Raw genomic sequence first — 56,398 nt, 5'->3', positions numbered from 1 at the left:
AAGGGATAACCGCTGAAGGCATCTAAGCGGGAAGCCTGTTCCAAGATGAGGTCTCCCACCCCTTTGAGGGTTAAGGTCCCCAGTAGACGACTGGGTTGATAGGCCGGAGATGGAAGCACTGTGAGGTGTGGAGTTGACCGGTACTAATAGGCCGAGGGCTTGCCACGAACATGTTACGCATCCACTGTGTGGTGTCTGAGACACCAACCACCCCCCAGCACCCGAGGAGACTCGGTGTGCGGGAGTTGTGGGGGTTGTTTGTTTCATAGTGTTTCGGTGGTTTTAGCGGTGGGGAAACGCCCGGTCCCATTCCGAACCCGGAAGCTAAGCCCATCAGCGCCGATGGTACTGCACTCGTGAGGGTGTGGGAGAGTAGGACACCGCCGGACTTCTTTACCTGAAGGCCCGTTCTTGTAACGGCTCCGAGAGTTTTCTCGGACTGTTACAAGAACGGGCCTTCAGGCTTTTAATCGTTTGCGCGCTTGCCGCGGGGCGACGCACCATGCAGGGCATGGATGTGGTCATGCACGCCGAGGTGCGCGAGTTCGCCGAGCACGCGTTGCCGTTGCTCCAGGTCGACCCGGTCCGCAACACGATGGCGTTGACCGTGCTCACCGGCGCGCTCAACAACGATGACCCGGATGTCGTGATGATCACCGTCCAGGAGGATGGTCGGACGGTCGGCGCCGCGTTCCGCACGCCGCCGTGGCCGTTCATCGTCTCCGGGCTACCTCCGCGCACTCATGCAGCCGTGGTGGAACACCTTGTGCGGGAGGGGATCGAGTGCGGCGGCTTCTCCGGGCCGCGGGATGCCGCGGACTCGTTGATGGCACTGTGGACAGACGCTACGGGCGAAGTGGCGTTGCACTCCCTCGCGCTGCGGCTGCACCGGCTGGTGGAGTTCACGCCGCCGGACGTGCCCGGCGCGTTCCGCTGGGCGGTCGAGGACGACATCCCCCTGTTGGGGCTCTGGTGGGATGAGTTCGACGTCGAGTCGCACGTCGGGGGTGGCTTGGGCGACGCGGGTGAGGTGATGGTGCGGCGCTCGTTCGCTAGCGGCGTACGCAGGTTCGGGATGTGGTGCGACCCGGACGGGACGGCCGTGGCGATGGCGGGTGTCAGTCCGCCTCTGCACGGGATGTCCCGGATCGGGCCGGTCTACACGGCCAAGGACCAGCGGGGGCGCGGATACGGCAGCGCGGTGACCGCCGCGGTGACCCAGGCGGCGCTCGACCAGGGGGCGCGAGAGGTGCTGCTGTTCACCGACGTCACGAACCCCGTGTCGAACGCCATCTACCGCCGCATCGGGTATCGGCCGGTGCTGGAGGCCGTCGAACACCGCCTGCCGGTCGCGAATACCCTCGACGTGTGACCGTACGCACCCTGGTCCTGCAGCTGGACGACGACGACCCGCCCGGCAGGCTGACCGACTGGCTCATCGACGCAGGCGCGGAGCCGCACGTCGTCCGCCACGGTCGTGATCCCCTGGAACTCGGCGACCATCAGGCCGTCGTCTGCCTCGGTGGCGCGATGAACGCCAACGACGAGCGCCTGGCCGATGTCCGCGCGTTTCTGTCGTCCTGCGTGTCCAAGGGTGTGCCGCTGCTTGCGATCTGCCTGGGCGCGCAGCTCCTCGCCGTCGCCACGGGCGGGCGGGTCGAGGTCGGCGACAAGGGGGCCGAGGCGGGCGCGGGGCTGATCGCCAAGCGCGACCTCGGGTGGACCGACCCGTTGTTCGCCGACCTGCCGCTGATGCCCGACGTCGTGCAGTTCCACTCCGACGTCGTGACGCGGCTGCCCGACTCGGCCGTCCTGCTCGCCGCCGCGGCGCGCTACCCGAACCAGGCGTTCCGGGTCGGCAGGGTCGCCTACGGCGTGCAGTTCCACATCGAGACCTCGCCGGACACCGTGCTCCGCTGGGCGGCGGGCAACCCGGATGTGGCCGCCTCCGCCAAGCCCGGTGAGCTGGCGCCCGCGCGGCTCGCGGAGCTGCACGAGGACGTCGAGGCGTGCTGGCGGCCGTTCACCGAGCGATTCGTCGCCTTGGCCCGCGGCGATCTCGCCCCGGCGGAAACAGCCCGACCGACCCTGCCGATGATCTAGCCGATGGCCGATCCCGCCCGCTCCGTCCCGTCGACCGCCCGGTTCGGCCTCACCGGCGACCAGGCGGAGCGCGAACTGCGCGCCGCCGGTCTCTGGGACGACTCCGGCCCGCTGTCGGACTACGAGCCGATCCTGACCTCGTTGTCCCGTGCCCCGGAGCCGGACGTCGCGCTGCGCGGCCTCGACCGGGTGCGGGAAGCCGACCCGGACGGCTGGCCGGAGCTGCGGGCCGCGCTGGTCGAGGACCGGCAGCTCCGCGGCAGGCTCATCGCGGTCCTGGGATCCTCGACGGCGATGGCCGACCACCTCGCGGTGCGGCCGAGCGAGTGGCGCAGGCTCACCAGCGCCCGCACTCCCGTCGACGGCTACACCGACGCGCTGCTCGCCGCGGTCGGGGCCGAGGGAGACGGGCCGCAGGGGCCGGTCGCCCGGCTGCGCGGTCGCAAGGCGGTACGCGCGCTGAGGTTCGCTTATCGCGGACTGCTGATGGAGGTCGCGGGGGACGACCTCGGCCACGTCGTCGAGTCGAGTGTCCCGCCGGCCGACTACGTCGCGGTCACCGCCCAGCTGACCGATCTCGCCGAGGCCGCGTTGCGGGCCGCGCTCGCCGTCGCGTGGGCGGACCAGGAGGGCGCGCAGGACCAGGCCCGCCTGACCGTCATCGCCATGGGCAAGTGCGGCGGGCACGAGCTCAACTACGTCAGCGACGTCGACATCGTGTTCGTCGCCGAGGACGACCTCGCCGTGGCCGCCCGGGTCGCCAGCACGATGATGCGGGTCGCGGGCGAGGCCTGTTTCGAGGTCGACGCCGCTCTGCGCCCGGAGGGCAAAGCGGGCGCGCTCGTGCGCACGGTGGACGGGCACGCCTCCTACTACAAGCGCTGGGCGCGCACCTGGGAGTTCCAGGCGCTGCTGAAGGCCCGTCCGATCGCGGGGGACCGGGAGCTGGGCGAGGAGTACATGGGCGTCGTGCGGCCCATGGTGTGGTCGGCGGCTGACCGGGAGAACTTCGTCGCCGACGTGCAGGAGATGCGCAGGCGCGTGGAGAACCATGTGCCTTCCGAGCTGATCGAGCGGGACCTCAAGCTCGGCCGAGGCGGGCTCCGCGATGTCGAGTTCGCCGTGCAGCTCCTACAACTCGTGCACGGCCGCGCGGACGAGACACTGCGGCTCTCCTCCACTGTGGACGCGCTGGCCGCGCTCGGCGCGGGCGGCTATGTCGGGCGCACCGACGCCGCAGAGCTGACTGAGTCCTACCGGTTCATGCGCACACTCGAACACCGGTTGCAGTTGCAGCGGCTGCGGCGCACGCACCTGTTCCCCGCCGAGGAGGACACGGTTGAGCTGCGCAGGCTCGCCCGGTCCATGGGCATCGGGCCCGAGGGTGGGCGATCGGCTGCGCAGGCGTTGCAGGCGGAGTTCCGCAAGCAGGCCAACCACATCCGCAGGCTGCACGAGAAGCTGTTCTACCGACCGCTGCTCGCCGCCGTCTCCCGGGTGCCGACCGACGCGCTGCGGCTGACGGCGGGCCAGGCGCAGGCCCGGCTCGCCGCCCTCGGCTACACCGCGCCCGACGGGGCCCTGCAGCACATCAAGGCCCTCACGTCGGGGGTCTCCCGGCGCGCGGCCATCCAGACCGCGCTGCTGCCCGTCCTGCTCGACCTCCTCGGCAACACGCCCGACCCCGACGGCGGGCTGCTGGCCTACCGCAAGGTGTCCGAGGCGCTGGCCGCCACACCCTGGTACCTGCGGGTCTTGCGGGACGAGGGGGCCGTCGCCGAGCGGCTGGCGACGCTGCTGGGCACCTCGAAGCTGGTGCCCGACCTCATCGTCCGCGCGCCCGAGGTGCTGCGCCTGTTGGCCGACCCGCGCGAGCTGACCCACCGCGACCCCGCGGACGTCGCCGCCTCGCTGCGCAGCGCCGTCAAGCGGCACGGGTACCTGGGGAACGCGGTGGCCGCCGCGCGCTCGCTGCGGCGCCACGAGATCCTCCGGGTGGCGTGCGGCGACCTCCTGGGGTTCCTGGACGTCGAGTCCGTCTGCGCGGCGCTGTCGAGCGTCTGGGGTGCGGTGCTGCAGGCCGCGCTGGCCGCCGTCGACCGGGCCGAGGCGGCGGCGGACGGCGGCCACCTGGCCCGCATCGCCGTCATCGGCATGGGCAGGCTCGGCGGCGCCGAACTCGGCTACGGGTCCGACGCCGACGTCCTGTTCGTCTGCGAGCCCGCCGACGGCGTGTCCGACCAGGACGCCGTGCGCTACGCGGGACGGGTCGCGCAGAGCCTGCGCAAGCTGCTCGGCTCACCCAGCGGCGACCCGCCGCTGCACGTGGACGTCGATCTGCGCCCGGAGGGCAAGAACGGCCCGCTGGTGCGGACGCTGGAGTCCTATCGCGCGTACTACACCCAATGGGCGGAGGTCTGGGAGGCACAGGCGCTGCTGCGCGCGAGCCCCATCGCGGGGGACGAGGACCTCGGCGCGCGGTTCATCGAGATGATCGAGCCGATCCGGTATCCCCGCGATGGGCTCGACACCGCCCAGATCCGCGAGATCCGGCGCATCAAGGCCAGGGTGGACACCGAGCGGCTGCCGCGCGGGGCCAACCCGAACACCCACACCAAACTGGGGCGCGGCGGGCTGGCCGACGTCGAGTGGACCCTCCAGCTGATCCAGCTGCGGCACGCGCACGCCCATCCCGCGCTGCGGACCACGTCCACACTGGACGGCCTGCGCGCCGCGGCGGAGGCCGGGCTCGTCGACGACGCCGACGCGGCCGCGCTGCGCGAGTCCTGGCTGCTGGCCACCCACGTGCGCAACGCCGCCACGCTCGTGCGGGGCAAGTCGACCGACCAGCTGCCCGGGTCCGGTCGCGAGCTGGCCGCGACCGCCGCCGCCGTCGGCCACACCGGCGCCGACCCCGGCGCGTTCGTCGACGCCTACCTGCGCACGACGCGCCGGGCGCGGGGCGTGGTCGAGCGGCTGTTCTACGAGGACTGAGGGACTGGTCACGCGCGCGGCCGGATCGTCGGCCGTTCGGCTTAGAGTGCGGGTATGGCCTGGAGCATCCGCATCCCCGTGCGCAGCTACGAGCTGGACGCGCTCGGGCACCTCAACCAAGCCGTGTACCACCAGTACGCGGAGGTCGCCCGGGTGGAGGGCTTCGCGGCCGCGGGCTGCCACTGGTCGAGCCTGATCGAGGCCGGGACCGCGCCGGTGCTGCTGTCGGCCACCATCGACTACCGCAGGGAGATCCGCGCGGGCGAGTCGGTCGACGTGACCTGCGAGGTGAAGTTCGGCGCGGGCAAGACGTTCCGCGCCGACTCCACGATCACCAAGCTCGACGGCACGGTGTCCGCCGAGATCACCTGCGTCATCGGGGTCATGGACCTCGCCAGGCGCAAGCTGGTGGCCGACCCGCGCGCCGCTCTGGAGGCGCACGGGTTCGACCTCGGGAAACTCGACTAGGCCATGACCTCGCCGACCTCGTCCATCAGCACCTCGGCCGTGGCGCGGCGCAGCAGTTCGCCCGCGAGCGCGGGGGACTGCAGGTCGAGCGCGCCGTAGACCGGGACGTCCAGGCCCGCCTGCGCCTCGCGGACGGCCAGCGGCGACGTGGTGAGCAGGCCGCTGACCGCCAGCACCGGGTGGTTGCCCGCGCGCAGCCGCTGCACGCCGTAGAGGGCGCCGGAGGAGTCCGCGGCGGCGAAGAGGACCCCGCTGGTGATCCGGCGGATCTCCGGGCGGTCCATCAGCTGCGCGGTCTCCGGCTGCAGCAGGCCGTCGGCGACCTCGAGGACGATGGCGTCCACGCCGCGGGCCATCAGGTGGCCGTGCAGCAGGAGGGCGCCGTCGACCAGGCGGTCCAGGGGGATGCGGAACGTGGTCGCCATGCCCGCGTCGGTGAAGTCGAGTGCGATGACCGCGCCGGAGTCGCGGAACAGCCAGGGATCCCCGCCCGCGGCGGTGCCGGTGACCTTCGCCGCGCCGACCCGCAGCCCGGCCCGGGTCAGGCCGTGCACGAGGGACGCGACGGTCGTCGTCTTGCCCGAGTTCATGGACGTGCCCACGACGACGAACGTGGGCGGAACGCGCAGAGCCGACACCGGCGTGCCCAGCGCCAGGTCGGAGACGTTGATGATCCGGCCGCTCGCGTCGCCCAGCAGCCCCAGCGGGCGGACGGTCGTCGGCGCGGAGACCGCGGCGTTGCGGCTGCGGACCTTGCCCAGCACCCCGCCCGCCGCGACGAGGTCGCACGCGCCGAGGTCGTCGGGCAGCTCGGCCTCGAAGTGGTCGGGGGCGTAGCGGGCGCCATAGGCGACCAGCACCTCGTCGCCCACGTACAGCCGCGCCTTGCGGCCGTCGGTGAGTTCCAGCAGCTGGTGGTAGCCGACCTTGGTGATCTCCGCCAGGACGACGTCGCCGTGGGTCGGCTGGTGATCGGCGTGGTGGACGAGGGTGAACGAGGCTTCCCGATCGAGATTGCGCACCGCGTAGGCCGTCTTCAGCCGGTCTAGGCGCGCTGGATCTAGGGTTGCGAACATGGCGGGTCCTCGACGATCGCTGGGAAAGATGCGCCCGCCCGAGAGCCGGACGGACTGGTGTGCGCGGGAGCGTACGGCTTTCCGTGCTGTCAAGGGAATGCCACAGCGGGTATCGGTTCGGGAAACCCACTCTTTCGGGTATATGGAAACGGGGCGACGACCCCTGGTCGCCGCCCCGTGGCCCGCTACTGATCAGCAGTCGTAGTACAGGCCGAACTCGTACGGGTGCGGGCGAAGCCGCAGCGGGTCGATCTCGTGCTCGCGCTTGAACGCCACCCAGGTCTCGATGACGTCGGGGGTGAACACGCCGCCCTCGAGCAGGTAGTCGTGGTCGGCCTCCAGCGCGTCGAGCACCTGGTCCAGCGACGCCGGGACCTGCGCGACCTCCTTGGCCTCCTCGGGCGGCAGCTCGTAGAGGTCCTTGTCGATCGGAGCCGGGGGCTCGATCTTGTTCTTCACGCCGTCGAGACCGGCCATGACCATGGCGGCGAAGGCCAGGTACGGGTTGCCGGAGGAGTCCGGGCAGCGGAACTCGACGCGCTTGGCCTTGGCGTTGTTGCCGGTGATCGGGATGCGCACGCAGGCGGAGCGGTTGCGCTGCGAGTACACCAGGCTGACCGGGGCCTCGTAGCCGGGAACCAGGCGGTGGTAGGAGTTCACCGTCGGGTTGGTGAAGGCCAGCAGCGACGGGGCGTGCGCCAGCAGGCCGCCGATGTAGTGGCGGGCGGTGTCCGACAGGCCCGCGTAGCCCGACTCGTCGTGGAACAGCGGCACGCCGTCCTTCCACAGCGACTGGTGGCAGTGCATGCCGGAGCCGTTGTCGCCGAAGAGGGGCTTGGGCATGAAGGTGGCGGACTTGCCCTCCTGCCAGGCCGTGTTCTTGATGATGTACTTGAACAGCTGCAGGTCGTCCGCGGCGTGCAGCAGCGTGTTGAACCGGTAGTTGATCTCGGCCTGGCCGCCGGTGCCGACCTCGTGGTGGGCGCGCTCGACGGTGAAGCCCGCGTTGGCCAGGTTCATGACCATCTTGTCGCGCATGTCGGCGAAGTGGTCGACCGGCGGGACGGGGAAGTAGCCGCCCTTGAAGCGGGTCTTGTAACCCTTGTTGTTGCCGTTCTCGTCGGCGCCGGTGTTCCACCAGCCCTCGACGGAGTCGAGCTCGTGGAAGGAGCCGTTCTCGGTGTAGTCGAAGCGCACCGAGTCGAAGGTGTAGAACTCCGCCTCGGGGCCGAAGTACGCGGTGTCGGCGATGCCGGACTCGGCGATGTACAGCTCGGCCTTGCGCGCGATGTTGCGCGGGTCGCGGCTGTAGGGCTCCTGGGTGAACGGGTCGTGCACGAAGAAGTTGAGGATCAGCGTCTTCTCGATGCGGAAGGGGTCCAGCCGCGCGGTGTACGGGTCGGGCAGCAGCAGCATGTCCGACTCGTGGATCGACTGGAATCCGCGCACGGAGGAGCCGTCGAAGGCCAGGCCCTCGGTGAAGGCGTCCTCGTCGAAGGCGGACGCCGGGACGGTGAAGTGCTGCATGACGCCGGGCAGGTCGCAGAACCGGACGTCGACGAACTTCACGTCCTCGTCGGCGATGAAGCGCAGGACCTCGTCGGAAGAGTTGAACACGCTGATTGGCTCCTTACTCCTAGCTCTGCTTGACGGGCAGGCTGGCTTCCCCGCTCTGCGTGATGACGCTATGAGGGCGGTGTTGCCCGGCAGTCACCCCGATGTTTCGTCGGTGTTAACGACGGCCGGTTTCGCCCGAAGCATGCCAGTGACGGGCACGCGCGGCACCTCGTCCTACGCTGGTGGGGTGAGCAGATGGAGTGGCACCTGGCTGTCGGGGGCGGGCGCGGCGCTGGAGCCCCGGGAGGGTGACGCGCGCTGGCGCGGCGACCGGCTCGGCCTGCCCGAGCGCGGGCCGGGCTCGGTGGCGGGGACGGGCGCGCGGCTGGTCGCGTTCCTGGTCGACCTGGTGCTGGCGTCGCTGGTGACGTCGCTCTTCGTCGACCGCGACCTCGACGACCTGGCCTCGCAGTGGACGTTCAACCTCGTCGCGGTGGGCGTGTGGCTGGTCATCACCGCGGTCGGCGTCGGGCTGGCGGGCTTCACGCCGGGCAAGCTGCTGCTGGGCCTGCGCGTGGTGCGGATGGACGGCGGGGCGATGGTGGGCCCGCTGCGGTCCGTGCCGAGGACGGTCCTGGCGGGCCTGGTCATCCCGGCCGCGATCTGGGACCGCGACGGCCGCGGCTTCCACGACCGGCTGACCGGGACGATCGAGCTGCGGATCCGCTAGCTAGCGCCGCCGGATGGTGCGCTGGACGCTGCGCATCTTGACGCCCTGGGGCATGGGGCCCTTGGGGAGCGCGGCGCCGCGGCTGGCCAGGGCGGCGAGGCGCTTCTCGACGGTGTCGATGTCGTTCGGGCGCAGGTTGTTGGGCAGCTTCATCAGGTGCTTCTGCAGGCCGCGGAGCGGGACCTGGCCGTCCTCGTTGCCCACGATCACGTCGTAGATCGGGGTGTCGCCCACGAGCCGGGAGATGCGCTTCTTCTCCTGGCCGAGCAGGGTCTTGACCCGGTGCGGGGAACCCTCCGCGACCAGGATGACGCCGGGGCGGCCGATGACCCGGTGCACGGCGTCCAGCTGGGTCGTGCCCGCGACGGTCGGGGTGACGCGCCAGCGGCCGCGCAGGTTCTCCAGTGCCCACGCCGCGGCGCCGGGCTGGCCCTCGGCCTTCCCGTACACCGTCTTCTGGACGCGGCGGCCGAAGACGATGACCGCGGCGAGCAGGCCGAAGGCGATGCCGACCGGCAGCAGGAACCACTCGATGCCCAGCAGCCAGCCGATGCCGAAGACCACGGCCACGACCAGCAGGAACGCGCCGAGCATCCACGGGATGAGGCCCTTGTCCTCCTTGCGCTGCATCTTGAACGCCTGGAAGATCTGCCCGCGCTTGGCCTTCGACTCGGCCTTGCGGGCCGCCTTGGCCTCCTTGGCCGCTGCCTTGGCAGCCGCCTTGTCCTGCTTGTCCGCCATGTTCCCCAGGATACGGGGCGGGCTCGCGCTCTCCACCGGTGCGCTCTGTCAAGATGCTGGGCATGGCCGGCGCGCGGGGATTCTCAGAGGGGCTCGATCCGGACCAGCTGGCCGCCGTGCGGGCCCCGAGGGGGCCGGTGTGCGTGCTCGCGGGCGCCGGGACGGGCAAGACGAGGACGATCGTCAGCCGCATCGCCGCTCTGGTCCACGACGGGCACGTCGCCGCAGGTCAGGTGCTCGCCGTCACGTTCACGACCCGGGCGGCGGGGGAGCTGCGGACCCGGCTTCGGGCGATGGACATCCACGCGGCGCAGGCCCGCACGTTCCACTCCGCCGCGCTGCGCCAGCTGCGGTACTTCTGGCCGCGCGTGGTCGGCGACGAACCGTGGGAACTGATCGACGGCAAGCTGCGTTTGGTGGGTCAGGCGGCTCACCGCGCGGGCGCGGCGACCGAGCGGGAGTCGCTGCGGGACCTCGCGGCCGAGATCGAGTGGGCCAAGGCGACGCTGATCGGGCCGGAGGACTACCCGGCGGCGGTCGCCAGGGCGCACCGGTCCACGCCCGTGTCCGCCGACCTGGTGGCGGCGGTGTACGCGGGCTACGAGGCGCTGAAGAACCGGGCCCGGCTGCTGGACTTCGACGACCTCCTGCTGCACACGGCGGCGGCGCTGGAGGAGCACTCGGCGGTGGCCGAGGAGTTCCGCGACCGGTACCGGTGCTTCGTGGTGGACGAGTACCAGGACGTGACCCCGCTGCAGCAGCGGGTGCTGGACGCGTGGCTGGGCAAGCGCGACGACATCACGGTGGTCGGGGACGCCAACCAGACCATCTACTCGTTCGCGGGAGCCTCGCCGCGGCCGCTGCTGGATTTCAGCAGGCGCTACCCGGACGCGGTGGTGGTGCGGCTGGAGCGGGACTACCGCTCGACGCCGGAGGTCGTGTCGCTGGCCAACCGGGTCATCTCGGCCGCGCGCGACCGCCCGGCCGGGTCGCGGCTGCGGCTGGTCGGGCAGCGGCCGTCGGGGCCGCAGCCGGTGTTCGCCGAGTTCGACGACGAGCCCGCCGAGGCCGCCGCGGTGGTCGCGCGGGTCAAGGAGCTGGCCGAGGCGGGCACGCCGCTGCGCGAGATAGCGGTGCTGTTCCGCATCAACGCGCAGTCGGAGGTCTACGAGCAGGCGCTGGCCGAGGCGGGCATCCCCTACCTGGTGCGCGGTGGCGAGCGGTTCTTCGCCCGCCAGGAGATCCGGCAGGCGGTGGCGGCGCTGCGCACGGCCGCCGTCAACCCGCCCACCGGCGATCTGCCCGGGCAGGTGCGGTCGGTGCTGGAGGCGGTCGGGCTGACGGCCGAACCGCCCGCGGGCGGCTCGGCGCGGGAGCGGTGGGAGTCGCTGCTGGCGCTGGTCGAGGTGGCCGAGGAGCTGGCGGCCGCGGTGGCCGACGCCGACCTGCGGCGGTTCTGCCACGAGCTGGAGCAGCGCGCGCAGGCCCAGCACCCGCCCTCGGTCGACGGCGTGACGCTGGCGTCGCTGCACGCGGCCAAGGGCCTGGAGTGGGACGCGGTGTTCCTCGTCGGCCTGGTCGAGGGGACGCTGCCGATCCAGCACGCCGACGGCGACGCCGCCGCTGTCGAGGAGGAGCGGCGGCTGCTGTACGTCGGGGTGACGCGCGCCCGCGAGCACCTGTCGCTGTCGTGGTCGCTGGCGCGGACCGAGGGCGGCGGGCGCTACCGCAGGCGCAGCCGGTTCCTCTACGGGCTCATCCCGGACAACCACCCCGCGGCGCGGCTGCCGGTCAAGCGGGAGTCGACGGTCCGGCAGCGGTTCACCGAGAAGTTCTGCCGGGTGTGCGAGGCGCGGCTGGTCGGGGCGCTCGCGGTCAAGCTGGGCCGCTGCGAGGACTGCCCGGCCGAGGTGGACGAGCCGCTGCTCGACCGGCTGCGGGAGTGGCGGCACGAGCGGTCCCGGGCGCTGAAGGTGCCCGCCTACGTGATTTTCACTGACGCGACGCTGATGGCCATCGCCGAACAACGTCCGGTGGATCGGGCCGCGCTCGTGGCGATCTCCGGCATCGGGGCCCAGAAGCTGGAGAAGTTCGGCGCCGAGGTGCTGTCGCTGGTCTCCGGCGGCGACTCGGCCAAACGAGTGTGACCGGCGTCACGCCGAGAAGTGGAAAATCGGTTGCGGCCCCCGCCGTGGGGCCAATAACCTGCAATCACCGGGATCGAACTGCCCGGGAGTTCCGCCCAAACGACAGCGAGTGAGGAGGTGGCCATCGTGGAGAACATCATGATCCAGATGACCCCAGGCTACCTCGCGCTGCCCATGGGCGGAGCTGTGTCTGGGGCTGGGGTCTGCCCGAAGCACGTCCGCGAGCGCGTCGGCGCCTCCGCGAGCGTCGTTTCGGCACGGCAGCGCGCCGAGCGCATCGATTTCACCGCCACTCTCCCGTCCGCCACCTCGGGATGGGTGACTTGACGCCACGTCAACTCACCCAGGCTCCCGAGGCCGCGGACTCCGATACCGGAATCCGCGGCCTTTTTCTTTGCCCAAAACTTCGACCTGGAGCGACACCAGATGTCAACCGCCACTGCTCCGCGCACCGCCGGAGTGCTCCCCGACCTGCTGGACATGTCCAGCACCGGTGTGAGCGAGCTGCTCGACGCGGCTCCGCACGCCGGGCTTGACCTGCCCTGCCGGTCGTCCGACAACCCCGACCTGTGGTTCGCCGACGCGCCCGCCGAGCTCGAGCGCGCCAAGACCCTCTGCGAGGACTGCCCGGTCCGCGCGGCCTGCCTGGCCGCCGCGCTGGCCCGGCACGAGCCGTGGGGCGTCTGGGGCGGCGAGATCTTCGAGCGGGGCGTGGTCATCCCGCGCAAGCGGCCCCGCGGCCGCCCGCGCAAGGAGGACGCCGCCCGCGACGCCGCCGAGCGCGCGGCCCGCGCCCGAAACGAGGTCGCCGCATGAACACGCACCTGATCACCCCGAAGCCGTACGACTACACCCCTGAGGGAAGCACGCAAATGCTGATCTACGAACATCTCGCCAGATCCCGAATGCGGGAGGCGGAGCAGGCGGCGCGCAAGCACCGCCTGGTCCGCGGCCTCCTCCGAGCCAGGCGCTGGGAGCGGGTCTCGCATTGGGCCGCCCAGCGCGCGGAGAGCGCCACGCTCCCGGAGTGAACCGACGATCGGACAACCCCGCCACCACCCGGTGGCGGGGTTGTCCGCGTTCAGCCAGCGCGTCCGCCGACTCCGGTGGGTCCTGCGGGAGTAGGGGGCCGAGGAGGCGGACATGCGCGGAGTGGTCATGCGGGCAGCAGGCGATGTGCGGGTGACCGACCGCGAGGAGCCGAGGATCGTCGAGCCGACGGACGCGGTCATCCGGGTGACGGCCACCCGCGTCTGCGGGTCCGACCTGTGGCCCTACCGCGGCGTCGAGCCCGCCGACCACCAGGTGATGGGCCACGAGTACGTCGGGGTGGTCGAGGAGGTCGGCGCGGACGTGCGGACCGTCGCGGTCGGCGACTTCGTCGTGGGTCGTTCGTCATCTCCGACAACACCTGCGAGATCTGCCGCCCCGGCTACCAGCCCAAGTGCGTGAACGCCTCCTTCGTGTCGCAGATCGGCACCCAGGCCGAACGCGCCCGCATCCCCTTCGCCGTCGTCGGGGACGGGGCGGTCGGCCTCATGGCGGTCCTGGGCCGACCGGCGGGTTGGGCGCGCACAGCGTGGTCGAGGCCGGCGGCATGCAGGAGTCGACGATGCAGGCGCCGGTTCCTGCCGGAGCTGATCCGGCTCATCTGGGAGCGGAAGACCGATCCCGGCCGGGTCTTCGACCGCACGCTTCCGCTGGAGGAGGCCGCCGAGGCCTACCGGGCGATGGACGAGCGCCGGGCGGTCAAGGTCCTGCTCACCGTCTGACGGCAGGCCTTGCGCCGTTCGAGTGGAGAAACACGAAATAAACGCGCGGGACACCTCGGTGGCCGGTCCCGCCGCTAGCGTGGGGCGCTCTGTCAGACGGAAGCCTTGGGGCAGGCGTTGGTACAGAAGACCGTGGTCGCCCGCAGCACCCAGCGGGCGCGAGGGAATCCCGAAGTCGGCAACACCGGTGCCCGGTTCGGCCCGCAGGGGCCGCTGCCCGCCGCCGAGGTCGATCCCGTCCTGGCGGAACCGCCCGCCGCGGACTCGCCGATCGGCCTGACCGGGGCGCGATTCGGCCGGACGGGCCGCAAACGCAAGCGCGAGGCGCGGAAAGCGGACCCGGCCCCGGTCGCCGACGCCTGGTGGGACGCCGACACCCCGGTCGAGACGGGGGAGGACCACTGGACCGACGAGTACGCCGACTGGCTGACCCGCCCGGAGTCGCACGCGCTGGTGCGGCCGTACGCGTGGACCCGCGGCCGCACCCGGGCCCGAGGGGACCTGGCGATCGAGGCCCTCGTGCACACCGTCCGGCTGGACGCGCGGACGTCGTGGTCGTCGCGGGCGATCACCGAGCTGTGCCGGACGCCGCGGTCGGTCGCCGAGGTCGCCGCGCTGCTGTCGGTGCCGCTGGGCGTGGCCCGGGTGCTGATCGCGGACCTGGCCGCGGCCGGGGTCGTCCGCGTGCACGCGACGCCGGACGGGGTGCCCGACCTGACGATGTTGAACCGGGTGCTCACGGGACTTCGCCGACTGTGAGCACTAGTTTCTGCTGACATGGCGCACACGCATGACCGAATCGACTGGACCGAGCGGATCGCCGAGATGCGGCGGACCGACGCGTTGGAGGCCGAGGTCAACGGCCTGGTCGCCCACCGGCTCGTGGACCCGCTGCCCCCGGGCGCCACGGTCGTCGACGTCGGATCCGGCTCCGGCGGGATGGCCGCGGCCTTCGCCGCCGCGCTGGCGGTGCGCGGCGGCGGCCGCATCGTGCTGGTCGACGCGGTTCCCGAGCTGCAGGCGGCCGCGATCGACGCCGTCCGGGCGGCCGCGGGGGACCGGATCGAGATCGTGCCGGTCGAGTTCGACGCGGCCGACGACGGGCTCGCCGCCGCGGTCCCCGCGGGCGACCTGGTGTGGGCGTCGCGGGTCGTGCACCACCTGCCCGACGAGCGGGCCGGGGTCGCGCGGCTGGCCGGGATCGTCCGGCCGGGCGGGACGCTGGCCCTGGTCGAGGGCGGGCTGACCAAGCGATGCCTGCCGTGGGACCTGGGCGTGGGCGAGCCCGGCCTTGAGGACCGCCTGCACGCCGCCCGCGCGGAGTGGTTCACCAGGATGCGCGCGGGCATGGAGGGCGTGGTGCGCACCGGGGTCGGCTGGAACCGGCTGCTCGCCGACGCGGGCCTGAGCGACGTCCGGGCGTTCAGCTACCTCGTCGACCTGCCCGCCCCCGGCGCGGAACCCGTCCGCCGCTTCGTCGCCGACTGGCTGGCGTGGCTGTCCGGTGTGGGGGAGGAGTGGCTGTCGGAGTCGGACCGGGAGACCGTCGCCCGCCTCCTGGACGAGAACGGCCCGGACTGGGTCGGCGCCCGCGACGACGTGTTCGTCCTGGCCGCGTCGACCGTGCACCTGGGCACGAAATGACCGAGCGCTGCGCCCGCTGCGGCCGCCCCCGCGACGACGCGGACCCGGCGGCCCGGCTGGCCTGGGTCCGCGACACCGACGAGCGCGGCACGCGGTGGTACTGCCCGGAGTGCGCCCGCGAGCACCTGCGCAGCATCGAGGCCAAGCTGACCTCGGACTGGTGGTGAGCCGAGCGGTCAGGCGGCCTCGTCGGCGAAGCCGGGCTGCCAGCGGGAGATGATCGGGCGCATCGAGAAGTGGGCGTCGAGCTGGCACAGGATGCCGGTCGCGCCCGCCGTCACCCGCTGGATCAGCAGGTACTGCGGCGGCAGGTTGAGCGAGCGGCCGGTCTTGAAGTCCTGGCCGCCGCCCACGCGCTCGGCCTGGCGCTGCATCCAGCGGCGGCTGAAGTGGAAGGTCTCGACCGCTGCGGGCTCGGCGAACGGCGCCAGGTAGGCCAGGACGTCCTCGGCGTCGAGCTCCATGCCCGCGCGGACGAAGCCCTCGTCGCGCATGAGGCGGAGCAGGTCGGCCGAGCGGCCCTCGATGGACAGCCGGGTCATCACGCCCAGCGGCCTCGGCAGGCCCTCCGGGAGGCGGGCCACGGCGCCGAAGTCGATCACGCAGAGCCTGCCGTCCGGCGTGATCATGAAGTTGCCCGGGTGCGGGTCCGAGTGGAGGAGCCCCACCCGGGCCGGTGAGGAGAAGTGGAACTCGCACAGCAGCTTCCCCGCGCCGTCGCGTTCGGCGCGGCCGCCAGCGCGGATGATCTCCGACAGCGGCTTGCCCGCCACCCACTCGGTGACCGTGACCTTGGGCGCGCTGGCCACGACGCGCGGGACCAGCACGTGCGGGTCGCCTGCGAACGCCTTGGCGAACGTGCGCTGGTTCTCCGCCTCGGCGCGGTAGTCGAGCTCCTCGACCATCCGGTCGGCGAGCTCGCGCAGCAGCGGCTTGATCTCCATGCCCGGCACCAGCGGCTGGAACAGCTTGCTGAACCGCTGGAGCTGCCGCAGGTCCGACAGCAGCGCCTCGTCCGCGCCCGGGTACTGCACCTTGACGGCCACCTCGCGCCCGTCGTGCCACACCGCCCGGTGCACCTGCCCGATGCTGGCCGCCGCCGCGGGCTGGTCGTCGAACTCGGTGAAGCGCTTGCGCCAGCCGCTGCCCAGCTGCTGGGCCAGCACCCGGTGCATGGTGGACGCGCTCATCGGCGGCGCGGCCGACTGCAGCCGGGTCAGCGCCTCCCGGTACGGCTCCGCCAGCTCGTCGGGCACCGCGGCCTCGAACACCGACAGCGCCTGGCCGAACTTCATCGCCCCGCCCTTGAGCTGCCCGAGCACGGCGAACACCTGCTCGGCCGTCCGCGCGGACAGCTCGGCGCTGACCTTGTCCGCGCTCTGCCCGGCCAGCCGCTTCCCCCAGCCGCCGACCGCCCGGCCCGCCACCCCGAGCGGGATGCTGGCGAGCCGCGCCGTCCGCGCGACAGTCTTGCGTGGCATCTCGGTCACGACCCGATTGTTCCCTGCCCGGGCCGCCCCACGCAGCCAGTTCGTGCGTGATACCCGGGACATCCCGCCCGCGGCGGGCGCGCTGGCGCCGGTGCGTGAGGGGTCGTGGGCCGACGGTGGTGGTCGGGGGAGCCGTTCGGCCGATGGCCGCGGCCGGTGGCAGGCCGTGGCGTCGGTCACGCGCGGAACCGGCCGGTCGACAGCGGTGCCGATGTCGCCGGAGGCCCTGTGCTGCAACGGAAGGGGGAGCGCGGGTCGGTGTGGTCACGCGTCCAGTCTGCCCGGCTGGGCCGAACGGCCGAGCCGGTTGTCCACAGGTCGAAATGCCGCTCCCGGGATGTCGGTGGGGACCCTTACCGTTGTGCCGTGGCCGAACCCCGCGTCGAGGTGCGCAGGAGCAAGCGTCGCACCCGCACCGTCACCGCGTATCGAGACGGTGACACCCTGATCGTCCAGATCCCTGCCCGACTGTCCAAGAAAGAGGAGGCCCACTGGGTCGCCGAGATGCAGCGCAGGCTGCTGCGCAGCGAGGCCCCGGCGCGTCCGCCCGCGCGGTCGTCGGACGCCACGCTGCTGGCGCGCTGCCAGGAGCTGTCCGCGAAGTACTTCGGCGGCCAGTGCGACCCGGCGTCGGTCCGCTGGGTCCCGCCCATGCGGACCCGCTGGGCCTCCTGCACGCCCATCGACCGCACGATCCGGATCAGCGAGCGGCTGCGCCGGGTCCCGGCCTGGGTGCTCGACTACGTGCTCGTGCACGAGCTCGCCCACCTGCTCGAACCCGGGCACGGCCCGCGGTTCTGGGCGCTGGTGCGCCAGTACCCCAGGACCGACCGCGCCGTCGGCTACCTGGAGGGCCTCTCCGCCGCGGCGGGCTGGGGGCTCACGGAGGACTGACGAAGCAGAACTCGTTGCCCTCCGGGTCGCGCATGACCTGGAAGGACCCCTTGGCGTCGGACATGAGCCCGCCCATCCGCTGCGCGCCGAGGCCGACCGCGGTCTCGGCGGCGGCGCGGATGTCGTCGACCTCGACGTCGAGGTGCAGCCGGTTCTTGGTCGTGCGCGGGTCCGGCACCGGCTGGAAGGCCAGCCGGGGGAAGCCGGGCGGGTCGGTGTGCGACCAGCCGGACGCGCGGTCGACCACGTCGCCGCCGAGCAGCCCGGCCCAGAAGCGGGCCAGGACGGCGGGCTCGAGGCAGTCGATGACGAGCTGGTCGAGCCGGGCCCTCACTCCTCGGTCCCCTCGGTCTTCCTGAGCTCGGCGATCGGGTCGACGTCGGCGTGGCCGAGGCGGTCGGCGAACTCCATCGGGTCGTCGAGGTCGTCGGCGGTGGGCAGCAGGTCGGGGTGGGCCCAGAGGCCGTCGCGGACCTCCATGCCGTGCTGGTCGGTCACCAGCCGCCACAGCGCGGCGGCGGCGCGCAGCCTGCGCGGACGCAGCTCCAGCCCGACCAGGGTGGCGAAGGTCTGCTCGGCCGGGCCACCGGAGGCGCGGCGGCGCCGCAGCGTCTCGCGCAGCGCGTCCGCGCCGGGCAGCCGGTCGCCGACCGCGTCGCCGACGACGACGTCCACCCAGCCCTCGACCAGGGCGAGCAGGGTCTCCAGGCGGGCCAGCGCCGCCTTCTGCTCCGGCGTGGTCTGCGGCTCGAGCACGCCGGACTGCATGGCCCGCTCGATCGACTCGGGGTTCATCGGGTCGAACTGGCCCGCGAGCTGCTCCAGCGCGCTGGTGTCGACCTTGATGCCGCCCGCGAACTCCTCGACCGAGGCCAGCATCCGCTGGCGCAGCCACGGCACGTGCGCGAACAGCCGCTGGTGGGCGGCCTCGCGCGCGGCCAGGAACACCATGACCTCGCTGGAGGGCCGCTCCAGGCCCTTGGTGAACGCCTCGATGTTCTCCGGCAGCAGCGCGGCCGTGCCCTCCGGGCCCAGCGGCAGGCCGATGTCGGAGGAGGTCTGCACCTCGGCGGCCAGCTGCGCCAGCGCCTGGCCCAGCTGCGAGCCGAAGGCCATGCCGCCCATCTGGCCGACCATCGCCAGCAGCGGGCCCGCCTGCTGCTTGGCCTCCGCCGGGAGGGCCTCGACCCAGGCGCCGGACATGCGCTGGGCCACCGGGTCGCACAGCCGCCGCCAGGTGGGCAGCGTGGCGTCCACCCAGTCGCGCGCCGTCCACGCCCTGGTGGTGGCCGCGCCCGCGGGCAGCGTGGTGACCGGGTCGAGCCACATCTCGGCGAGGTGGACCGCGTCGGTGACCGCCTTGCCCGAGTCGGCGGCGAAGCCGGGCCTGGCGCCCAGCTTCTGCACGGCTATCTGCTTGGCCAGGTCGTAGTTCACCGGGCCGCTCGACGTGCTCGCCTGGCTCATCATCTGACCCAGCTGGCTGAGCATCTGGCCGAGCTGCCCGAACGCGTCGAACGGGTTCGGTTGCTGCCCGGCCTGGTCCGGGTTCTCGTTCTTGTCCCGGTCGTCGGGGTCCGGCAGGCTGAAGCCGAACTTGAACTCGTTCATAGGTCCACGGTACGCGGCACGCCCGCCTCCGGTACGTCAGGTGATCCGCCATGGCGAACGCACGTACCCTGTGTGCTCGTGAGCACCGTCGCCGCCCAGGACCCGGTTCCCGCCCCGCCCGACTCCCAGCGCGGGCTGTCCCGGCGCGGCTGGACCGTGCTCGTCGGGTTCGTCCTGGCCTTGGTGTTCGCGGTGCTCGGCGCGACCGTGCCCATCCCGTACGTCTCGCTGGGCCCCGGCCCGACCTACGACACCCTCGGCTCCGTCGACGGCGTGGCGATCGTGCAGGTCGAGGGCGAGCAGACGTACGAGACCACCGGCCAGCTGCGCATGACGACCGTCTCGGTGAATGATGACATCACCCTGTTCGGCGCGCTCGCGCTGTGGGTGAGCGGCCGCTTCGCGCTGGCCCCGCGCGAGGAGTACTTCCCGCCGGGGGAGACCGAGGAGCAGATCGAGCAGCAGAACACCAAGCTGTTCGAGGACTCCCAGAGCAACGCCGAGACCGCCGCCCTGCGCCACCTCGACTACCCGATGAAGGTCATCGCCCAGCAGATCACCACCGGCGCGCCCGCCGACAAGGTGCTCGCTCCCGGCGACGAGATCGCCGAGGTCAACGGCAGGAAGATCGCCCAGGCCGACGACGTGCGCGCCGCGCTGGCGGGCACCCGCCCCGGCGACGCGGTGCCGATCACCTACGTGCGCGGCGGCGTCACCGAGACCGCGACCATCACCCTCGGCGACGCGGCGGCCTTCGGGGCAGACGCCCGCGAGGAGGGCTTCATCGGGCTCGGCGTCGTCGACCAGCCCGAGGTCGACTTCACCACGACGATCACCCTGGAGGACGTGGGCGGGCCGTCGGCCGGGCTGATGTTCTCCCTGGCCATCGTGGACCGGCTGACCGAGGGCGACCTGGCCGACGGGCAGATCATCGCCGGGACCGGCGAGATCACCACCCAGGGCGTGGTCGGCCCGATCGGCGGCATCGCGTTCAAGATGACCGCGGCCGCCGAGGCCGGGGCGACGACGTTCCTGGTGCCCGCTGCCAACTGCGCCGAGGCCGTGGACAACGCGCCCGAGGGCCTGCGGCTGGTCCGCGTGGAGACCCTGGAGGGCGCGGTGCAGTCGCTGAAGGACCTGGAGGCGGGCCGCCAGGTGCCGCTCTGCACGGCAGGTTAGTCGGCGGCCGGTTAGTCGGCGCCCGGTTAGTCGAAGGTCGCCAGCAGGGCGCGGGTCAGGTTCGGCGCCAGCTGCGGGTTCTCGACCAGTTCGTCGATGTCGCGGACGCGGACGACGCACGCCGTCGCGCCCTCGCGCAGCACCGCGGCCACCAGCCGGGCCTCCCTGGCCATCGGGTGCGACGCGGCGACCCGGGCCATGGCGTCCTCGGCGTCGGGCAGGTCCGCCTCGGCGTCCGGGGGCAGCATGACGATCTCCTGCACGAGCGCACAGCCCGCGACCGCCTCCGGCCACATGATCCCGGCCAGCGCCGCGCCGAGGTCGCCGTCGGGGAGGCTGTCCTGGGCGATGGGGGTCAGCGGGGACTCCGGGTCGACCTGGCCAGCCAGGTCCGGCTGCTCGCGCAGCAGGTGCTCGGTGGGCACCAGGGCGAACAGCTGGGGGCGCTGGTCCCAGCCCCCGGAATGGACGAACTCCTCGACCTCGCGGGCGACCGACGGCAGGGCGGAACTGGGCTCGCTCACGCCGGTCATCCTCGCACCCCCGGCGATCCACAGCCGAATTCCGCACCATTCGGACACCGCCGTGGGAACCTGAACCGGCCCTCGTAGAGTTGAACGGTCAGGGCCAGTCACGACCTGGCCCGGCCAGACGACAAGCAAGCGACCCTGGAGTGTGTCCAGTGGCCACTCGGCCCCCGATCGGCCTGCCGAAGCTGTCCCGGCGCAGCCGCATCCTGCTCATCCTCGGCGCCGCCGTCCTGCTGATCCTGTTGCTGGGCTCCCGGCTGCTGGGGACGTATGTGGACTGGCTGTGGTTCGGTGAGGTCGGGTTCCGCTCGGTGTTCACCACCATGATCATCACGCGGATCGCGCTGTTCTTCATCGTCGGCGCGTTCGTCGGCGGCGTGCTCGCGCTGAGCCTGTGGATCGCCTACCGCACCCGCCCGGTGTTCGTGCCGGTCGGCAGCGCCGACGATCCGCTCGCCCGGTACCGCTCGACCATCGTGCAGCGGGTCCGGCTGTTCGGCATCGGCATCCCGGCCGTCGTGGGCCTGATCGCCGGGTCCGCCGCCCAGGGCGACTGGCAGCGCGTGCAGCTGGCGTTCAACGCCACCTCGTTCGGCACGCTGGACCCGGAGTACCAGATCGACATCGGGTTCTACGCGTTCACGCTGCCGTTCATCACCTGGATCATCAGCTGGCTGTTCGTCGCCGTCGCCCTGGCGTTCTTCGGCGCGCTGATCACCCACTACATCTTCGGCGGCATCCGGCTGGCGGGTAAGGGCGGGCAGCTCGCCGGGCCCGCGCGCATGCAGCTGTCGATCACCGCTGGCGTGTTCGTGCTGGTGTACGCGGTCGACTACTTCTTCGAGCGCTACGAGCTGCTGTTCTCCGAGCGCAACCCGCTCTTCAGCGGCGCGACGTACACCGACCTCAACGCGGTGCTGCCCGCCAAGCTGATCCTGATGTTCATCGCGGGCTTCTGCGCCGTGGCGTTCTTCGTCGGCGCGTTCCTGCGCAACCTGCAGCTGCCCGCGATCGCCACCGCGCTGCTGGTGCTCTCCGGCATCCTCATCGGCGTCGCCTACCCGGCGATCGTGCAGCAGTTCTCGGTCCGGCCGAACGAGAACGCCAAGGAGGCCGAGTCCATCCAACGCAACATCGCCGCGACCAAGCTCGGCTTCGGCATCACCGACGACAAGGTGAGCACCCTCGACTACCCGGGCGTGAGCACCGCGACGCCCGCCCAGATCCGCCAGCAGGAAGCCAGCGTCAACACCATCTCCAACATCCGGCTGCTGGACCCGAACATCCTGGCCCCGACGTTCACCCAGCGCGCGGGCGCGGAGAACTTCTACGGCTTCCCGACCAAGCTCGACGTCGACCGGTACACCATCGACGGCAAGACGCAGGACTACATCGTCGCCGCGCGCGAGATCAAGACCAGCGGGCTGACCGAGACCCAGGGCACCTGGATCAACCGGCACATGATCTACACGCACGGCAACGGCTTCGTCGCCGCGCCCGCGAACACGATCAACTCCGCGCTGCAGGACGCGGGCGGCGAGGGCGGCTTCCCGGTCTTCAAGATCAGCGACCTGACCCGCGAGGGCCCGTTCGGCCTGACGGAGCCGCGCATCTACTACGGCGAGCTGTCCACCGACACCTACGCCATCGTCGGCGGCCGCAACGACGGCGCGCCCATGGAGTACGACACCGCCTCGCAGACCTACTCCTACGCGGGCAAGGGCGGCGTGCCCATCGACGGGCTGATGAACAAGCTGGCGTTCACGCTGCACTACGGCGAGCGGAACATCCTGTTCTCCAGCCAGATCGTCGACGGCACGCGGATCATGTACAACCGCAACCCGCGCGACCGCGTGGCCAAGGTCGCGCCCTGGCTGACCCTCGACGGCGACCCGTACCCCGCGGTGATCGACGGCCGCATCCAGTGGATCATCGACGGCTACACCACGCTGGAGAACTACCCGTACTCCCAGCGCACCCCACTCGGCGAGGCCACGAGCGACTCCCTGGCGGGCGTGGTGCGCCAGGAGAACCGCACCATCAGCTACATCCGCAACTCGGTGAAGGCCACCGTCGACGCCTTCGACGGCAGCGTGAAGCTGTACGCGATCGACGAGGAGGACCCGGTCCTCAAGGCGTGGATGGGCGTCTTCCCCGGCACGGTGCTGCCCAGCAGCGCGGTGTCCGACGACCTGCGCTCGCACTTCCGCTACCCGGAGGACCTGTTCAAGGTCCAGCGCGAACTGCTGTCGAAGTACCACGTGCAGGACGCCAACGAGTTCTTCTCCCAGAAGAGCTTCTGGAACGTCCCGGTCGACCCGACCGAGGGCGGCGGCACCAACACCGGCACCACCGGCGCCAAGCAGCCGCCGTACTACGTGCTCGCGCAGATCCCCGGCCAGGAGGACGCCACCTTCCAGATCACCAGCGCGCTGACGTTCCTCAACCGCGCGTTCCTGGCCTCGTGGGTGTCGGTGTCGTCGGACCCGGAGAACTACGGGCAGATCAGCGTCCTGAGACTGCCGAGCGCGGGAACGAGCCAGATCGAGGGCCCCGGGCAGGTGCAGAACCGGTTCCTGACGACCCCTGAGGTCACCGAGAACCGGACGCTGATCCAGAACCCGACGGTCGACGTCAAGTTCGGCAACCTGCTGACCCTGCCACTGGCCGAGGGCCTGCTGTTCGTCGAACCGATCTACATCCAGCGCAAGGACGACGACGCCTTCCCGCAGCTGGCCCGCGTGCTGGTGTCGTTCAACAACCGCGTCGGCTTCGCGGCCACGGTCTCCGAGGCCCTGGAGAAGGCCATCGGCGCGGGCACCGGCCAACCGGCCACCCCGCCCGGCGAGGAGGGCGACGACCCGCCGCCGACCACGCCCACCACCCCGCCGCCCACCGGCCCCGGCAACGGCGGAGACGCCAACGCCGACGTGGCCGCCGCGGTGCAGGCGCTGGACGCCGCCCTGGCCAAGCTCAAGGCCGCCCAGCAGTCCGGCGACTTCGCCGCCCAGGGCGAGGCCCTGGCGGAACTGGAAGCCGCCGCCGACCAGTACAACGAGGCGAAGGCCAAGCAGGAACAGACCGGCGGCTCACCCCCCGGCCCGTCCCCGTCACCCACCCCGTCCCCCAACGGCGGCGGCTGATCGAAATCGGCCCCGGGGCCCGCAGCCCCGGGGCCGATTTGCATCCGGACTTCCCCGTAACGTAGAGTTCCCCTTACCGACGCGGGGTGGAGCAGCTCGGTAGCTCGCTGGGCTCATAACCCAGAGGTCGCAGGTTCGAATCCTGTCCCCGCTACAGAGTTGGGAGAGCCCTATCCGCGGAAAGCGCGGATGGGGCTCTTTCGCATTTTGCCTGGGGGCCGAGCCCCCAGACCCCCACGGTGCGGTATCCCGCGAGGGTGGGTGGGCGGGTTTGGGGTGGTCCGTTGTGGTGGGTAGGGGGAGCAGTCGTTGTGGTGGGTGTGGGGGAGTGGTGGGTGCGGGGAGTGGTGTGGGTGGGGAGCGGTGTGGGCGAGATGTGGTGGCGTGGGGGATGGGGTGAGTGGTGAGGGTGGAAGTGGTTGGGGTGTAAGGGGAGGTGGAAGTCGTTGGGGCGTGGAGTAGCCCGCTGGAAGGGCCGGGCCGGGAGCGGTTGGTTGGAGTGGAGTGGCCGAGCTTGGGGCCGACGGTTGAAGGGGTGGAGAGGCGAAGGGGCGGAGGACTGATTGGGCGGAGTGGTGAGGGGGCGGAGTGGTGAAGGGGTGGAGGAGTGAAGGGGTGGAGAGGTGAAGGGGCGGAGGAGCGAAGGGGCGGAGGAGTGAGGGGGCGGAGAGGTGAGGGGTGAAGGGATGAGGCTTTGGGGCGGAACGCGGGGGAGCAGCGGGATCACTGGGGAACGGGACGCGCCCCTGGTAACTGTCCGATGGGGTGGACTCGCATTCGTGGGGAGCGAGACGGTGCTACCCTCGCTCGGCGCGGAACGGCTTCGCCGCTCCGCCCTTCTTTCCGCGCCGCGCCGTCTCGCTTAGGGGCCCCGCGAATGCGAGTTCGCCCCATCGGACACCAAGAAGCAACTCGCGAACCACCCACGCGACCGCCAGCCCGGGGCACAAGAGGACTCAGCCGCGAGTGCCGGGGCAACCACCCCGAGCGCCGAGCAAATCAGCTGCGGCCGCAGAAACGGCACAGCGAAGCCCAGCGGGGGCAAGCACGGCCGCAGCAATCCCTCGAACACCGCAAAAACGCGCTCCACCACCCAGAAGACCGCCCGATCGACCCCCAAGAAGACCCCCGTGAAAGCCGACCCCGAGGGTGTGTATAGTTGTACTTACCGACGCGGGGTGGAGCAGCTCGGTAGCTCGCTGGGCTCATAACCCAGAGGTCGCAGGTTCGAATCCTGTCCCCGCTACCACCGCGAAAGGCCCGATCCACACCAGATCGGGCCTTTCGCGCGTTATTGGGTTTGGGCCCGGCGCCCGGTTTGGTTGGCTGTGGGCCATGGGTGAGCTTTCGGCGCGGGACGTGGTCGGGCTGTTGGCCGAGGAGGAGCGGCTGCGGGTGTTCGCGGCCCTGGTGCTCGGCGCGGCCGACACCGGCGAGGTTGAGCGGGTCACCGGGTTGTCGGCGCGGCAGGTGGGGCGCGCGTTGCTGAAGTTGCGCGACGGCGGGCTGGTGTCCGGCATGGCCGTGCGTGCCGAGGTCGTCAAGGCGGCGGCGCGGGGTGCGGCCGAGGAGCCGGAGTCGTTCGGGTACGCCGACCAGCGGGTCGAGGGCGTGGTGCGGGCCTTCGTGCGCGACGGGCGGCTCGTGGGGATGCCCGCGCAGGCGGCCAAGCGGCAGGTGGTGTTGGAGCACGTCGTGCAGGCCTTCGAGCCCGGGGTGCGGTACGGGGAGAAGGAGGTCGACGTGGTGCTGCGGGCCTGGTGCGAGGGCGGCGGGGTCGACTTCGTCACCGTGCGGCGGTACCTGGTGGACGCCGGGCTGCTCAGCCGCGAAGCCGGGGTGTACTGGCGTTCCGGCGGCTACACCTAGGACGGGTCGGAGCCGCGGACGGCCCACACCCAGAAGGCCAGCGCCGCGGTGAGCGCGGTGGCGGCGAGCCAGCCCGGGAAGCCGCTGCTGTCGATGTACGCCCAGAACAGGCCCACCAGGGGCGCCGACAGCGCGGCGGGCGCGTCCACGCGGAACTGCCGGGCCATGCCGGGCACCGACTCGGGGGCGTCCGGGACGGCGGCGTTGTCCGTGCGGCGCCCGGGCGGCTCTGTCGCGCGGACCCGGCCGGACGGGAACAGGGTGACGCCGTTCACCCGGAACGCGACGAAACGGTTGCGTCGGGGGTCGCCGTAGGCCTCGACCACGGTCGGCGTCGGCAGGGTAGGCAGGGCGGGGTCGAAGTAGACCGGGACCCAGCGCCGCGGTCCCGACTCGGTCTCCAGGTACGACCGGGTCAGCAGCCCGCGCTGCACGCGGAGCCTGCGCACCGCCAGACGCGTCGGTGAGCGCCGCAGCAGCAGGGTCCGGCTCACGGCCAGCCAAACGACGTGCGCGGCCGTCAGGACGGTCACCAGGGCCGTGAACACCACCCCGCCCAGCGCGCGGTCGGCGTCAGCGAAGATTTCGGCGCCCGGGACGACGGCGCGGTGCGGGGCGCGCGGGTCGTAGGCGATCGTGGCGGGCGCCTCGGCGGGCGGCGGGGTCACCGCCAGCGGGATGTCCGCCGAGTGCGCGAGGCCGTCCGGCGATGTCCACTCGGCGCGGACCACGGACCCGCCCAGCGGCGTCACGGTGCCCGTGACGACCTCCGACAGCCCCGCCAGCGAGGCGTCGAGGGCGCGGTAGGTGGCCAGCGACATCCCGCCGACCAGGCCGCAGACCAGCACGACGAGCGCGGTGGCCAGGAGAACGTGACGGGCCGCGCGCACCCAGGAGGATGCGCGCGGCCCGGTGGACTCGACCATCGTCAGGCTGCGAAGCCCATGGCGGTGTAGTCCGGGTCAGCGACGCCGAAGGCGCCGAAGTTGACCAGCTTGGCGTCCACGGCGACCGCGCCCGGCACCTGGTACAGCGGCAGGTGGTGGCCCGCCTCCCAGATGAGCTTGTCGGCCTGGTTGGTCAGCTCGACGCGCTTGGCGTCGTCCAGCTCGGCGTTGGCCTGGTCGAGGAGCTTGTTGATCTCCTCGGAGCCGATCCGGCCGAAGTTCTGGTTCACGCTGTTCGGGTCGAGGTAGTAGATGCCCTTGGACGAGCTGATCGGCCAAGGCGTCTGCGACCAGCCGAAGCCGACCATGTCGAAGTTGCCGGTGTTGACGAAGTCGCTGAAGAACGTCGCCGAGGGCTGCGCGTCGATGATGACGTTGACGCCGACCTCCTTGAGCTGCGCCTGGGTCAGCTTGGAGATCTGCTCGGAGATCGGGTTGCCCGCGGTGGACACGATGCGGATGTCCAGCTGCTTGCCGTCCTTCTTGCGGAACTCGCCGTCCATCTTCCAGCCCAGGGCCTCGAGGTCGGCCTTGGCGGCCTCCTTGTCGGCCTTGATCGGGGCGGAGTTGTCCACGTAGTTCGCGGTGCCCTGCAGGAAGAAGTGGTTGCCCAGCGCCTTCGGGTCGGCCACGATCGGGCCGAGGATGCCCTTGGCGTAGACGTTCGGGTCCATGGCCTTCATGACCGCCACACGCAGCTTCTGGTCGGCCAGGATCGAGGTCTCGGCGCCGTTGAAGGTGATGTGGTTGTAGGACTTGCCGGGGGCCTCGCGGACCTCGACGCCCTGCATGGCCTTGGCCCGCTGGAAGTTGTCCACACTGGAGCCGATCTTGTACCAGTCGATGGCGTCGGAGGCCAGCGAGTCGGCCAGCGCGGCGCGCTCGACCACCCGGAAGGTGATCTTGTCCAGCTTGGGCTTGCGGCCCCACCAGTTCGGGTCCGGGACCACGCTGACCAGCTTGGCGGTCTGGTCGATGGTCTCGATCTTGAACGGGCCCGCGGTCGCCTTCGGGCCGTCGATCCAGCCCTCGTTGAAGGTCTTCGGGTCGGCGTTCAGCGACTTCGGGTAGAGCGGGCTGAACAGCGAGGTCCACTCCGCGAACTTCTTCTTGAAGGTGACGACGACCTCGTTGTCGGCCGCGCCCTTCTCCACCTTCTCGATGTCCTCGTAGCCGGTGGTTCCCGCGACCGAGAACTCCTCGTTGGTGCCGTTCAGCGCCTTGAACTGGGCGTCGAAGTCCTCCCAGCCGATCGGCGTGCCGTCACTCCACTTGGCGTTCGGGTTCAGCTTGTAGGTGACGACCTGCGGGTCCGGGGAGGTCAGCGTGGCCGACTCCAGGTAGTCCGGGTTGACGACGATCTTCCCGGCCTTGTCCGCGACGTGCAGCTTCGGGATCAGCGCGCTGAGGATGTAGTCGTGGTCGACCAGCGGGCCGTTCAACTGGTTGTAGTTCCAGTTGTCCGGCAGCGCGTCCAGCGGCCACTTCAGCTCGCCGCCCTGCTTGACCTGGTCGTAGGGCTGCTCGTTGATGGCCCACGAGCCCTGCGCGGCCTGGTCGGTCCCTTGCAGACCGCCGCCTGCCTGGTCGTTGTCGCCGCCGCCGCACGCGGTCAGCACCAAGGCCGCCGCGGTGACGGACGCGGCGACACCGGTCCACTTTCTGCGATTCACGGGGGTAACCCTCCTTCTTGCCCGCTATACGACTGCGCGGGACTCGGCATAGTGACACGCGGCACGGTGGTCCCCCGCGCCGTCGAGGTCCGGTTCCTGGTCGAGGCACAACGCCCGCTGCGCTTCCGGCAGGGCGGCGAACTTGAAGCAGCGGGTGTGGAACCGACACCCCTGCGGCGGATTGGCCGGGCTGGGCAGGTCGCCGGTGAGGATGATCCGCTCCCGGCGCCGCTCGACGACCGGGTCCGGGATCGGGATCGCCGAGAGCAGGGCCTGGGTGTAGGGGTGCTCGGGCGCGCCGAACACCTTCTCCACCGACCCGATCTCGATGATCTTGCCCAGGTACATCACCGCGACCCGGTCGGCGATGTGGCGCACCACCGACAGGTCGTGGGCGACGAACAGGTAGGACAGGCCGAGCTTCGCCTTCAGCTCGTCCAACAGGTTGATCACGCCCGCCTGGATCGAGACGTCCAATGCGGACACCGGCTCGTCGAGCACGATGAGCCGGGGCTCCAGGGCCAGCGCGCGGGCGATGCCGATGCGCTGGCGCTGCCCGCCGGAGAACTCGGCGGGGTAGCGGTCGGCGTGCTCGCGCCGCAGGCCGACCAGGTCGAGCAGTTCGGGCACCCGGGCGTCGATCTGCGCCTGCGAATACCCGTGCACCTGCATGGGCTCGGCGAGGATGTCGCTGATGGGCATCCTCGGGTCGAGCGCGGCCATCGGGTCCTGGAACACGACCTGCATGTCCCGCCGGATCGCCTTGCGGGCGGTCCGGTCGAGCGCGGTGGTCTCCTTGCCGAGCACGGCGATGCGGCCGGACTGCAGCTTCTCCAGGCCCAGGATCTCCATGAGCGTGGTGGTCTTGCCGCAGCCGGACTCGCCGACCAGGCCGAGCGTCTCGCCGGTGCGGATGTCGAAGCTGATGCCGTCGACGGCGCGGACGCTGCCGATGGTGCGCTTGAACACCGAGCCCTTGGTCAGCGGGTACGCCTTGACCAGGTCCTGGACCTCCAGCACGGTCTCCCGCTGCTCGCGGGGCACCGCGGCGATCGGGGGCTCCTCGACGACGTCCACGCCGTACACCTCGGCCGCGTCGGCGTCGGTCCCGGCGATCTCGTCGCTGCGGATGCACGCCGCGTGGTGCCCGGGCGCGACCTCGGCCAGCGGCGGCTCCGCGGTGGTGCACGCCTCGACCGCCATGGGGCAGCGCGGGGCGAACGGGCAGCCCGGCGGCAGCTCCACCAGCGACGGCGGCTGGCCCTCGATCGGGACCAGCGGCTGCTTCTCGTCGGCGTCCAGCCGCGGGATGGAGCCGAGCAGGCCCAGCGTGTACGGCATGCGCGGGTGCGGGTACACCTCGTCAACCGGGCCGGTCTCCACCGCGCGCCCGGCGTACATGACCATCAGCCGGTCGGCGAACCCGGCGACCACGCCGAGGTCGTGGGTGATGATCACGATGCCCGCGCCGGTGACCTCCTGGGCGGTCTTGAGCACCTCCAGCACCTGCGCCTGCACGGTGACGTCCAGCGCGGTCGTCGGCTCGTCGGCGATGATCAGGTCGGGGTCGTTGGCGATCGCGATGGCGATGACCGCGCGCTGGCGCATGCCGCCGGAGAACTCGTGCGGGAACGCCTTGGCGCGCTGGGCCGCGTTCGGGATGCCGACGAGGTCCAGCAGCTCCACCGCGCGGTTGTTCGCCTGCTGCTTGCTGACCCTGCCCTTGCCGTGGGTCAGCAGCGCCTCGGCGATCTGGTCGCCCACGGTGTAGACCGGGGTCAGCGCGGACAGCGGGTCCTGGAACACCATCGAGATCCGGCGGCCGCGGATGCGCGAGAGCTCGGTGTCGCCGAGGCCGAGCAGCTCCTTGCCGCGGAACCGGATCGACCCCGACACCCGCGCCTGGGCGGGCAGCAGCCCCATCACGGCCAGCGAGGACACCGACTTGCCCGACCCGGACTCGCCCACGATGCCGAGCACCTCGCCGGGCGCGACCTCGTAGCTCAGCCCGCGCACCGCGCGCACGCGGCCGCTCTCGCTGGGGAAGGACACCCGCAGGTCGTCCACCTTCAGCACCGGGCCGTCCACCTCCGGCGTGGGCCCGTCGAACATCAGGTCGGCGGCGGTCACTCCGACTCCTCCTCGCTCTTGGTTGCGCGCTTCCGAGCCCTCGTGGAGCTCGGGTCGAGCGCGTCGCGCAGGCCGTCGCCGAACAGGTTCACCGCGAGCACGAACAGCACGAGGAAGCCCGCGGGCAGGTAGAACAGCCAGGGGTAGGTGATCACCGAGTCGGTCCCGGTGGCGATGAGCGTGCCCAGGGAGACGTCCGGGGGCTGCACGCCGAAGCCGAAGAAGCTCAGGCCGGTCTCCGACAGGACCGCCGCGCCGATGGTGATGGTCGCGTCGATGATCAGCAGCGAGGCCATGTTCGGCACGATGTGCTTGAAGATGATCCGCAGCGGGGACTGGCCCATGAACCGCGCGGCCTTGACGTACTCGCGCTCGCGCAGGGTCAGCGTCATGCCGCGCACGATCCGCGCGGTGATCATCCAGCTGAACGCGGCCAGCAGGGCCACGAACAGCAGCCAGCTCTCGCCCTTGAACGCCGGGCTGAGCACCGCGATGATCAGGAACGACGGCAGCACGAGCAGCAGGTCGACCACCCACATCAGCGTCCGGTCCACCCAGCCGCCGAAGTAGCCTGCCAGCGCGCCGACCAGCGCGGCCACGCTCGTGGAGATCACCCCGACCAGCAGACCGATCGTGAGCGACTTCTGCAGACCGCGCATGACCTGCGCGAACACGTCCTCGCCGATCTTGGTGGTGCCGAACCAGTGCTCGGCGCTCGGCGGCTGCAGGAACGCGGTGTAGTCCGGCTCCGCGTAGCCCCACGGGGAGATCAGCGGGCCGAGGAAGGCCATCAGGTACAGCAGCACGACCACGATCAGGCCGAACACCGCGCCCTTGCGGCGCAGGAACCGCCGCAGGACGAGCCGCGACCGCGTCGCCGACCGCTCGCGCTTGGGCGCCCCGCCGTCGACCGGGCTGGCGCCGGGGGCGGCCGCGTCACTGGTGATAGTCGCCATTTCCAGTCCCCCCTAGACCCGGACTCGCGGGTCGAGCGCGGCGTAGAGCACATCGGACAGCCAGCCGGAGATGAGCACCAGGACCGCGATGAACAGCGTGACGGTGGCCACGACGTTGGTGTCCTGGGCGGTCACGCCGCTGATGAGCCAGTCGCCCATGCCGTACCAGCCGAAGATGCGCTCGGTGAACGTGCCGCCGGTGATGAGCAGGCCGAACCCGAACGCGAACAGGGTCGCCATCGGGATGAGCGCGGTCCGCAGGCCGTGCTTGAACAGCGCGCGGCGCCGGGTGAGGCCCTTGGCCTGGGCGGTGCGCAGGAAGTCGCTGCCGAGCACGTCGAGCATGGCGCTGCGCTGGTAGCGGCTGTAGAAGGCGATCTGGCCGAGGGCGATGGTGAGCGTCGGCACGATCAGGTAGCGCAGCCGGTCGCCCAGGGACTCGAACCAGGTGCCCTGGAAGCCCGGTGTGGCCTCGCCGAGGGTCTGCAGGTAGTTGCTGCCGATGAGGTCGTTGAACGCCTGGGCGGGCTGCTTGAGCAGCGTGCCGAGCACGAAGACCGGAATGGACAGGATGACGAAGGAGAACAGCGTCGCCACGTGGTCGGTCAGCTTGTACTGGCGGATGGCGCTGACCACGCCCAGCACGACGCCGCAGATGACGCCGATGGTGACGCCCAGCAGGAACAGCCGCAGGCTGACCCCGATCCTCCTGCCCAGCTCGTCGGTGATGGGGTGTCCGGCCACGGTCTGGCCGAAGTCGCCCTGGACGACGCCGCCGAGCCAGCTGAGGAACCGCTGGGGGATCGGCTGGTCGAGCATCAGGTCGACGCGTTTGGCCTGGATGACGGCGTCCGGCGGCGGCGGGTTCCGCTGCATGAGGATGCCGATGGGGTCGAACGTCAGCGAGGCGAGGGCGAACGCCAGGAACGTCGCCACCAGGCACAACACGATGTAGTTCGCCAGGCGTCGGACGAGGAATCCGATCACGTCAGAAAGGGCCTTCCGGTACGGCCCGGTCGGGGCCTGCACGCGACAGTCACGAAGATGGGATGTTCGGCCGTGGAGGTCTGGCGAGGAACCTACTTTAGTAGGGAATCCGGTTACAGCTCGGAGACGGAGGCGGCTAGCCCCGTATGGGTGGTTGCTATAGGTGATTCCGGCCACAGGGCCGTGCAGGTCGCAGCGCCATTCGGGTGACTACGTCGAACCGGTCCCGACTGGGCCGATCGGGTAGCCGCGGCGGTCAGTGATCCACTCCATTGGGTGAGCGCCGGGCGGCGGTCCCAAGGGGACCGTCGCGGTTTGCGCCGGACGGGCGGGGTGGCTTGGGCTGTTCGGTCGCGTCCGAACGAGTCGGCGGAGCCCGGCTGTGATCAGCCATTGTGGACTGGGCAGGCCGGCCATTGTGGACAGCGTGCGCGGAACGTGGCACCGTGGACATGTGTCTGATTTGAATGCAACCGCAGCGGCACTGCTCGGCTTGCTGCACGACGGTCCGCAGACCGGCGGGCAGCTCGTCGCGGCGGCCCGCGAGCGCTTCGGCTCGTTCTTCAGTGTCACGCGCAGCCAGGTGTACCGGGAGCTGCCCGCGCTGGCCGACGCCGGACTCGTCCGGCTGGGCAAGCAGGGGCCGCGCTCCAGTCAGCAGTACGTCCTGACCGCGGCGGGCAAGAAGGCGTTCAAGTCGTGGCTGGCCGCCGAGCCTGGCCCCGACCACCTGCGCAGCCCGCTCATCCTGCGCCTGGTGCACGCCGACACGCTGACCGCCAAGCAGCGGACGAACCTGATCGATCAGGCGAAGGTGGCCTACGCGGGCGAGCTGGACGTGGCCAAGGCCGCGTCGAAGTCCGCCGAGGACCCCTACGCGAAGGCGATCGCCGAGTTCGGGGTCGCCCGCGCGAAGGCGGTGCTCAAGCTGCTGGACGCCGTCCCGAAGGCCTAGGCCGACCCGGCCGCGATGGGGCGTGCGACCATCGCGGCCGTCCGCCTGCACGCCGGGCGTGAGGTCCGCGTAACCTTGTACGACGTGAACCCCGACGTCGTGACCGACCTCAAGGACCTCTCCGCCACGCTGGCCAACGTCGAGGCCGTGATCGACCTCGACAGCCTGCGCAACCAGGTCGCGGCGCTGGAGGAGCAGGCGGCCCGGCCGGACCTGTGGGACGACCCGGAGGCCGCCCAGAAGGTGACCAGCCAGCTGGCGCACCGCCAGGGCGAGCTGCGCCGGATCGAGAGCCTGCGGTCGCGGGTGGACGACCTCGGCGTGCTCTACGAGCTGGCCGAGGAGGGCGAGGACGAGGACGCCCGCGCCGAGGCCGACGCCGAGCGGGAGAAGCTGCGCGCCGACATCGCCGCGATGGAGGTCCGCACGCTGCTGTCGGGCGAGTACGACGAGCGCGAGGCGCTGGTCACCATCCGGGCCGAGGCGGGCGGCGTCGACGCCGCCGACTTCGCCGAGATGCTCATGCGCATGTACCTGCGCTGGGCCGAGCGCCACGGCTACCCGACCCAGGTCTACGACACCTCCTACGCCGAGGAGGCGGGCATCAAGTCCGCCACCTTCAAGGTCGAGGCCCCCTACGCCTACGGCACCCTCTCGGTCGAGCAGGGCACGCACCGGCTGGTGCGCATCTCGCCGTTCGACAACCAGGGCCGCAGGCAGACCTCCTTCGCCGCGGTCGAGGTCGTTCCGGTCACCGAGCAGACCGACCACATCGATATCGATGAGAAGGACCTGCGCGTCGACGTCTACCGCTCGTCGGGCCCCGGCGGCCAGGGCGTCAACACCACCGACTCCGCGGTGCGCATCACGCACCTGCCGACCGGCATCGTCGTCTCCTGCCAGAACGAGCGCTCGCAGCTGCAGAACAAGGCCACCGCGATGGCCGTGCTGCAGTCCAAGCTGCTGGAGCGGCGCAGGCAGGAGGAGCAGGCGCGGCTGGACTCGCTGAAGGACTCCTCGTCCGGGTCGTGGGGCAACCAGATGCGCTCCTACGTCCTGCACCCGTACCAGATGGTCAAGGACCTGCGCACCGAGCACGAGGTCGGCACGCCGAGCGCGGTGCTCGACGGCGAGATCGACGGGTTCCTCGAGGCGGGCATCCGCTGGCGGCGCACCCAGTAGTCACGCTCGGGTGGGGCTGGCGCACATAGGGTGAACTGGATAAATCGGATGACCGGGCGAGGCAACGGGTCGATAACGCCCGGGGGTAGACTCGCGCACCGTGATCCGGCTCGAACAGGTTTCCAAGGTCTACAAGACCTCCACGCGACCCGCGCTGGAGAACGTGTCCGTCGAGGTGGACAAGGGTGAGTTCGTCTTCCTGATCGGTGCGTCCGGCTCCGGGAAGTCGACCTTCCTCCGGCTGCTGCTGCGCGAGGAAGTGCCCACCAAGGGCCGGGTCTACGTCGCCAACTTCGACGTCGCCAGGATGGCCAGGCGCCGGGTGCCCCGGCTGCGCCAGTCCATCGGCTGCGTGTTCCAGGACTTCCGCCTGCTGCACAACAAGACCGTCGCCGAGAACGTGGCCTTCGCCCTCGAGGTGATCGGCAAGCCCCGGCACACCATCCGCAAGGTCGTGCCCGAGGTGCTGGAGCTGGTCGGCCTGGAGGGCAAGGCCGAGCGCATGCCCAACGAGCTCTCCGGCGGCGAGCAGCAGCGCGTGGCCATCGCCCGCGCGTTCGTCAACCGGCCGCTCATGCTGCTGGCCGACGAGCCGACCGGGAACCTGGACCCGGACACCAGCCAGGACATCATGCTGCTGCTGGAGCGGATCAACCGCACCGGCACGACCGTGCTGATGGCCACCCACGACCACTCCATCGTGGACTCCATGCGCCGCAGGGTCGTCGAGCTGGACCTCGGCCGCGTGGTCCGCGACGACGCCCGCGGCGTGTACGGCGTCGGCCGCTGACCACCCCGAGAGCCTGAGGAACGATGCGCGCGAGTTTTGTGTTCAGCGAGGTCGTCACCGGCCTGCGCCGGAACATCACGATGACCATCGCCATGATCATCACCACCGCCATCTCGCTGGCCCTGCTCGGCGGCGGCCTGCTGGTCGTGCGGATGATCGACAAGACGCAGACGCTCTACCAGGACAAGGTCGAGGTCAGCGTCTACCTGACCAACGACGTCTCCGAGACGGACCCGGAGTGCGCGGCCGAGCCGTGCGCGGGGCTGCGCGCGGCGCTGGAGGCCGACCCGGCCGTCGAGCAGGTCGACCACGAGAGCCGCGACGAGGCCTACGAGCGGTTCAAGCGCATCTTCGAGGCGCAGCCGGAGCTGGTGAAGCTGGCCCGGCCGGAGGCGCTGCCCGCGTCGTTCCGGATCAAGCTGGTCGACCCCGAGCGGCCCGAGGTGATCGACCAGACCTACGGCGGGCGCCCCGGCGTGGAGTCGATCGCCGACCAGGGCGAGTTCCTCGACCGGTTCTTCGGCGTGCTGAACAGCCTGCGCAACGGCACCTTCTTCGTCGCGCTCGTCATGGCCATCGCGGCGCTGCTGCTGATCTCCAACACCGTGCAGCTCTCGGCGTTCACCAGGCGCGTGGAAGTCGGCATCATGCGCCTGGTCGGCGCGACCCGCTGGTATACCCAGCTGCCGTTCCTCCTGGAGGCGGTGGTCACCGGCATTGTCGGCGCCCTGGTGGCGATCGGGCTGCTGGTGGTGCTCAAGGTGACCTTCATCGACGACGTGCTCGGCGGGTCGATCCAATCCGGCGTGGTCAGCTCGGTCGACGGCGTGGACATCCTGCTGGTCGCGCCGATCCTGCTGCTCACCGCGCTGGTCATCTCCGGCATCACCGGGTATGTGACGCTGCGGCTGTACGTGCGCACGTAACCCGCTTGTCGGCCTCCGTAGAGTTGGTTCTCATGGCGAAGGAAACCGGCCAGAAGGTCATCGCGTCGAACCGCAAGGCGCGGCACGACTACACGATCCTGGACACCTACGAGGCCGGGATCGCGCTCATGGGCACCGAGGTCAAGAGCCTGCGCGCGGGGCGGGCGTCGCTGGTGGACTCCTTCGCCACGGTCGACGACGGGGAGATCTGGCTGCGCGGCCTGCACATCCCGGAGTACAGCCACGGCACCTGGACCAACCACGAGCCGCGCCGCACCCGCAAGCTGCTGCTCCACAAGAAGGAGATCCTGCGGCTGATCGGCAAGACCAAGGAGTCCGGGACCTCGCTGGTGCCGCTGTCGATGTACTTCAAGGACGGCAAGGTCAAGGTCGAGCTGGCCCTGGCCCGGGGCAAGAAGGCGCACGACAAGCGCCAGTCGCTGGCCAAGCGCGACGCCGAGCGGGAGATCCAGAAGGTGATGGGCCGGGCGGCGAAGAGAGGCGCCGGTGCGCGACGCTGACGTCGCGGCCTGGGTGCGCGGCCTCGGCGTGCCCGGCCTGGTCGACATCCACGTGCACTTCCTGCCCGACGCCGTCCAGCGCAAGGTCTGGGCGTACTTCGACCAGGCCGGGGCCAACTACGGCACCGAGTGGCCGATCCAGTACCGGCTGCCGGCAGCCGAGCGGGTCGAGGTCCTGCGGTCGCTCGGCGTGGTGGCGTTCGCACCGCTGGTCTACCCGCACAAGCCCGGCATGGCCGAGTGGTTGACCGACTGGGTGCGCGACTTCGCCGCCGACACCCCGGGCGCCGTGCCGACGGCGACCCTCTACCCGGAACCGTCGGTCACGTCCTACCTCGACGCGGCGCTGCGCACGGGCATCCGGTGCGTGAAGGCGCACGTGCAGGTGGGCGCGTACGACCCGCGCTCGGAGCTGCTCGACGCGGCGTGGGGCATGCTGGCCGACGCCGGGGTGCCGGTGGTGGTCCATTGTGGCCACGGCCCGCTGCGCGGCGAGCACACCGGGCTGGACGTGTTCAACGAGGTGCTGGTGCGCCACCCCCGGCTGACGGCGGTGCTCGCGCACGCGGGCATGCCGGAGATCTCGCAGGCGTTGGACCTGGTGGCGGCGTACCCGAACGTCCATATCGACACGACCATGGTGGGTGTCGGGTTCACGACCCGGATGTCGCCGCTGCCGACCGACTGGCTCGACCGGCTGGCGGCCTACCCGGACCGGGTCGCGTTCGGCACGGACTTCCCATCGATCCCGTACGCCTACGCCGAGCAGGTCGCCGCGGTCGCGTCCTGGGCGCAGGACCGCAGGCTGGGTGAGCCCTTCCTGCGCGCGGTGCTGCACGACACGCCCGCCCGGCTGCTCCGGCTGTAGTTCACCCTGGGCGAACGGTCGGGGGAAACAAACCCCGGCTCAGGGAGGTTGAGTTGGTCAGACTCAACTTCACGAGGGGTGATCCCATGTCGGAGGCTCTGACGCTGCCGGTGCTGCCGCTGGACGACACGGTCCTGCTGCCCGGCATGGTCGTGCCCGTGTCGCTGACCAGCGAGGCCCGCGCGGCGGTCGAGGCGGCCCGCGCGCTGGGGGAGAAGCAGGACCGGGTGGCCCTGGTCCCCAGGCTGGACGGCAAGTACGCCTCGGTGGGCACCGTCGCCGTGGTCGAGCAGGTCGGGCGGCTGCCCGGCGGCGAGCTGGCCGCGGTGGTGCGCGGCACCGGCCGGGTCCGGCTGGGCGCGGGGACCACCGGGCCGGGCGCGGCGCTGTGGGTGCACGTCGACGTCGTCGACGAGACCGTGCCCGAGCGCGCCGTCGAGCTGGCCAGGGAGTACAAGCGCCTGGTCGTGACCATCCTCCAGCAGCGCAACGCCTGGCAGACGGTCGACGCGGTGACCGCGCTGGACGACCCGTCCGCGCTCGCCGACCTCGCCGGGTACGCGCCGTACCTGTCCGACGAGCGCAAGGTGTGGCTGCTGGAGACCACGGACGTGGCCGAGCGGCTGGAGAAGCTGGTCGAGTGGGCCCGCGAGCACCTGGCCGAGCTGGACGTCGCCGAGACCATCCGCAAGGACGTGCAGGAGGGCGTGGAGAAGCAGCAGCGGGAGTTCTTGCTGCGCCAGCAGCTCTCCGCCATCCGCAAGGAGCTGGCCGAGCTGGAGGGCAAGCCCGCCTCCGACGAGCAGGACTACCGCGCCCGCGTGGAGGCGGCCGACCTGCCGGAGAAGGTGCGCGCGGCCGCGTTGTCCGAAGTGGACAAGCTGGAGCGGGCCAGCGAGTCGTCGCCGGAGGTGGGCTGGATCCGCACGTGGCTGGACACGGTGCTGGAGCTGCCGTGGACCGAGCGCACCGAGGACGCCTACGACATCGCGGGCGCGCGGGCCGTGCTCGACGCCGACCACGCCGGGCTCGACGACGTCAAGGAGCGCATCGTCGAGTACCTGGCCGTGCGCAAGCGGCGGGCGGACCGGGGGCTCGGCGTCGTCGAGGGCAGGCGCAGCGGCGCCGTGCTGGCCCTGGCCGGGCCGCCCGGGGTGGGCAAGACGTCGCTGGGCGAGTCGGTGGCGCGGGCCATGGGGCGCAAGTTCGTCCGGGTCGCGCTGGGCGGCGTGCGCGACGAGGCGGAGATCCGCGGGCACCGGCGCACGTACGTCGGCGCGCTGCCGGGTCGGATCGTGCGGGCGGTCAAGGAGGCCGGGTCGATGAACCCGGTCGTGCTGCTCGACGAGATCGACAAGGTGGGCGCCGACTACCGGGGCGACCCGACGGCGGCGCTGCTGGAGGTGCTGGACCCGGCGCAGAACCACACGTTCCGCGACCACTACCTCGAGGTGGAGCTGGACCTGTCGGACGTGGTGTTCCTGGCCACGGCCAACGTCGTCGACGCCATCCCCGGGCCGCTGCTGGACCGCATGGAGCTGGTGCGCCTCGACGGCTACACCGAGGACGAGAAGGTCACCATCGCGCGTGACCACCTGCTGCCGAGGCAGCTCGACCGGGCCGGGCTGTCCGCTGACGAGGCCGTGATCTCCGACGACGCCCTGCGGGCGCTGGCCGGGGAGTACACGCGGGAAGCCGGTGTGCGGGAGCTGGAGCGCTCGATCGCGCGCGTGCTGCGGAAGGTCACCGCGCGCGTGGCGCTCGGCGACGACGCCCTCCCGGTCCGGGTCGGCGCCGGGGACCTGCGCGGCTACCTCGGTCGGCCGAGGCACACGCCGGAGTCGGCCGAGCGGACGTCGGCTCCCGGCGTGGCCACCGGTCTCGCGGTGACCGGGGCGGGCGGCGACGTGCTGTTCGTCGAGGCGTCCCTGGCGGACAAGGACACCGGCTCGTCCGGCGTGACGCTCACCGGGCAGCTGGGCGAGGTGATGAAGGAGTCGGCGCAGATCGCGTTGTCCTACCTGCGGTCGCACGGCCCCGGGCTCGGGCTGCCGATCGGCTCGCTCGGCGAGCGCGGCGTGCACATCCACGTGCCCGCGGGCGCGGTGCCCAAGGACGGGCCGAGCGCGGGCGTCACCATGACCACGGCGCTGGCGTCGCTGCTGTCCGGGCGGCCGGTGCGCTCCGACGTGGCGATGACCGGCGAGGTGTCGCTGACCGGGCGGGTGCTGCCGATCGGCGGGGTCAAGCAGAAGCTGCTGGCCGCGCACCGGGCGGGCATCACGACCGTGCTGCTGCCCAGCCGCAACGAGCCCGACCTCGACGACGTGCCCGAGTCGGTGCGCTCGGCGCTGACCGTGCACCTGGTCGGCGATGTCCGCGAGGTGCTGGCGGTCGCGCTGGCCCCGGAGGTCGCGGGCGCGGTGGCCGCTTGACCTTATGACTGTCTCTTATGTCCACTATGGCGACCGGGGGCCGTCCGCGCTTCACCGCATAGCGCGAGCGGCCCCCGGGCCATAGCTCCTCCCCTGTTCAGCCGAACCTCCGGTTCAGCCCTGGCGCGGTGGGGCGAATGTCGGCTTATCTCGGACCTACGTTCGCGCGGACGTCCCTGCATTCACCCTGCGTTGAGGGAGATTGACCGCGATGAGACACGTCCGCGTGGCTCGGGTGCTGACCGCACCCGTCGCCGCGGCCGCCGTCACCTTGTCCCTGGTGATGGCCACTGCGACCCCGGCCGCCGCAGCCGAGGGCGCCATCCTCGGGGCAGGCGCCCCGGGAGCGATCGACGGCAGCTACATCGTCGTCCTGGAGAACGGCGTCGTGGCGGCGCAGTCGGCGAACTCGCTGGCCGCCAAGCACGGCGCGACCGTCAAGGCGACCTGGAGCCGGGCGGTCAACGGGTTCGCCGCCCGGATGACCGAGCGCCAGGCGCGCAAGCTGGCCGCCGACCCCGCCGTGGCCTACGTCGAGCAGGACGGTGTGGTGCGGGTGGCCGGAACCCAGCCCAACCCGCCGTCCTGGGGCCTGGACCGCATCGACCAGCGCAACCTGCCGCTGGACAACAGCTACACCTATCCCAACACGGCGTCCAATGTGACGGCGTACATCATCGACACCGGCATCCGCACCACGCACAACGACTTCGGCGGTCGCGCGACGTGGGGCACCAACACCGCCGGGGACGGCAACAACACCGACTGCAACGGCCACGGCACGCACGTGGCGGGCACGGTCGGCGGCACCGCGTACGGCGTCGCCAAGGACGTCAAGCTCGTCGCGGTGAAGGTGCTGGGCTGTGACGGCTCCGGCAGCTTCGCCGGGGTGATCAGCGGCATCGAGTGGGTGACGCAGAACGCGCGCAAGCCCGCCGTGGCCAACATGAGCCTGGGCGGCGGCGCGAACACCTCTGTGGACACCGCCGTGCGCAACTCGATCAGCTCCGGCGTCGTCTACTCGCTGGCCTCGGCCAACGACAACCGCGACGCCTGCAACACCTCGCCCGCCCGGGTGGCCGAGGGGATCACGGTCAACGCGTCCGACCGCAACGACGCGCGCGCCTCGTTCTCCAACTTCGGCCGCTGCACCGACATCTTCGCCCCGGGCGTCAGCATCACCGCGCCCTGGTACACCAGCGACTCGGCGACCAACACCATCAGCGGAACCTCGATGGCCGCGCCGCACGTCGCGGGCGTCGCCGCGCTGCGGCTCTCGGCGCACCCGAACGAGACGCCGAGCCAGGTCGGCGACGCGCTGCTCGCGGCGTCCACTCCGGACAAGATCACCAACCCGGGCGCGGGCTCGCCGAACAAGCTGCTGTACGTCGAGCAGGCGGTGTCCACGCCGGTCGAGGTCCAGGACCCGGGCGCGCAGACGAGCGCGGTCGGCGCCGCGGTGACCCTGCGGCTGACCGCGACCGGCGGCACCCCGCCGTACCAGTGGTCCGCTGTGGACCTCCCGCCGGGCCTGTCCGTCAACGCTTCCACGGGCGTGATCTCCGGAACGCCGACGACCGCGGGCTCCTTCGAGGCCCACGTGTCCGTCTCCGACGCCGCCGACGGCTCCGCGCGGCTGTCGATCCCGTGGACGGTGACCGAGGACGGCGGCGGCGACCTGACGCTGCCGAACCCGGGTCAGCAGAGCGGGACCGTCGGCCAGGAGGCCGCGCTGAAGCTGGTCGTCTCCGGCGGCACCGGCCCGTACGGCTGGACGGCGACCGGTCTGCCCCCGGGCATCTCCGCGCTGGACAGCGACACCGACACCGTGACGCTGGTCGGCGTCCCGACGGCGGGCGGCGCCTACCGCGTCACCGTCACGGTCACCGCCGCCGAGGGCGGCTCGGCGACGACCTCGTTCGACTGGGTCATCGGCGGCGGCTCCGACGTCGTCGTGCCCAGCCCCGGCGACCAGACCAACGAGGTCGGCGACGCGGTGGACCTGACGCTGACCGCCTCCGGCGGCACCGCGCCGTACACCTTCGCGGCCACCGGCCTGCCCCCGGGCGCGCAGCTGTCCGGCAACCGGATCACCGGCACCCTGACCGCGGTGGGCAACCACACGGTGACCATCACCGCGCGGGACTCGGCGGGCGCCAGCGGCAGCGCGACCTTCCGCTGGACGGTCACCCCCGGCTCGGGCTGCCCCGGCGGGCAGAAGCTGGCCAACCCCGGCTTCGAGTCCGGCTCGGCGAGCTGGACGGCCACGACCAACGTGATCGGCCAGCACGGCTCCTACGGCCAGCCGCCGCGCACCGGCTCGTGGAACGCCTGGCTCAACGGCTGGGGCCGCACCCGCACCGACTCGCTGGCCCAGTCGGTGGCGATCCCGGCGGGCTGCTCGGCCAGCCTGTCGTTCCACCTGCACATCGACACCGACGAGTACACGTCCTCGGTGGCCTACGACAAGCTGACCGTCCAGGTCGGCACGACCACCGTGAAGACGTTCTCGAACCTGGACGCCGCCAACGGCTACCGACTGCACACCGTCGACGTGTCGCAGTTCGCGGGCCAGACGGTGACGGTCAAGTTCACCGGCGTGGAGGACGCCAGCCTGCAGACGTCCTTCGTCCTCGATGACCTCGCCCTCACGGCGAGCTGACGGGGGATAGGTGGGTGAGGCGGCCCGGCCCCGGCGACGGGGTCGGGCCGCACTCGTCACCGCTCCAGGTACGCCAGCACGGCCCGCACCCGGCGGTGCTCCTCGCCGCTGGGCTCCAGCCCCAGCTTGGTGAAGATGTTGCCGATGTGCTTCTCGACCGCGCCGTCGGAGACCACCAGCGACCGGGCGATCGCCACGTTCGACAGGCCCTGGGCCATCAGCCCGAGCACCTCCCGCTCGCGCGGGGTGAGCGCGTCCACCGGGTTCCTCCGCTTCCGGGCCATGAGCTGCGCGATCACCTCCTGGTCAATGCACGTGCCACCCCGGGCGACCCGGTGGACGGCGTCGATGAACTCGGCCACGTCGGCCACCCGCTCCTTCAGCAGGTAGCCGACGCCGCCCCGGCCGTCGGCCAGCAGGTCGGCGGCATAGCGCTCCTCGACGTACTGGGAGAGCACCAGCACCGGCAGGTCCGGCACGGCGGCGCGGGCGGCCAGCGCAGCGCGCAGCCCCTCGTCGGTGAACGTCGGCGGCATCCGCACGTCGACGATCGCCAGGTCGGGCCGGTGCTCGGTGACCGCGCCCAGCAGGTCGTCGCCGTTCTCCACGGCCGCGGCCGTCTCGATGCCCTCGTCGGCCAGCAGCCGGAGGACGCCCATGCGCAGCAGGACGGAGTCCTCGGCGATCACCACTCGCACGGCAGGTCCGCCCGGATCACAGTCGGCCCGCCGAGCGGGCTCACCACGGTCATCACGCCGTCGATCGTCGCAGCCCGGTCGGCCAGGCCGGACAGGCCGCCCCCGGGGCGCACCTGCGCGCCGCCGACGCCGTCGTCGGTCACCTCGACGACCACGCGGTCGTCCTCGCGCCACGCGCGGATTAGGGCGTTGTTCGCCTGGGCGTGCTTGGCGAGGTTGGTGAGGGTCTCGCTGACGATGAAGTACGCGGTGCTCTCCACCGCGGCGGGCGGGCGCGGGTCGACGTCCACGTGCACCTCGACCGGCACCGGGCACCGCGCCGCCAGCGACGACAGCGCCGCGTCCAGGCCGCGGTCGGCCAGGACCGCCGGGTAGATGCCGCGGGCGAGGTCGCGCAGCTCGGCGACGGCCAGCTTGGCGTCGGCGTGCGCCTCGTCCAGCAGGGCGCGGGCGGCGACCGGGTCGGCGTCGAGCTTGGTCTTGGCCCGGCCCAGGCCCATCGCCACGGCGACGAGCCGCTGCTGGGCGCCGTCGTGCAGGTCGCGCTCGATGCGGCGGCGCTCGGCCTCGGCGGCGTCCACGCCCCGGGCCCGCGAGGCCTGCAGCCGCTGGGCGCGCTCGGTCAGCGCCGCCGTGGGGTCCTTGCTGAGCAGGGCCACCGCCAGCTGCGCCTGCAGCCAGGCGAACCGGGGCGCCACCCACAGGGCCAGCGGCACCAGCGGGACGCTGACCACGCCGAGGGCGAAGCCGAGCACGGCCAGCGGGAAGTTCAGCAGGACGAAGGCCAGGTCCCGCCAGGTCCGCCGGGCGGTGAACAGCACCGGCCACTGCCGCAGCCCGCTCTGGTCAGTCGGCTCCAGCACCGGCCTGCTCGGCAGGTCCGGGCAGATCAGCCGGGTCCAGGCCACGTGCGCGTTGCCCAGGGCCCGGGTGGCGATGATGCTGCCCACCAGGATCGGCACGCCGATCCAGACGACCACGGTGGCGAAGCCGACGAGCCAGCCGATGACGCCGATGACGAAGGTGACCAGGGCCAGGGGGAACCCGCCGAGCAGGTACAGGATCGCCTTGGCCGGGTGCGGGTACCGCCGGTTCACCTGCCCACCGCCGTGGTCAGCACCGGGCCGAGCAGGGCGCGGGCGAACCGGGCGTGCACCCGGGCCAGCCAGCGGGTCGTCACCAGGGTGACGGCCAGCACCAGCACGCCCAGCGCGGTGAACGGCAGCGCCTCCACGGTCGAGTCGATGACGAGCACCGGGCGGTCCCAGTCCCACAGCCGGTAGCTGCCCGTGGGCAGGAACCGGAAGTAGACGGGCAGGAACAGCAGGCCGAGCGAGCTGGCCCAGAGCGCCACCATCATCGTGAACTCGACGATGCCGATGGGCAGGAGCAGCAGGAAGTACGCCAGGGACCGCCAGGTGCCGCCATCCCGGAACCGCGCCTTCCACCGCCCCGTCTCCGGCAGCGGCGAGTGCGGCGCCGCGATGTAGGTGTCGAGCAGGGCGTAGACCCTGGCCCGCTCCACCTGCGCGCCGCCCCGGCAGAGGAGCACGGCCAGCGCGAGCACGGGCAGCCCGACCCAGATGATCGCCGTGCCCAGCCCGACGGCGAACAGCGTCACCAGCGTCACGAACCCCGCGATGCCCACCCCGAGGTTCATCACCAGGTACACCACCGACCCGGTCAACGGCGGCCGCGGCGTGGTGCCGTCGTGCTGGAAGCCCTGGTCAGGCTGGATAGCCGTAGTCATGTCGTCCCCTGTCGTAGTGCTGGGACCAGCATGCCGCGCCGCAGGTCGCGGGCACATCCGGGAAACCTCCGAGCCCGAGGTAGGGCTGTCCCCACCCTTCCCCGGCAACCGGGATGATCCGGGCGGCGTCGCGCGTTAGACTGGGTGCAGGTACCCAACAAGGGGGTGAACGGTTTCGACTCTGGACGTTGAGTCAAGGGAAGCGTGCAGGTGCAGGCGTACGACCACCTCAAGCGTCGAACGCAAAAAAATAAGCGCCAAGACTAACAGTCGCGCTGACTACGAACTCGCTGCCTAAGCGAGTATCGGGTCTGTCGGCCCAGGGGTGCCTCCGCCCTGGCTCGCCGGCATCAGCTAGGAGGCTTACCGCCAGGCCCGGTCACGGGGCCTGATCGGGAAACCCACAGTGACTGGGCCCGTCATACCGACTAGTTCGCGTGATCGGTAGGGCCAAGCAGAGACACAGCGAACTGCGCACGGAGAAGCCTTGTCAAGGCGACAGAGGACCCGGGTTCGATTCCCGGCACCTCCACTCGAGGCGACCCGTGTCCGCGGAGAGCGCGGACCGGGTCGTTTCGGCATTTTGCGTGGGGGCCGAGCCTCCACACCCCCACGGTGCGGGATCTTGCGTTGGCGGGGTGGTTCCTGCTTGGGGTGGGTCCCGCGTTTATCCCCCGGTCCTGCTGACACCCGCCAGGGGTGGGCTAGGGCCAATCGAGCGACCTCAGTCGATCGAGGTCACCGGCCTCGATGCGCAACGCGACCAGTTCGCCGTTGCGTGACGGCCGGGGTATCTCGATTCGCTCGATGTCCCGCACTGGATGGCGGCTCGGGCTGTCGGGTCGTGGGCGGCCATGCGAGTCCTCTCAATGCCTGAGCGGAGATGACCGACCCGAGCCAGGACGCCCGGGAGGGCCCGAGCGTCGCGGCTAGATCGCATGGCTTCCGATAGCTGTTCATCCTGTGACGCTTGTCTGCGCCCGCTCGCCTTATGGGCGGGGCTGACTTCATTCGCAGGCGATGCCGTCGCTGTCGCGGTCGAGGTCGTAGATGTCGGTGCCGATGACGCGGATGGGGCCTCGGACGTAGGCGGGGCCGTTGCCGCTGCCGCCTGCGCAGTCGACGTCGCTGGCGATGGGGACGCAGCCGGAGTAGTTGGGGTCGCAGGCGGGGGCGGGCTCGGGTTTGGGGGCGGGTTGCGCGGGGGGCTTGGGGCGGGTCGTCGTCGTGGTGGGCTTTGGGCGGGTGGTGGTGGGGCGGGGGGTTGTGGTCGTGGGGCGTGGGGTGGTGGTGGTCGTTGTTGTCGTGGTGGTGGTCGTAGTCGTTGTGGTTGGGGGGAGGGTGGTGGGGGGCGGGGTGTAGGTGGAGGTGATCGTGAGGTCGGTGCTGTTGGCGGTGGGCGTCTCCTCGCCGGTGCTGGCGATGGCGGAGATCAGGCCGACCATGCCGACCACGGCGCCCGCGAAGGCGATGGGGACGCGGGAGCGCTTGGGTTTCGTGGCCGGGAGGGGCGCGTACGTCGTCGGCTGGGGGACGTACGGCGGTGGGCTCGCGACGAGCGGCGGGGTGCCCGCGCGCGGGAGGTGGAGTTGGATCTGCAGGCCGCGGTCGCCGCTGGTGATGGTGGCTTCGCAGCCGGGGCGCTGGCCGGTGGCGATGACCGTGTCGACCATGGGCGCGTAGCGCTCGGACATGGTGTGGGTCAGTTCGCCGACGCGGTCGCCGTCGAGGAGGACCTCGATGGCGCGGTCGCCTCGGTGCTTGCCGGACCGGATCGTGCACCAGCCCAGTTCGACCGCGACGCGGCGGGAGAGGCCGGGGGTGGCGGGGTAGCGGGCCAGGGTGTGCTGGTGGTGCTCCTCGCCGGTGACGGTCACCGAGACGACGGAGTCCAGCAGGTAGAGGCCGGCGGGCGAGTTCTCGAGCACGCCCCTTCATCGGGCGGGGGCGCGCGGCGTTATCCGCCGAACGGGTGAGGCCCGCTCGGTCGTTATAACCGAGCGGGCCTCACTATCGACCGGTTACAGGTCGCGGCACTGTCCGGCGGCCGGGCCGCGGACGGTGTTCGGGCGGTCCTCGTTCACCGGCGCCGGCGTGTTGCCCGAGCAGGCCAGCGGACCGTTGACCGTGTTCCCGGCGACGACCACGCCGCCGGTGTTGCCGGTCAGCGCGACCGGGCCGGACACGTGCGCGTCCTCGATCGAGACCGCGCCGGTGGCGCCGCTGACCGAGACCGTGCCCGCGACCCGGGTGCCGTCCAGGACGAACGACTCCGGCCGCACGGCCGCGACCGGGCCCGCGATCCGCCCGCCGGTCGCCACCAGCGACGCGCCCGGCCGCACCACGACCGGGCCGAGGATCTCGGCGCCGTCGAGGCAGGTCAGGCCGGAGGAGACCACCAGCGGGCCGGTGCGCCGCCCGGTGATCGTCTCGTCGCAGACCGGCGCCGGGACGCCCACGGCCGAGCGCGGGGCGGTGTCCGCGGTGATCGGCGAGTTCGCGGCGAAGTAGTCGACCAGCATCGTCAGGTCGTTGTTGCCGGTCGTCGCCCGGTCGGTGCCGCCAGCCAGCGTGCGGAAGTTGTCACCGCCGGAGGCCAGGAACGAGTTCACCGTGACCCGGTACGTGCCCGCCGGGTCGACCGGCTGGTCGTTGAGCCACATGCCGGTGATCCGCGAGCCCTGCGGGTTCTCCGGCAGGTACAGGTACCGGAAGCCCTTCGACACGCCCAGCCACAGCACCGGACGGGACGCGCCCGCTGGCTGCCACTGCTCCTCCAGCACCTGCTTGATCTCCGCGCCCGTGTAGGTCTTGGTGACCACGTCGTTGGCGAACGGCTGGACCGCGAACGCCTCCGCGTACGTCACCACGCCGTCCGGGGCGTGGATCAGGTCGGAGCGCAGGCCGCCCGGGTTCATGAACGCGATCTGCGCGCCGCCGCGACCCGGCTCGGCGGTGCCCGCGAGCTGGACGTCGGCGATGAAGTTGCCGAGCACCGACTCCTTGCCCCGGTCCTCGTTGCCGCTCTCGGTGTAGGCCCGCTTGATGTCGGCGGTGATCGAGCCCAGCGGCTGCTTGCCCAGCTCCTCGGCGCGCTTCTTGGCGTCGGCGACGAGCTGCGCGACGGCGGCGTCCTCCGGCGCGCCGACGACGTCCACCAGGTTCGACCCCGCGCCCACGATGTCCTTCGACGCCAGGTCGACGGTCAGCGTGGCGCGGCCGACCAGCTTGCCGTAGTCGCCCGCCTGCACGACCGGGCGCTGCCCGTCGACGAAGGCGTACGGCTGGTGGGTGTGGCCGCTGAAGATCACGTCCACGTCGCCGCCGAGGTTCATGAAGTCCTTGAACACCTCGTCGGACTTGAGCTCATCGATGGAGCCGATGTTCTCCGTGGCCGCGCCCTCGTGCGCGAGCAGCACCACCACGTCGGCCTCGCCGTTGGCGGCGTCGCCGTCCTTGAGCTGACCGGCCACCGCGGCGGCCTCGGCCGCCGGGTCGCGGAAGGTCAGGCCCGCGATGCCGTCCGGGCTGACCAGCGACGCGGTCTGCTCGGTCACCACGCCGACGATGCCGACCTTGACGCCGGAGACGTCCTTGACCTCGTAGGCGGGCAGCGCACGCTCGTCGCCGCGGTAGACGTTAGCGCCCAGCAGCGGGAACTCAGCGCGCGGCACGACACGGCCGGTCAGGTCGGCCATGCCCTTGTCGAACTCGTGGTTGCCGACCGCGGAGGCGTCGAGGCCCATCAGGTTGAGCGCGTCGATCGTCGGGTTGTCGTTGTCGATCGCCGAGACGAACGTCGACGCGCCGATGTTGTCGCCCGCGGAGAGGAACAGCGTGTTCGGGTTCTGCGCGCGCAGCGTGTCGACCAGCCCGGCGAGCTGCGCCGCGCCGCCGATGGGCTTGCCGTCGGCGGTCTTGCCCGGCGACTCCAGCCTGCCGTGGAAGTCGTTGATGGACAGCAGCTGAAGCTCGACGGTGCCCGAGGTCTCCAGACCCAGCACGATCGGGTTGTGGTCGCTGGCCCGGTACGGGTCCGGCGCGTAGAACTCGGCGAGGCCGTCGTACTGGAACGCGTAGGACTCGTGCGAGTTGATCTGCCAGACGTCGACGCCGGTCACGACCTCGCGCAGGCCGGACCCGGCCAGGCCGTGGTCGAGCGAGCCGGACTCGCCGCCGAAGACGTAGGTGGCCTCGCTGTCCGCGTTGAGGTCGGTGTAGCCGGCCTCGTAGAAGACCTGCATCGGGTCTTCGGCGGTGTAGGAGTTGAAGTCGCCGAGCAGGATCGGGTTCTCCAGGCCGGACGCGAACTGCACCAGCGCCCGCGCCTGACGGGTGCGGTCGCCGTTGTAGGCGCCCTGGCCGTCACCGGCGTCGACGTTGTCGCCGGTCGCGCCGCCCGCGCTCTTGGACTTGAGGTGGTTGGCCACGACGGTGAACGTCAGCGCGTCCGAGCGGAACGTCTGCGCGATCGGCTCGCGCGCGTTGAACCACACCGACTCGTCGTTGACCGACTTCGCCGCGCCGACCGGGGTGACCGCGCCGGGCTTGAAGATGATCGCCGTGGTGATGACGTCCTGCTGCTCGGGGGCGGGCAGCTCGGCGGGCGTGCGCACGTAGTCCCACGTGCCCGCGCCCTCGGCCGCGTTCAGCGCGGCGACCAGGCGCTTGAGCGCCTTCTGCGGGTCGGCCGCGTCGAAGCGCACCGAGTTCTCGATCTCCTGCAGCGCCACGACCTCCGCGCCCAGCGCGGTGATCGCCGAGACGATCTTCGCCTCCTGCCTGGCCAGCCCGGCCTCGTCCTCGGCGCCGCGGGCCTCGCCACCGAAGTGGACGAAGTAGTTCAGCACGTTGAACGCCGCGACCTGGATGTCGCCGCCGACCGCCTCCGGCGCCGGGGTGCGCGGGTTGGCCTGCTTGAAGGTGGTGCGGCCGATGGCCGGGGTGCTCGCGTCGACCGGGCGGGTCGGCTGCAGGCGCCACTCGTCGAAGCCGTAGGACAGCACGCTGGGCGCGAACGCCTCGACCGCGTCGCCGACGCGCAGCGGGGCGTCGGGGTAGACGTACGGCGGCGCGACGCCCGCGTTGGCCAGGTTCCGGCTGGAGCCGTCGTCGACCAGCAGGCGCCCGGCCTTGTTGGCAGCGGCCAGCGCCTGCGCCTCCGGGGTGCCCGGGCGGTGCAGGTCGGTCGGGATGCGCGCGGCCTGGTCACCGGCGGCCAGCACGACCTCGCCGAAGCGGTTGGTGTTGTAGACCTCGGACACGGTGAACGCGCCGAGCGGGGCCACCAGCATCGACTCGGCCGACTCCCGGGCCGCCGCGTCCAGCGGCAGGCTCAGCGGCACGGCGGCGGGCAGCGGCGCGTCGTGCGCGCACACCTGCACGGACGTGCTGGTGATCTGGGTCAGGCCGAAGTACTCGCTGACGCCGCCGCGCACCCGCACCCGGTCGCCGATGGCGACGTCGGGGTGGTTGGCCGGGTTGCTGGTCAGGAACACGAACAGGCCGTCGGAGGCGGTGCCAGCCGAGGGGGCGCGGTCGCCGGAGCCCTCGGTCTGCACGTAGATGCCGTTGTAGCCGCCGGTGCGGTGGTCCGCGGTGACGACGCCCTCGACGGTGACCGTGGTGCCGACCAGCGGCGACGCCGCGCCGGTGCCCTGCACCTCGGCGATCGTGCGGTCGACGGGGACGTCGCAGCCGACCGGGTCCGGGTCGGGGTCGGGCGAGCCGCCGCCGTTGCGCGCGCCGAAGGTGTGCGCGGCCGGGGCCTGCCAGGCGCCGTCGACCTTCTGCAGCGAGTGGCCCACCGGGGTGTCCGCGGTCTCGGCGACGCCGATGTCGGTGCCGGCCATGCCGTTTGCGGGGCCGCCGCTGGCGGTGAACGAGCCCTCGTAGGTCAGGAACTCCGCGACCGTGCCGTCCGGGCGGACCAGGGCGACGCCGTCGGGGGAGCCGTTCTGCACGCCGTTGGCCGGGTAGGTCTCGACGACCACGCCCGCGGCGGGGACGGTCCCGGTCAGCGCGCGCGTGTCGTAGGCCGCGCCGCCGCTGCCGTTGTAGAGGACGATCTGCCAGCCCGCGAGGTCGAAGCCCGGTGGGGCGTCGATCTCGATGGCCTCGCCGGTGTCGGTGCCAGCGTTGTCGTAGTGGATCTCACTGATCGAGGGTCCGGTCGGGTCGGCTAACGCCGGGACCACGCCCACCGCCGCCGCGGTGGCCATGACGGCGACCCCCGCGACGAGTCTGGCGCTGCTGCTGTTGCGCATTGATCATGCCTCCAACGGCTTTCCACAGAAATCCGCCGCAGCCTAGGTCGCTTCGGTGTCCGAGACAAAGCGCATGGGTGTACGAAAGGTCGCCCGGCAATCTCGATCGCGAGCGCAAGATTCCCCCGAACGGTTGATCTGGCTGGGCTGGCTCTCTACTGTGTGCCCATTCCATACCCCCGGGAGGTGGCATGTGCTCACCCGGTTGTTGGTCGTGCTCCTGGTCGTCGGGTCCCTGATGGTGGCCGCGCCGAGAGCCGCGGGCGCGGTGCCCCGGCCCTTACTTTCGTCAGTGTCGGCGGCGTACTGACGGCTTGTACCGTCGGCCGCGTGCGGGATCGCGGCAGGTGGGCGCTGGATGTCGCCCTGGGTGTTGTCCTCGCGGCCGCGTACGGGGCCGAGGCGCTGGGCAATCTGCGCGGCGACATGGTGTTCGCGTGGTACGCGGTGCCGTTCGTCGCGTCGCTGGCGCTCGTCGGCGTGGTCTCCCGGCGGTGGCCGCTGGCCGGGCTGGTCGTCACGGCGGCCGGGACGGCCGGGCTGGCGCTGATCGGGCTGGTGTCCACCGTGTACCTCGTGGCGACGATGGTCACCGCGTTCCTCGCGGGCAGGCGGCTGGCGGCCGTGCGGCCCGCGGTGCTCGCCTTCGCAGGCTTCGCCGCGGCGGGCCTGGTGTACGCGCTGGCGATGTCGGTGTCCCAGGGGCGCGTCGACCACCAGCTGATGCAGTGGTTCTGGGCGGTGCTCGCGCTGCTGTTCCTGGTGGTCTTCCCCTGGTTCGGCGGCAGGCACCTGCGGCAGCGGGCCGAGCTGGTGGCCGCGGGCTGGCAGCGGGCCGAGCAGCTCGAACGCGAGCAGCGCATCGTCGCCGAGCGGGAGCGGCTGCGGGAGCGGGCGCGCATCGCCGAGGACATGCACGACTCGCTCGGCCACGAGCTGACCCTGATCGCGCTGCGGGCCGCCGGGCTGGAGGTGTCCGCGCAGCTCGGCGATGACCAGCGGCGGGCAGCGGGCGAGCTGCGCGAGCTGGCGGGCGCGGCCACCGAGCGGCTGCGCGACATCATCGGCCTGCTCCGCGAGGACGGCAGGCCCGCGCCGACGACGCCGGGGCGCGACGCGGTGGAGGACCTGGTCGCGCGGGCCGCCGCGTCCGGCATGGCGGTGACCCTGGAGGGCGCGGTGCCCGACGCCGTGGAACGCCCGGCCTACCGGGTGGTGCAGGAGGCGCTGACCAACGCGGCCAAGCACGCGCCGGGCGCGGCGGTGTCCGTCCGGATCACGACCGACGGCGACGAGACGACGGTCGCGGTGGTCAACGGGCCGCCGTCGGAGCCTGCCGAGGCGGTCGGCGGCGGAACGGGCCTGATCGGGCTGCGGGAGCGGGTCCGGCTGGCGGGCGGCACGCTGGCCGCGGGTCCCGCCGACGGCGGGTTCGCCGTCACCGCGCGGCTCCCGCACGCCGGTGTCCCCGTCGTGACCGCGGCCGACGAGTACGCCGCCGCCCGGCGCAGCGCGCGGCGCGGGATGGTCGCCGCGGTGCTCGTGCCCGCTGCCCTCGCGGCCGGGCTGATCGCCATCATGGTCGGCTTCTACGCCTTCTCGGTGACCAACTCCGTGCTCGATCCCCGGCTCTACGGCGAACTGCGCGTCGGGCAGCCCAAGGCCGAGGTCGAGGCGCTGCTGCCGGACATGGAGATGATGGACGCGCCGCGCCTGCCGAACCCGCCGGGCGCGGGGTGCCGGTACTACCGGGGCAACGCGGAGCTGTTCGACTTCCGCGTGCCGGTGTTCCGGGTGTGTTTCGACGAGGAGCGATTGGTGGCGAAGGACTTGGTGCCCAAGGACGTGACCGGGTGATCCGGGTGCTGCTGGCCGACGACGAGGCGATGGTGCGCGCCGGGGTCGGCGCGATCCTGGCCGCCGACCCCGGCATCGACGTGGTCGCCGAGGCCGCCGACGGGCGCGAGGCCGTCGCCATGGCCCAGGCGCACCGGCCGGACGTGGCGCTGCTCGACATCCGGATGCCCCGGCTGGACGGCCTGGCCGCGGGCGCGGAGATCCGCAGGACGGTCCCGGGGACCGGGGTCGTGATGCTGACGACGTTCGCCGAGGACGAGTACATCGCCCGCGCGCTCGGCGACGGCGCGGGCGGGTTCCTGCTCAAGTCCGGCGACCCGCGCGAGCTGCTGGCCGGGATCCGGGCGGTGGCCGACGGCGCGGCGTACCTCTCGCCGAAGGTGGCCTCCCGGGTGATCGCCGAGCTGGCGGACGGGCCGAGCGGGCTGCTGGGCCGCAGGACGCGGGCCAGGGAGCGGGTGGCCGCGCTGACCGGGCGCGAGCGCGAGGTGCTGGCGCTGGTGGGCGCCGGGCTGGCCAACGCCGAGATCGGCCGCCGCCTGCACCTGGTCGAGGGCACCGTGAAGGCCCACGTGAGCACCATCCTCGGACGGCTTGAGGTGCGCAACCGGGTGCAGGCGGCGATCGTCGCCTATGAGGCCGGGCTGGTCTAGGCGTCCCGCTTGCGCAGGACGACCATGCCCGTGATCATCGCCGCGGCCGCCCACGCGATGAGGACCAGCGCGCCGCGGAGGACGTGCGTGCCCTCCATCAGGTCGATGCCCGCGATGCCGGGCACGTAGTGCGACAGGTCGCGGAAGGTCTGGCTGATCTGCATGACCACGGGCAGCACCATCAGCAGCGTGAACAGGACCAGCAGCGTCGCGGCGATGTGCCGCAGCGCGGTGGCGATCCCGATGGTGAGCACGCCGACCAGCGCCAGGTAGAGGCCCACGGTCAGCAGGGTGTGGACGACATCGCCGCCGGTGTAGGGCGCGCCGTGCTCGGCCAGGGTGACGTCGGCCAGCCAGATCGCGGGCGCGGCGAGCAGGACGCCGCAGGCGAACAGGGCCGCCGCCGTGACGACGGCCTTCGCCGCGGGCACCCGCCAGCGGACCGGGACGGCCTGCAGGGTCGGCAGGATGCCGCGGTGGGCGTACTCCCCGGTGACGGCGAGCGCGGCGATGGCGGCCATCGCGAACTGGACGAGGTAGATCGTGGCCTCCACCGGCATCTCGGTCGCGGCGGTCGGCGTCAGGCCGGGCAGGTTGTCGTCGTGCTGGCCGTTGATGGCGATGCCGTTGGCGGCGACCATCGCCGCCATCAGGCCTGCGGCGGCGATCAGGCACCACGTGGTGGCGCGCACGGACCACAGCTTGGTCCACTCGGCGGCGATCGCGTTCTTCATCGGGTCACTCCGAATTCGACACTGTCGGTGGTGAGGTCGAGGTAGGCCTGTTCCAGTGAGGCCTGCTCGGTGGTGAGGCCGTGGACGCGGACGCCGGTGGCGTGGGCGATGTCGCCGACCCGCTCGGCGGACACGCCGGTGACCGCCAGCTCGTGCGGCCCTGTCCTGCGGACGTCCGCGCCCGCCCCGGCCAGCGCCGCGTGCAGGGCGGCCGCATCGGGGGTGCGGACCAGCACGGCCGCGCCGGAGCGGGCGATGACCTCGGCCATCGACGCGTCGGCGATCAGCCTGCCCCGGCCGATCACCAGCAGGCGGTCGGCGATCAGCTCCAGCTCGCTCATCAGGTGGCTGGAGATGAACACCGTGCGACCCTCGTCGGCCAGGCCGCGCAGCAGCGCCCTGATCCAGCGGACGCCGTCGACGTCGAGGCCGTTGACCGGCTCGTCGAGGATCAGCACGGCGGGGTCGCCCAGCAGCGCGGCGGCGATGCCGAGCCGCTGCGCCATGCCGAGGGAGAACGTGCCCGCGCGCTTGCCCGCGACGTCGGTGAGGCCGACGCGGTCCAGCACGGCGTCGACGGTGCGGACGGGCAGCCCGGTGGCCCGGGCCAGCGCGGTGAGGTGGGCGCGGGCGGAGCGGCCGGGGTGGCCAGCGCGGGCGTCGAGCAGGGCGCCGACGGTGCGCAGCGGGTGCCGGATGCGGTCGTAGCGGACCCCGTTGATCGTGGCGGTCCCGCTCGTGGGCTCGTCGAGGCCGAGGATCATCCGCATGGTGGTGGACTTGCCCGCGCCGTTGGGGCCGAGGAAGCCGGTGACGAGTCCGGAGTGGACGGTGCAGTCGACGCCGTCGACCGCCACCGTGTGTTTGTACCGCTTGGTGAGGTTCCGCAGTTCGATCATGTCGGCGACGGTATGGCCGCCGGGGCGGCCGTCTCGTCTGCCGATGGGAAGCGGCTACCCCTGACGAAAGTCGGGTCGCCGGACGAGCTCGCGCGCGACGGCGACCACCACGACGACATCGATCACGGCCAGCACGGCCAGCGCCACCGACCCCGTGCGGACCGCGCGGGCGGCCTCGAACACGATGAACGCCGCCAGCACCACGCACGCGACCGGGTACACCGCGAGCCTGCCGCGCAGCAGGGCGAAGGCGAGTGCGATCTTGACCGCGCCGTGCGCGAGCAGATAGGCGACGGCGAAGCCGCGGCCGGTGGCGAAGTGCTGGGTGAGCCGGTGGGCGATGCCGCCGTCGAGGTCGCCGAGGAGGTCGCGGGTGAGCACGGCGTTGGCGAGGCCGGTGAGCGCCGCGGGCGGCACGACGGCGAGCAGGAGCGCGGCGAGGAGCTGTCCGGCGCCGTCGACGCCCTTGAGCGTGGCCGCCAGCCGCAAGACCATCGCCGCCCCCTACGGTCGCATTTCCAGCACCTGCCCCGGCCAGTCCTTGACGGTGAAGGTGACGGA

At 71.7% G+C, this 56,398-nt stretch carries 49 protein-coding genes, 2 tRNA genes, 2 rRNA genes and 1 other RNA gene (1 of these 54 cut by a window edge); 33 read left to right on the top strand and 21 right to left on the bottom strand.

The genetic code is table 11. From position 1 onward, the window contains the following. The 6 genes from IEY98_RS22110 to IEY98_RS22085 all read left to right on the top strand — a co-directional run. A 23S ribosomal RNA gene (locus IEY98_RS22110) occupies window positions 1–167 on the top strand; the annotation flags it as partial. 105 nt (window positions 168–272) lie between these two features. After that, a 5S ribosomal RNA gene (gene rrf, locus IEY98_RS22105) occupies window positions 273–389 on the top strand. Between the two features lie 122 nt (window positions 390–511). Next, window positions 512–1,372, top strand: coding sequence for a GNAT family N-acetyltransferase (locus tag IEY98_RS22100; RefSeq protein ID WP_229787181.1), 861 nt, complete (start codon window positions 512–514; stop codon window positions 1,370–1,372). After that, complete coding sequence (locus IEY98_RS22095) at window positions 1,369–2,103, top strand: type 1 glutamine amidotransferase (protein ID WP_189212449.1); 735 nt, start codon at window positions 1,369–1,371, stop codon at window positions 2,101–2,103. Before IEY98_RS22100 ends, IEY98_RS22095 begins: the two co-directional genes overlap by 4 nt. A 3-nt stretch (window positions 2,104–2,106) precedes the next feature. Further along, the gene (locus tag IEY98_RS22090) at window positions 2,107–5,097 is read left to right on the top strand and encodes a bifunctional [glutamine synthetase] adenylyltransferase/[glutamine synthetase]-adenylyl-L-tyrosine phosphorylase (protein ID WP_189212448.1); all 2,991 of its coding nucleotides are present in this window, start codon (window positions 2,107–2,109) and stop codon (window positions 5,095–5,097) included. Window positions 5,098–5,151: 54 nt separating this feature from the next. Next, a complete protein-coding gene (locus tag IEY98_RS22085) occupies window positions 5,152–5,565 on the top strand; it encodes an acyl-CoA thioesterase (protein WP_189212447.1) in 414 nt (137 codons plus the stop codon). Here IEY98_RS22085 and IEY98_RS22080 read toward each other — a convergent pair. After that, the gene (locus tag IEY98_RS22080; RefSeq protein WP_189212446.1) at window positions 5,562–6,641 is read right to left on the bottom strand and encodes a P-loop NTPase family protein; all 1,080 of its coding nucleotides are present in this window, start codon (window positions 6,639–6,641) and stop codon (window positions 5,562–5,564) included. The genes IEY98_RS22085 and IEY98_RS22080 overlap by 4 nt on opposite strands. A gap of 192 nt (window positions 6,642–6,833) precedes the next feature. Then, window positions 6,834–8,258 (bottom strand): type I glutamate--ammonia ligase, encoded by a 1,425-nt coding sequence (gene glnA / locus IEY98_RS22075; RefSeq protein ID WP_189212445.1) that lies wholly within the window; start codon window positions 8,256–8,258, stop codon window positions 6,834–6,836. Window positions 8,259–8,445: 187 nt separating this feature from the next. Between glnA and IEY98_RS22070 the strand changes: the two genes are divergently transcribed. Continuing rightward, window positions 8,446–8,928 (top strand): RDD family protein, encoded by a 483-nt coding sequence (locus IEY98_RS22070; RefSeq protein ID WP_189212444.1) that lies wholly within the window; start codon window positions 8,446–8,448, stop codon window positions 8,926–8,928. Here the strand turns inward: IEY98_RS22070 and IEY98_RS22065 are convergent, their stop codons facing one another. Next, window positions 8,929–9,669, bottom strand: a complete 741-nt coding sequence (locus tag IEY98_RS22065) for a DUF4191 domain-containing protein (RefSeq protein ID WP_189212443.1) — start codon at window positions 9,667–9,669, stop codon at window positions 8,929–8,931. It abuts the gene before it with no gap. Between the two features lie 62 nt (window positions 9,670–9,731). Between IEY98_RS22065 and IEY98_RS22060 the strand changes: the two genes are divergently transcribed. The 9 genes from IEY98_RS22060 to IEY98_RS22025 all read left to right on the top strand — a co-directional run bounded on the left by IEY98_RS22060 (window position 9,732) and on the right by IEY98_RS22025 (window position 15,399). Further along, window positions 9,732–11,816, top strand: coding sequence for an ATP-dependent DNA helicase UvrD2 (locus tag IEY98_RS22060; RefSeq protein WP_189212442.1), 2,085 nt, complete (start codon window positions 9,732–9,734; stop codon window positions 11,814–11,816). 126 nt (window positions 11,817–11,942) lie between these two features. Beyond that, window positions 11,943–12,143 (top strand): hypothetical protein, encoded by a 201-nt coding sequence (locus IEY98_RS22055; protein WP_189212441.1) that lies wholly within the window; start codon window positions 11,943–11,945, stop codon window positions 12,141–12,143. A 99-nt stretch (window positions 12,144–12,242) separates the two neighbouring features. Then, window positions 12,243–12,632: a WhiB family transcriptional regulator gene (locus IEY98_RS22050; protein WP_373292424.1), complete on the top strand. Its 390-nt coding sequence runs from the start codon at window positions 12,243–12,245 to the stop codon at window positions 12,630–12,632. Continuing rightward, window positions 12,629–12,847 carry a hypothetical protein gene (locus IEY98_RS22045; protein ID WP_189212440.1) on the top strand — a complete coding sequence of 73 codons (219 nt, stop codon included), beginning with the start codon at window positions 12,629–12,631 and terminating at the stop codon, window positions 12,845–12,847. The genes IEY98_RS22050 and IEY98_RS22045 overlap by 4 nt, the downstream gene beginning before the upstream one ends. Before the next feature lie 112 nt (window positions 12,848–12,959). Beyond that, window positions 12,960–13,268, top strand: a complete 309-nt coding sequence (locus IEY98_RS32805; protein WP_229787179.1) for an alcohol dehydrogenase catalytic domain-containing protein — start codon at window positions 12,960–12,962, stop codon at window positions 13,266–13,268. After that, window positions 13,265–13,588 (top strand): hypothetical protein, encoded by a 324-nt coding sequence (locus tag IEY98_RS32800; protein WP_229787177.1) that lies wholly within the window; start codon window positions 13,265–13,267, stop codon window positions 13,586–13,588. The genes IEY98_RS32805 and IEY98_RS32800 overlap by 4 nt, the downstream gene beginning before the upstream one ends. Before the next feature lie 117 nt (window positions 13,589–13,705). After that, entirely contained in the window at window positions 13,706–14,347 is a 642-nt protein-coding gene (locus IEY98_RS32795; protein WP_229787176.1) for a DUF742 domain-containing protein, read from the top strand. Window positions 14,348–14,365: 18 nt separating this feature from the next. Beyond that, window positions 14,366–15,232 (top strand): class I SAM-dependent methyltransferase, encoded by an 867-nt coding sequence (locus IEY98_RS22030; protein WP_189212439.1) that lies wholly within the window; start codon window positions 14,366–14,368, stop codon window positions 15,230–15,232. Continuing rightward, on the top strand, window positions 15,229–15,399 hold the full coding sequence (locus tag IEY98_RS22025; protein WP_189212438.1) for a hypothetical protein: 171 nt from the start codon (window positions 15,229–15,231) through the stop codon (window positions 15,397–15,399). Before IEY98_RS22030 ends, IEY98_RS22025 begins: the two co-directional genes overlap by 4 nt. Window positions 15,400–15,408: 9 nt before the next feature. Here the strand turns inward: IEY98_RS22025 and IEY98_RS22020 are convergent, their stop codons facing one another. Then, window positions 15,409–16,713: an ABC1 kinase family protein gene (locus tag IEY98_RS22020; RefSeq protein WP_189212524.1), complete on the bottom strand. Its 1,305-nt coding sequence runs from the start codon at window positions 16,711–16,713 to the stop codon at window positions 15,409–15,411. Between the two features lie 375 nt (window positions 16,714–17,088). Here IEY98_RS22020 and IEY98_RS22015 point away from each other — a divergent pair, with 375 nt between their 5' ends. Beyond that, on the top strand, window positions 17,089–17,616 hold the full coding sequence (locus IEY98_RS22015) for a M48 metallopeptidase family protein (protein WP_229787174.1): 528 nt from the start codon (window positions 17,089–17,091) through the stop codon (window positions 17,614–17,616). Here the strand turns inward: IEY98_RS22015 and IEY98_RS22010 are convergent. Together IEY98_RS22010 and IEY98_RS22005 are read right to left on the bottom strand one after the other, a co-directional pair. Next, window positions 17,603–17,950, bottom strand: a complete 348-nt coding sequence (locus tag IEY98_RS22010; RefSeq protein ID WP_189212437.1) for a VOC family protein — start codon at window positions 17,948–17,950, stop codon at window positions 17,603–17,605. The two genes, IEY98_RS22015 and IEY98_RS22010, sit on opposite strands and share 14 nt — an antisense overlap. Next, window positions 17,947–19,227 (bottom strand): zinc-dependent metalloprotease, encoded by a 1,281-nt coding sequence (locus tag IEY98_RS22005; protein WP_189212436.1) that lies wholly within the window; start codon window positions 19,225–19,227, stop codon window positions 17,947–17,949. The genes IEY98_RS22010 and IEY98_RS22005 overlap by 4 nt, the downstream gene beginning before the upstream one ends. A 78-nt stretch (window positions 19,228–19,305) precedes the next feature. Between IEY98_RS22005 and IEY98_RS22000 the strand changes: the two genes are divergently transcribed. Further along, entirely contained in the window at window positions 19,306–20,406 is a 1,101-nt protein-coding gene (locus IEY98_RS22000; RefSeq protein WP_229787172.1) for a YlbL family protein, read from the top strand. A 26-nt stretch (window positions 20,407–20,432) separates the two neighbouring features. Here the strand turns inward: IEY98_RS22000 and IEY98_RS21995 are convergent, their stop codons facing one another. Beyond that, entirely contained in the window at window positions 20,433–20,939 is a 507-nt protein-coding gene (locus tag IEY98_RS21995) for a PPA1309 family protein (protein ID WP_189212435.1), read from the bottom strand. Window positions 20,940–21,088: 149 nt separating this feature from the next. Between IEY98_RS21995 and IEY98_RS21990 the strand changes: the two genes are divergently transcribed. The 4 genes from IEY98_RS21990 (at window position 21,089) to IEY98_RS21975 (ending at window position 25,948) form a co-directional block, all read left to right on the top strand. Next, the gene (locus IEY98_RS21990) at window positions 21,089–24,079 is read left to right on the top strand and encodes a UPF0182 family protein (RefSeq protein WP_189212434.1); all 2,991 of its coding nucleotides are present in this window, start codon (window positions 21,089–21,091) and stop codon (window positions 24,077–24,079) included. A gap of 80 nt (window positions 24,080–24,159) precedes the next feature. Continuing rightward, a tRNA-Met gene (locus tag IEY98_RS21985) sits at window positions 24,160–24,233 on the top strand. 1,018 nt (window positions 24,234–25,251) lie between these two features. Next, window positions 25,252–25,328 (top strand) — tRNA-Met (locus IEY98_RS21980). A gap of 86 nt (window positions 25,329–25,414) precedes the next feature. Then, on the top strand, window positions 25,415–25,948 hold the full coding sequence (locus tag IEY98_RS21975; RefSeq protein WP_189212433.1) for a DUF2087 domain-containing protein: 534 nt from the start codon (window positions 25,415–25,417) through the stop codon (window positions 25,946–25,948). Here IEY98_RS21975 and IEY98_RS21970 read toward each other — a convergent pair. The 5 genes from IEY98_RS21970 to IEY98_RS21950 are packed head-to-tail and all read right to left on the bottom strand — an operon-like array spanning window position 25,945 to window position 32,641. Then, a complete protein-coding gene (locus IEY98_RS21970) occupies window positions 25,945–26,838 on the bottom strand; it encodes a hypothetical protein (RefSeq protein WP_189212432.1) in 894 nt (297 codons plus the stop codon). The two genes, IEY98_RS21975 and IEY98_RS21970, sit on opposite strands and share 4 nt — an antisense overlap. A 38-nt stretch (window positions 26,839–26,876) precedes the next feature. Further along, the gene (locus tag IEY98_RS21965; protein ID WP_229787170.1) at window positions 26,877–28,568 is read right to left on the bottom strand and encodes an ABC transporter family substrate-binding protein; all 1,692 of its coding nucleotides are present in this window, start codon (window positions 28,566–28,568) and stop codon (window positions 26,877–26,879) included. A 24-nt stretch (window positions 28,569–28,592) separates the two neighbouring features. Continuing rightward, on the bottom strand, window positions 28,593–30,698 hold the full coding sequence (locus IEY98_RS21960) for an ABC transporter ATP-binding protein (RefSeq protein WP_258906126.1): 2,106 nt from the start codon (window positions 30,696–30,698) through the stop codon (window positions 28,593–28,595). Next, window positions 30,695–31,654: an ABC transporter permease gene (locus IEY98_RS21955; protein WP_189212431.1), complete on the bottom strand. Its 960-nt coding sequence runs from the start codon at window positions 31,652–31,654 to the stop codon at window positions 30,695–30,697. Before IEY98_RS21955 ends, IEY98_RS21960 begins: the two co-directional genes overlap by 4 nt. 12 nt (window positions 31,655–31,666) lie before the next feature. Continuing rightward, entirely contained in the window at window positions 31,667–32,641 is a 975-nt protein-coding gene (locus IEY98_RS21950; protein WP_189212430.1) for an ABC transporter permease, read from the bottom strand. A gap of 454 nt (window positions 32,642–33,095) precedes the next feature. Between IEY98_RS21950 and IEY98_RS21945 the strand changes: the two genes are divergently transcribed. From IEY98_RS21945 to IEY98_RS32790, 8 genes are all read left to right on the top strand, one after another. After that, window positions 33,096–33,596 carry a PadR family transcriptional regulator gene (locus tag IEY98_RS21945; RefSeq protein ID WP_189212429.1) on the top strand — a complete coding sequence of 167 codons (501 nt, stop codon included), beginning with the start codon at window positions 33,096–33,098 and terminating at the stop codon, window positions 33,594–33,596. An 84-nt stretch (window positions 33,597–33,680) separates the two neighbouring features. Next, window positions 33,681–34,778 carry a peptide chain release factor 2 gene (gene prfB, locus IEY98_RS21940; RefSeq protein WP_189212428.1) on the top strand — a complete coding sequence of 366 codons (1,098 nt, stop codon included), beginning with the start codon at window positions 33,681–33,683 and terminating at the stop codon, window positions 34,776–34,778. A 100-nt stretch (window positions 34,779–34,878) separates the two neighbouring features. Then, entirely contained in the window at window positions 34,879–35,568 is a 690-nt protein-coding gene (gene ftsE / locus IEY98_RS21935) for a cell division ATP-binding protein FtsE (RefSeq protein ID WP_189212427.1), read from the top strand. 23 nt (window positions 35,569–35,591) lie between these two features. Continuing rightward, a complete protein-coding gene (gene ftsX, locus IEY98_RS21930) occupies window positions 35,592–36,494 on the top strand; it encodes a permease-like cell division protein FtsX (RefSeq protein ID WP_189212426.1) in 903 nt (300 codons plus the stop codon). A gap of 32 nt (window positions 36,495–36,526) precedes the next feature. After that, complete coding sequence (gene smpB, locus IEY98_RS21925) at window positions 36,527–37,015, top strand: SsrA-binding protein SmpB (protein ID WP_189212425.1); 489 nt, start codon at window positions 36,527–36,529, stop codon at window positions 37,013–37,015. Further along, window positions 37,002–37,883: an amidohydrolase family protein gene (locus tag IEY98_RS21920; RefSeq protein WP_229787168.1), complete on the top strand. Its 882-nt coding sequence runs from the start codon at window positions 37,002–37,004 to the stop codon at window positions 37,881–37,883. Before smpB ends, IEY98_RS21920 begins: the two co-directional genes overlap by 14 nt. Before the next feature lie 86 nt (window positions 37,884–37,969). Then, window positions 37,970–40,318, top strand: a complete 2,349-nt coding sequence (gene lon / locus IEY98_RS21915; RefSeq protein WP_189212424.1) for an endopeptidase La — start codon at window positions 37,970–37,972, stop codon at window positions 40,316–40,318. A gap of 211 nt (window positions 40,319–40,529) precedes the next feature. Continuing rightward, window positions 40,530–42,980 carry a S8 family peptidase gene (locus tag IEY98_RS32790; RefSeq protein ID WP_229787166.1) on the top strand — a complete coding sequence of 817 codons (2,451 nt, stop codon included), beginning with the start codon at window positions 40,530–40,532 and terminating at the stop codon, window positions 42,978–42,980. 56 nt (window positions 42,981–43,036) lie between these two features. Here IEY98_RS32790 and IEY98_RS21905 read toward each other — a convergent pair whose 3' ends face one another. The 3 genes from IEY98_RS21905 to IEY98_RS21895 are packed head-to-tail and all read right to left on the bottom strand — an operon-like array spanning window position 43,037 to window position 45,428. Next, window positions 43,037–43,678 carry a response regulator transcription factor gene (locus IEY98_RS21905; protein WP_189212423.1) on the bottom strand — a complete coding sequence of 214 codons (642 nt, stop codon included), beginning with the start codon at window positions 43,676–43,678 and terminating at the stop codon, window positions 43,037–43,039. Beyond that, a complete protein-coding gene (locus IEY98_RS21900; RefSeq protein WP_189212422.1) occupies window positions 43,666–44,775 on the bottom strand; it encodes a sensor histidine kinase in 1,110 nt (369 codons plus the stop codon). Before IEY98_RS21900 ends, IEY98_RS21905 begins: the two co-directional genes overlap by 13 nt. Continuing rightward, window positions 44,772–45,428, bottom strand: coding sequence for a sensor domain-containing protein (locus tag IEY98_RS21895; protein ID WP_189212421.1), 657 nt, complete (start codon window positions 45,426–45,428; stop codon window positions 44,772–44,774). Before IEY98_RS21895 ends, IEY98_RS21900 begins: the two co-directional genes overlap by 4 nt. 161 nt (window positions 45,429–45,589) lie before the next feature. On the opposite strand from IEY98_RS21895, the gene ssrA reads away from it, so the two are divergent. Next, window positions 45,590–45,963, top strand: a transfer-messenger RNA (tmRNA) gene (ssrA, locus tag IEY98_RS21890). A 472-nt stretch (window positions 45,964–46,435) separates the two neighbouring features. Here the strand turns inward: ssrA and IEY98_RS21885 are convergent. Together IEY98_RS21885 and IEY98_RS21880 are read right to left on the bottom strand one after the other, a co-directional pair. Then, window positions 46,436–47,356, bottom strand: a complete 921-nt coding sequence (locus IEY98_RS21885) for a hypothetical protein (RefSeq protein ID WP_189212529.1) — start codon at window positions 47,354–47,356, stop codon at window positions 46,436–46,438. Between the two features lie 93 nt (window positions 47,357–47,449). Then, window positions 47,450–51,694, bottom strand: a complete 4,245-nt coding sequence (locus IEY98_RS21880; protein ID WP_229787164.1) for an ExeM/NucH family extracellular endonuclease — start codon at window positions 51,692–51,694, stop codon at window positions 47,450–47,452. Window positions 51,695–52,024: 330 nt separating this feature from the next. On the opposite strand from IEY98_RS21880, the gene IEY98_RS21875 reads away from it, so the two are divergent. Together IEY98_RS21875 and IEY98_RS21870 are read left to right on the top strand one after the other, a co-directional pair. Further along, on the top strand, window positions 52,025–53,551 hold the full coding sequence (locus IEY98_RS21875) for a sensor histidine kinase (protein ID WP_189212420.1): 1,527 nt from the start codon (window positions 52,025–52,027) through the stop codon (window positions 53,549–53,551). Further along, window positions 53,548–54,204, top strand: coding sequence for a response regulator (locus IEY98_RS21870; protein ID WP_189212419.1), 657 nt, complete (start codon window positions 53,548–53,550; stop codon window positions 54,202–54,204). The genes IEY98_RS21875 and IEY98_RS21870 overlap by 4 nt, the downstream gene beginning before the upstream one ends. Here IEY98_RS21870 and IEY98_RS21865 read toward each other — a convergent pair. The 4 genes in view from IEY98_RS21865 to IEY98_RS21850 are tightly spaced (at most 54 nt apart) and all read right to left on the bottom strand, a layout consistent with a single transcriptional unit that may run on beyond the window. Beyond that, window positions 54,201–54,938, bottom strand: coding sequence for an ABC transporter permease (locus IEY98_RS21865; RefSeq protein WP_189212418.1), 738 nt, complete (start codon window positions 54,936–54,938; stop codon window positions 54,201–54,203). The genes IEY98_RS21870 and IEY98_RS21865 overlap by 4 nt on opposite strands. Continuing rightward, a complete protein-coding gene (locus IEY98_RS21860; RefSeq protein ID WP_189212417.1) occupies window positions 54,935–55,837 on the bottom strand; it encodes an ABC transporter ATP-binding protein in 903 nt (300 codons plus the stop codon). The genes IEY98_RS21865 and IEY98_RS21860 overlap by 4 nt, the downstream gene beginning before the upstream one ends. A gap of 54 nt (window positions 55,838–55,891) precedes the next feature. Continuing rightward, window positions 55,892–56,332 carry a DUF2127 domain-containing protein gene (locus IEY98_RS21855; RefSeq protein WP_189212416.1) on the bottom strand — a complete coding sequence of 147 codons (441 nt, stop codon included), beginning with the start codon at window positions 56,330–56,332 and terminating at the stop codon, window positions 55,892–55,894. Window positions 56,333–56,341: 9 nt separating this feature from the next. After that, window positions 56,342–56,398, bottom strand: the final stretch of a protein-coding gene (locus IEY98_RS21850) for a GNAT family N-acetyltransferase (protein ID WP_373292422.1). It continues 432 nt past the right edge of the window; 57 of the gene's 489 nt are visible here — the last part of the coding sequence; the start codon falls outside the window, past its right edge; the stop codon is at window positions 56,342–56,344.

The organism is Actinokineospora fastidiosa, from assembly GCF_014648415.1.
GTDB lineage: Bacteria > Actinomycetota > Actinomycetes > Mycobacteriales > Pseudonocardiaceae > Actinokineospora > Actinokineospora fastidiosa.
Note: the sequence above shows the minus strand (reverse complement) of the source record. Positions and strands in the feature narration are given on the sequence as shown.

Bases quoted from the DNA above. Each gene is read 5' to 3' on its own strand.
- IEY98_RS22100 (WP_229787181.1), top strand. From the start codon at position 512: ATGGATGTGGTCATGCACGCCGAGGTGCGCGAGTTCGCCGAGCACGCG.
- IEY98_RS22090 (WP_189212448.1), top strand. From the start codon at position 2,107: ATGGCCGATCCCGCCCGCTCCGTCCCGTCGACCGCCCGGTTCGGCCTC.
- IEY98_RS22085 (WP_189212447.1), top strand. From the start codon at position 5,152: ATGGCCTGGAGCATCCGCATCCCCGTGCGCAGCTACGAGCTGGACGCG.
- IEY98_RS22080 (WP_189212446.1), bottom strand. From the start codon at position 6,641: ATGTTCGCAACCCTAGATCCAGCGCGCCTAGACCGGCTGAAGACGGCC.
- IEY98_RS22065 (WP_189212443.1), bottom strand. From the start codon at position 9,669: ATGGCGGACAAGCAGGACAAGGCGGCTGCCAAGGCAGCGGCCAAGGAG.
- IEY98_RS22060 (WP_189212442.1), top strand. From the start codon at position 9,732: ATGGCCGGCGCGCGGGGATTCTCAGAGGGGCTCGATCCGGACCAGCTG.
- IEY98_RS22050 (WP_373292424.1), top strand. From the start codon at position 12,243: ATGTCAACCGCCACTGCTCCGCGCACCGCCGGAGTGCTCCCCGACCTG.
- IEY98_RS22045 (WP_189212440.1), top strand. From the start codon at position 12,629: ATGAACACGCACCTGATCACCCCGAAGCCGTACGACTACACCCCTGAG.
- IEY98_RS32805 (WP_229787179.1), top strand. From the start codon at position 12,960: ATGCGCGGAGTGGTCATGCGGGCAGCAGGCGATGTGCGGGTGACCGAC.
- IEY98_RS22030 (WP_189212439.1), top strand. From the start codon at position 14,366: ATGGCGCACACGCATGACCGAATCGACTGGACCGAGCGGATCGCCGAG.
- IEY98_RS22025 (WP_189212438.1), top strand. From the start codon at position 15,229: ATGACCGAGCGCTGCGCCCGCTGCGGCCGCCCCCGCGACGACGCGGAC.
- IEY98_RS22020 (WP_189212524.1), bottom strand. From the start codon at position 16,713: ATGCCACGCAAGACTGTCGCGCGGACGGCGCGGCTCGCCAGCATCCCG.
- IEY98_RS22005 (WP_189212436.1), bottom strand. From the start codon at position 19,227: ATGAACGAGTTCAAGTTCGGCTTCAGCCTGCCGGACCCCGACGACCGG.
- IEY98_RS21995 (WP_189212435.1), bottom strand. From the start codon at position 20,939: ATGACCGGCGTGAGCGAGCCCAGTTCCGCCCTGCCGTCGGTCGCCCGC.
- IEY98_RS21975 (WP_189212433.1), top strand. From the start codon at position 25,415: ATGGGTGAGCTTTCGGCGCGGGACGTGGTCGGGCTGTTGGCCGAGGAG.
- IEY98_RS21955 (WP_189212431.1), bottom strand. From the start codon at position 31,654: ATGGCGACTATCACCAGTGACGCGGCCGCCCCCGGCGCCAGCCCGGTC.
- ftsX (WP_189212426.1), top strand. From the start codon at position 35,592: ATGCGCGCGAGTTTTGTGTTCAGCGAGGTCGTCACCGGCCTGCGCCGG.
- smpB (WP_189212425.1), top strand. From the start codon at position 36,527: ATGGCGAAGGAAACCGGCCAGAAGGTCATCGCGTCGAACCGCAAGGCG.
- lon (WP_189212424.1), top strand. From the start codon at position 37,970: ATGTCGGAGGCTCTGACGCTGCCGGTGCTGCCGCTGGACGACACGGTC.
- IEY98_RS32790 (WP_229787166.1), top strand. From the start codon at position 40,530: ATGAGACACGTCCGCGTGGCTCGGGTGCTGACCGCACCCGTCGCCGCG.
- IEY98_RS21895 (WP_189212421.1), bottom strand. From the start codon at position 45,428: ATGACTACGGCTATCCAGCCTGACCAGGGCTTCCAGCACGACGGCACC.
- IEY98_RS21880 (WP_229787164.1), bottom strand. From the start codon at position 51,694: ATGCGCAACAGCAGCAGCGCCAGACTCGTCGCGGGGGTCGCCGTCATG.
- IEY98_RS21865 (WP_189212418.1), bottom strand. From the start codon at position 54,938: ATGAAGAACGCGATCGCCGCCGAGTGGACCAAGCTGTGGTCCGTGCGC.
- IEY98_RS21860 (WP_189212417.1), bottom strand. From the start codon at position 55,837: ATGATCGAACTGCGGAACCTCACCAAGCGGTACAAACACACGGTGGCG.
- IEY98_RS21855 (WP_189212416.1), bottom strand. From the start codon at position 56,332: ATGGTCTTGCGGCTGGCGGCCACGCTCAAGGGCGTCGACGGCGCCGGA.